52 protein-coding genes (2 of these 52 running past the window's edge) are annotated in these 57671 nt (G+C 68.1%); 22 read left to right on the top strand and 30 right to left on the bottom strand.

All coding sequences use genetic code 11. The features are described 5' to 3' along the window. A protein-coding gene (locus N4R40_RS03500) for a MarR family winged helix-turn-helix transcriptional regulator (RefSeq protein WP_261605975.1) crosses the window boundary here: on the bottom strand, window positions 1–359 show its 5' portion. It extends 97 nt beyond the left edge of the window; the window shows 359 of its 456 coding nt (coding positions 1–359); its start codon is at window positions 357–359; the stop codon falls past the left edge of the window. Window positions 360–446: 87 nt separating this feature from the next. On the opposite strand from N4R40_RS03500, the gene idi reads away from it, so the two are divergent. The 7 genes from idi to N4R40_RS03465 are packed head-to-tail and all read left to right on the top strand — an operon-like array spanning window position 447 to window position 5942. After that, the gene (gene idi / locus N4R40_RS03495) at window positions 447–995 is read left to right on the top strand and encodes an isopentenyl-diphosphate Delta-isomerase (protein WP_261605974.1); all 549 of its coding nucleotides are present in this window, start codon (window positions 447–449) and stop codon (window positions 993–995) included. Continuing rightward, window positions 992–2053 (top strand): polyprenyl synthetase family protein, encoded by a 1062-nt coding sequence (locus tag N4R40_RS03490; protein ID WP_261605973.1) that lies wholly within the window; start codon window positions 992–994, stop codon window positions 2051–2053. The genes idi and N4R40_RS03490 overlap by 4 nt, the downstream gene beginning before the upstream one ends. Then, entirely contained in the window at window positions 2050–2910 is an 861-nt protein-coding gene (locus N4R40_RS03485; RefSeq protein ID WP_261605972.1) for a phytoene/squalene synthase family protein, read from the top strand. The genes N4R40_RS03490 and N4R40_RS03485 overlap by 4 nt, the downstream gene beginning before the upstream one ends. Further along, window positions 2907–4439, top strand: coding sequence for a phytoene desaturase family protein (crtI, locus tag N4R40_RS03480; RefSeq protein WP_261605971.1), 1533 nt, complete (start codon window positions 2907–2909; stop codon window positions 4437–4439). Before N4R40_RS03485 ends, crtI begins: the two co-directional genes overlap by 4 nt. Further along, window positions 4439–4768 carry a lycopene cyclase domain-containing protein gene (locus N4R40_RS03475; RefSeq protein WP_261605970.1) on the top strand — a complete coding sequence of 110 codons (330 nt, stop codon included), beginning with the start codon at window positions 4439–4441 and terminating at the stop codon, window positions 4766–4768. The genes crtI and N4R40_RS03475 overlap by 1 nt, the downstream gene beginning before the upstream one ends. Beyond that, window positions 4765–5070 (top strand): lycopene cyclase domain-containing protein, encoded by a 306-nt coding sequence (locus N4R40_RS03470; RefSeq protein ID WP_261605969.1) that lies wholly within the window; start codon window positions 4765–4767, stop codon window positions 5068–5070. Before N4R40_RS03475 ends, N4R40_RS03470 begins: the two co-directional genes overlap by 4 nt. Then, window positions 5067–5942, top strand: coding sequence for a prenyltransferase (locus N4R40_RS03465; protein ID WP_261605968.1), 876 nt, complete (start codon window positions 5067–5069; stop codon window positions 5940–5942). The genes N4R40_RS03470 and N4R40_RS03465 overlap by 4 nt, the downstream gene beginning before the upstream one ends. A gap of 27 nt (window positions 5943–5969) precedes the next feature. On the opposite strand, the gene N4R40_RS03460 is transcribed toward N4R40_RS03465, so the two are convergent. Both N4R40_RS03460 and N4R40_RS03455 read right to left on the bottom strand, forming a co-directional pair. Next, window positions 5970–8867: a UPF0182 family membrane protein gene (locus tag N4R40_RS03460; protein WP_261605967.1), complete on the bottom strand. Its 2898-nt coding sequence runs from the start codon at window positions 8865–8867 to the stop codon at window positions 5970–5972. Between the two features lie 37 nt (window positions 8868–8904). Next, on the bottom strand, window positions 8905–10023 hold the full coding sequence (locus N4R40_RS03455) for a YlbL family protein (protein WP_261605966.1): 1119 nt from the start codon (window positions 10021–10023) through the stop codon (window positions 8905–8907). A gap of 136 nt (window positions 10024–10159) precedes the next feature. On the opposite strand from N4R40_RS03455, the gene N4R40_RS03450 reads away from it, so the two are divergent. After that, window positions 10160–11569 (top strand): zinc-dependent metalloprotease, encoded by a 1410-nt coding sequence (locus N4R40_RS03450; protein ID WP_261605965.1) that lies wholly within the window; start codon window positions 10160–10162, stop codon window positions 11567–11569. 752 nt (window positions 11570–12321) lie between these two features. On the opposite strand, the gene N4R40_RS03445 is transcribed toward N4R40_RS03450, so the two are convergent. Both N4R40_RS03445 and nudC read right to left on the bottom strand, forming a co-directional pair. Beyond that, the gene (locus tag N4R40_RS03445) at window positions 12322–14058 is read right to left on the bottom strand and encodes an ATP-dependent helicase (RefSeq protein ID WP_261605964.1); all 1737 of its coding nucleotides are present in this window, start codon (window positions 14056–14058) and stop codon (window positions 12322–12324) included. Further along, window positions 14055–14975 carry an NAD(+) diphosphatase gene (nudC, locus tag N4R40_RS03440; protein ID WP_261605963.1) on the bottom strand — a complete coding sequence of 307 codons (921 nt, stop codon included), beginning with the start codon at window positions 14973–14975 and terminating at the stop codon, window positions 14055–14057. Before nudC ends, N4R40_RS03445 begins: the two co-directional genes overlap by 4 nt. 82 nt (window positions 14976–15057) lie before the next feature. On the opposite strand from nudC, the gene N4R40_RS03435 reads away from it, so the two are divergent. Further along, on the top strand, window positions 15058–16296 hold the full coding sequence (locus N4R40_RS03435) for a phosphotransferase (protein ID WP_261605962.1): 1239 nt from the start codon (window positions 15058–15060) through the stop codon (window positions 16294–16296). 14 nt (window positions 16297–16310) lie between these two features. On the opposite strand, the gene N4R40_RS03430 is transcribed toward N4R40_RS03435, so the two are convergent. Together N4R40_RS03430 and N4R40_RS03425 are read right to left on the bottom strand one after the other, a co-directional pair. Next, entirely contained in the window at window positions 16311–19622 is a 3312-nt protein-coding gene (locus tag N4R40_RS03430) for a UvrD-helicase domain-containing protein (RefSeq protein ID WP_261605961.1), read from the bottom strand. Continuing rightward, window positions 19619–22711, bottom strand: a complete 3093-nt coding sequence (locus tag N4R40_RS03425) for an ATP-dependent helicase (protein ID WP_261605960.1) — start codon at window positions 22709–22711, stop codon at window positions 19619–19621. Before N4R40_RS03425 ends, N4R40_RS03430 begins: the two co-directional genes overlap by 4 nt. A gap of 167 nt (window positions 22712–22878) precedes the next feature. On the opposite strand from N4R40_RS03425, the gene N4R40_RS03420 reads away from it, so the two are divergent. Together N4R40_RS03420 and N4R40_RS03415 are read left to right on the top strand one after the other, a co-directional pair. Further along, on the top strand, window positions 22879–23103 hold the full coding sequence (locus tag N4R40_RS03420) for a DUF3107 domain-containing protein (protein WP_261605959.1): 225 nt from the start codon (window positions 22879–22881) through the stop codon (window positions 23101–23103). A gap of 11 nt (window positions 23104–23114) precedes the next feature. Beyond that, on the top strand, window positions 23115–23405 hold the full coding sequence (locus N4R40_RS03415) for a hypothetical protein (protein WP_261605958.1): 291 nt from the start codon (window positions 23115–23117) through the stop codon (window positions 23403–23405). Here the strand turns inward: N4R40_RS03415 and N4R40_RS03410 are convergent, their stop codons facing one another. Beyond that, the gene (locus N4R40_RS03410; RefSeq protein WP_261605957.1) at window positions 23406–24122 is read right to left on the bottom strand and encodes a ferritin-like domain-containing protein; all 717 of its coding nucleotides are present in this window, start codon (window positions 24120–24122) and stop codon (window positions 23406–23408) included. It lies immediately after the preceding gene. A 164-nt stretch (window positions 24123–24286) separates the two neighbouring features. On the opposite strand from N4R40_RS03410, the gene N4R40_RS03405 reads away from it, so the two are divergent. Together N4R40_RS03405 and N4R40_RS03400 are read left to right on the top strand one after the other, a co-directional pair. Then, window positions 24287–25792, top strand: a complete 1506-nt coding sequence (locus N4R40_RS03405) for a DEAD/DEAH box helicase (RefSeq protein ID WP_261605956.1) — start codon at window positions 24287–24289, stop codon at window positions 25790–25792. Window positions 25793–25902: 110 nt separating this feature from the next. Continuing rightward, the gene (locus tag N4R40_RS03400) at window positions 25903–26319 is read left to right on the top strand and encodes an SHOCT domain-containing protein (protein ID WP_261605955.1); all 417 of its coding nucleotides are present in this window, start codon (window positions 25903–25905) and stop codon (window positions 26317–26319) included. 34 nt (window positions 26320–26353) lie between these two features. Here N4R40_RS03400 and N4R40_RS03395 read toward each other — a convergent pair whose 3' ends face one another. Continuing rightward, a complete protein-coding gene (locus N4R40_RS03395; protein WP_261605954.1) occupies window positions 26354–27232 on the bottom strand; it encodes a PHP domain-containing protein in 879 nt (292 codons plus the stop codon). 68 nt (window positions 27233–27300) lie between these two features. On the opposite strand from N4R40_RS03395, the gene N4R40_RS03390 reads away from it, so the two are divergent. Together N4R40_RS03390 and N4R40_RS03385 are read left to right on the top strand one after the other, a co-directional pair. Then, window positions 27301–28314: an endonuclease/exonuclease/phosphatase family protein gene (locus tag N4R40_RS03390; RefSeq protein ID WP_261605953.1), complete on the top strand. Its 1014-nt coding sequence runs from the start codon at window positions 27301–27303 to the stop codon at window positions 28312–28314. Window positions 28315–28349: 35 nt separating this feature from the next. Further along, the gene (locus N4R40_RS03385) at window positions 28350–29768 is read left to right on the top strand and encodes an aminopeptidase P family protein (RefSeq protein WP_261605952.1); all 1419 of its coding nucleotides are present in this window, start codon (window positions 28350–28352) and stop codon (window positions 29766–29768) included. Window positions 29769–29781: 13 nt separating this feature from the next. Here N4R40_RS03385 and N4R40_RS03380 read toward each other — a convergent pair whose 3' ends face one another. Continuing rightward, window positions 29782–30438 (bottom strand): alpha/beta hydrolase family protein, encoded by a 657-nt coding sequence (locus N4R40_RS03380; RefSeq protein ID WP_261605951.1) that lies wholly within the window; start codon window positions 30436–30438, stop codon window positions 29782–29784. Continuing rightward, window positions 30438–31160, bottom strand: coding sequence for a general stress protein (locus tag N4R40_RS03375; protein WP_261605950.1), 723 nt, complete (start codon window positions 31158–31160; stop codon window positions 30438–30440). The genes N4R40_RS03380 and N4R40_RS03375 overlap by 1 nt, the downstream gene beginning before the upstream one ends. A 74-nt stretch (window positions 31161–31234) precedes the next feature. Between N4R40_RS03375 and N4R40_RS03370 the strand changes: the two genes are divergently transcribed. The 3 genes from N4R40_RS03370 to N4R40_RS03360 are packed head-to-tail and all read left to right on the top strand — an operon-like array spanning window position 31235 to window position 34172. Continuing rightward, on the top strand, window positions 31235–32506 hold the full coding sequence (locus N4R40_RS03370) for a magnesium transporter MgtE N-terminal domain-containing protein (protein ID WP_261605949.1): 1272 nt from the start codon (window positions 31235–31237) through the stop codon (window positions 32504–32506). After that, window positions 32506–33039 carry a DUF1003 domain-containing protein gene (locus N4R40_RS03365; RefSeq protein WP_261606213.1) on the top strand — a complete coding sequence of 178 codons (534 nt, stop codon included), beginning with the start codon at window positions 32506–32508 and terminating at the stop codon, window positions 33037–33039. The genes N4R40_RS03370 and N4R40_RS03365 overlap by 1 nt, the downstream gene beginning before the upstream one ends. After that, a complete protein-coding gene (locus tag N4R40_RS03360; RefSeq protein ID WP_261605948.1) occupies window positions 33036–34172 on the top strand; it encodes an Mrp/NBP35 family ATP-binding protein in 1137 nt (378 codons plus the stop codon). Before N4R40_RS03365 ends, N4R40_RS03360 begins: the two co-directional genes overlap by 4 nt. Before the next feature lie 9 nt (window positions 34173–34181). Here N4R40_RS03360 and N4R40_RS03355 read toward each other — a convergent pair whose 3' ends face one another. Beyond that, entirely contained in the window at window positions 34182–34559 is a 378-nt protein-coding gene (locus tag N4R40_RS03355; RefSeq protein WP_261605947.1) for a twin-arginine translocase TatA/TatE family subunit, read from the bottom strand. A 70-nt stretch (window positions 34560–34629) separates the two neighbouring features. On the opposite strand from N4R40_RS03355, the gene N4R40_RS03350 reads away from it, so the two are divergent. Continuing rightward, window positions 34630–35265: an O-methyltransferase gene (locus N4R40_RS03350; RefSeq protein WP_261605946.1), complete on the top strand. Its 636-nt coding sequence runs from the start codon at window positions 34630–34632 to the stop codon at window positions 35263–35265. 86 nt (window positions 35266–35351) lie between these two features. Here N4R40_RS03350 and N4R40_RS03345 read toward each other — a convergent pair whose 3' ends face one another. The 3 genes from N4R40_RS03345 to dapE form a co-directional block, all read right to left on the bottom strand. After that, on the bottom strand, window positions 35352–35525 hold the full coding sequence (locus N4R40_RS03345) for a DUF3117 domain-containing protein (RefSeq protein ID WP_261605945.1): 174 nt from the start codon (window positions 35523–35525) through the stop codon (window positions 35352–35354). Window positions 35526–35616: 91 nt separating this feature from the next. Beyond that, entirely contained in the window at window positions 35617–36822 is a 1206-nt protein-coding gene (locus N4R40_RS03340; protein ID WP_261605944.1) for a hypothetical protein, read from the bottom strand. Further along, window positions 36819–37892, bottom strand: coding sequence for a succinyl-diaminopimelate desuccinylase (dapE, locus tag N4R40_RS03335; protein WP_261605943.1), 1074 nt, complete (start codon window positions 37890–37892; stop codon window positions 36819–36821). The genes N4R40_RS03340 and dapE overlap by 4 nt, the downstream gene beginning before the upstream one ends. A gap of 43 nt (window positions 37893–37935) precedes the next feature. On the opposite strand from dapE, the gene dapD reads away from it, so the two are divergent. Beyond that, window positions 37936–38880 carry a 2,3,4,5-tetrahydropyridine-2,6-dicarboxylate N-succinyltransferase gene (gene dapD, locus N4R40_RS03330; protein ID WP_261605942.1) on the top strand — a complete coding sequence of 315 codons (945 nt, stop codon included), beginning with the start codon at window positions 37936–37938 and terminating at the stop codon, window positions 38878–38880. A 53-nt stretch (window positions 38881–38933) separates the two neighbouring features. Further along, the gene (gene ppk2, locus N4R40_RS03325) at window positions 38934–39725 is read left to right on the top strand and encodes a polyphosphate kinase 2 (RefSeq protein WP_261606212.1); all 792 of its coding nucleotides are present in this window, start codon (window positions 38934–38936) and stop codon (window positions 39723–39725) included. A gap of 69 nt (window positions 39726–39794) precedes the next feature. Here the strand turns inward: ppk2 and N4R40_RS03320 are convergent, their stop codons facing one another. From N4R40_RS03320 to N4R40_RS03300, 5 genes are all read right to left on the bottom strand, one after another. After that, entirely contained in the window at window positions 39795–40907 is a 1113-nt protein-coding gene (locus tag N4R40_RS03320; RefSeq protein WP_261605941.1) for a hypothetical protein, read from the bottom strand. Between the two features lie 191 nt (window positions 40908–41098). Next, on the bottom strand, window positions 41099–42370 hold the full coding sequence (locus N4R40_RS03315; RefSeq protein ID WP_407665831.1) for a citrate synthase: 1272 nt from the start codon (window positions 42368–42370) through the stop codon (window positions 41099–41101). Window positions 42371–42492: 122 nt separating this feature from the next. Beyond that, window positions 42493–43599 (bottom strand): succinyldiaminopimelate transaminase, encoded by a 1107-nt coding sequence (gene dapC / locus N4R40_RS03310; RefSeq protein WP_261605939.1) that lies wholly within the window; start codon window positions 43597–43599, stop codon window positions 42493–42495. After that, a complete protein-coding gene (fdxA, locus tag N4R40_RS03305; protein ID WP_261605938.1) occupies window positions 43599–43919 on the bottom strand; it encodes a ferredoxin in 321 nt (106 codons plus the stop codon). The genes dapC and fdxA overlap by 1 nt, the downstream gene beginning before the upstream one ends. A 10-nt stretch (window positions 43920–43929) precedes the next feature. Next, window positions 43930–44358 (bottom strand): DUF6113 family protein, encoded by a 429-nt coding sequence (locus N4R40_RS03300; protein WP_261605937.1) that lies wholly within the window; start codon window positions 44356–44358, stop codon window positions 43930–43932. Between the two features lie 108 nt (window positions 44359–44466). On the opposite strand from N4R40_RS03300, the gene N4R40_RS03295 reads away from it, so the two are divergent. Continuing rightward, a complete protein-coding gene (locus tag N4R40_RS03295; RefSeq protein WP_261605936.1) occupies window positions 44467–44811 on the top strand; it encodes a DUF2200 domain-containing protein in 345 nt (114 codons plus the stop codon). A gap of 6 nt (window positions 44812–44817) precedes the next feature. Here N4R40_RS03295 and typA read toward each other — a convergent pair whose 3' ends face one another. The 10 genes from typA to N4R40_RS03245 all read right to left on the bottom strand — a co-directional run. Further along, complete coding sequence (typA, locus tag N4R40_RS03290) at window positions 44818–46731, bottom strand: translational GTPase TypA (protein ID WP_261605935.1); 1914 nt, start codon at window positions 46729–46731, stop codon at window positions 44818–44820. Window positions 46732–46905: 174 nt separating this feature from the next. Further along, complete coding sequence (locus tag N4R40_RS03285; RefSeq protein WP_261605934.1) at window positions 46906–48585, bottom strand: ABC transporter family substrate-binding protein; 1680 nt, start codon at window positions 48583–48585, stop codon at window positions 46906–46908. Between the two features lie 65 nt (window positions 48586–48650). Next, window positions 48651–50777 carry an ABC transporter ATP-binding protein gene (locus N4R40_RS03280; protein ID WP_261605933.1) on the bottom strand — a complete coding sequence of 709 codons (2127 nt, stop codon included), beginning with the start codon at window positions 50775–50777 and terminating at the stop codon, window positions 48651–48653. Continuing rightward, the gene (locus N4R40_RS03275; RefSeq protein ID WP_261605932.1) at window positions 50770–51696 is read right to left on the bottom strand and encodes an ABC transporter permease; all 927 of its coding nucleotides are present in this window, start codon (window positions 51694–51696) and stop codon (window positions 50770–50772) included. The genes N4R40_RS03280 and N4R40_RS03275 overlap by 8 nt, the downstream gene beginning before the upstream one ends. A gap of 1 nt (window position 51697) precedes the next feature. Further along, window positions 51698–52681 (bottom strand): ABC transporter permease, encoded by a 984-nt coding sequence (locus N4R40_RS03270; RefSeq protein WP_261605931.1) that lies wholly within the window; start codon window positions 52679–52681, stop codon window positions 51698–51700. Between the two features lie 239 nt (window positions 52682–52920). Further along, window positions 52921–53496: a PH domain-containing protein gene (locus N4R40_RS03265; RefSeq protein ID WP_261605930.1), complete on the bottom strand. Its 576-nt coding sequence runs from the start codon at window positions 53494–53496 to the stop codon at window positions 52921–52923. 4 nt (window positions 53497–53500) lie between these two features. Beyond that, entirely contained in the window at window positions 53501–55174 is a 1674-nt protein-coding gene (locus N4R40_RS03260) for a dipeptide ABC transporter ATP-binding protein (protein WP_261606211.1), read from the bottom strand. 5 nt (window positions 55175–55179) lie between these two features. Continuing rightward, window positions 55180–56136, bottom strand: coding sequence for an ABC transporter permease (locus tag N4R40_RS03255; RefSeq protein WP_261605929.1), 957 nt, complete (start codon window positions 56134–56136; stop codon window positions 55180–55182). Further along, the gene (locus N4R40_RS03250; RefSeq protein WP_261605928.1) at window positions 56126–57055 is read right to left on the bottom strand and encodes an ABC transporter permease; all 930 of its coding nucleotides are present in this window, start codon (window positions 57053–57055) and stop codon (window positions 56126–56128) included. Before N4R40_RS03250 ends, N4R40_RS03255 begins: the two co-directional genes overlap by 11 nt. Before the next feature lie 159 nt (window positions 57056–57214). After that, window positions 57215–57671, bottom strand: the 3' portion of a protein-coding gene (locus N4R40_RS03245; RefSeq protein ID WP_261605927.1) for a peptide ABC transporter substrate-binding protein. It continues 1163 nt past the right edge of the window; the window shows 457 of its 1620 coding nt (coding positions 1164–1620); the start codon falls outside the window, past its right edge; its stop codon occupies window positions 57215–57217.

The raw sequence follows: 57671 nt of genomic DNA, 5'->3' as shown, positions 1-57671 counted from the left end.
CCGAGCCTCTCACCGAAGTGTCGATAGAAGTCCGCCCGCGCGACGTCGGTGACCACGACGATGCGGGCACGCCGGTCAATCGGATGTGGGCGGCGCTCCACATAACCGCTGTCAGTCAGACGATCCAGGAGTTTCGTCGTCGACGCCGTCGAGATCGCCAGGTGGCGGGCGATGTCCTGGGGCTGGACGTCCTGGCCCGAACGCTCGCGCATGATCAGCATCCGGAGCGCTGCGACATCACTGGCGTTCATGTCCATGTCACCGCGCAAGCCGCCGTGCATCTGGTCCATCGCATCGCTGAAGACCTGTACCGCCTCTAGAGTACGGAGCACGAGGCGTTCACGCTCGTCATCGGGCATCCATCGCTTTTGCATCGTTGGACACCCCCTCATCCATTCTGTAGCATTCCAGATATCGCTAGATAAACTAGCGAAAAAGGAGAAAAGATGACAGACCTGGATGTGGTCGTTCTACTCGACGAGGACGGAAACGAGATCGGGACCGCTCCGAAGTCCAGCGTCCACGGCAGCGACACCGCCCTCCACCTCGCATTCTCCTGCCACGTCCTCAACGACCGAGGAGAAGTGCTCGTCACGCGCCGCGCCCTGTCGAAGAAGACCTGGCCAGGGGTCTGGACGAACTCGTTCTGCGGCCACCCGCGACCCGCCGAACCCGTCGCGAGCGCGGTTCATCGCCACGCCGGTCATGAATTGGGGCTTTCCGTTCGCGGTCTCGAGCTCGCCCTCCCACTCTTCCGTTACCGTGCCGTCGACGCCGACGGCACGGTAGAGAACGAACTCTGCCCGGTCTACGTCGCCTATGCCGACGGCGAGCTCGAGCCGAACCGGGCGGAGGTCATGGACTCCCGCTGGGTAGACCCGGCCGAGCTCGCGGCCGCGCTGACCGCGACGCCGTGGGCGTTCAGCCCGTGGCTCGTCCTGCAGGCCCAGCAGCTGCACCTCTTCGATGCTCCACGATTGCGCCGAGCATCATGATCACGCTCCCCCCGGACAGCGCCGCCCGCGTCGACGCCGCCATCGAACGGAGCCTGACACGCCTCAGCGCCCGCGGTGCGCGCTATTCACGATCGCTCGAGGATCTCGTCCATGCGACGACCCTCGCTGCGGACGGAGGGAAACGGTTTCGCCCCGCCCTCGTCGTCGCGTCTTTTCGCGCGTTCGGAGGAAACGCCGACGACGTGCCCGCCATCTGGGATGTCGCCGCGGCGTTCGAGCTGTTGCACACTGCCTTCGTCGTGCATGACGACGTCATCGACCGCGATGTCGAGCGTCGAGGAGTGCCCAACGTGTCGGGGAGCTTCCGTCAGCGCGGCGAGGATGCTGGAGCGGCGCCGGACAACGCGGTCCTCCTGGGAAGCGCGGCAGGTGTGCTCGCGGGCGACCTGTTGCTCTTCGAGACCGTCAGACTCATCGCGTCCGCGCCGCTGAGTGCAGCGCAACGAGACGGACTGCTCGGCCTCGTCGACGATGCCGTCCTGCGGTCGGCCGGCGGCGAACTGCGTGACGTGGAACACGCCATCCTCCCCCGCATTCCGGATGCCGACGAACTCCTCTCCACCGCGTACGAGAAGACCGCGGTGTACTCCTTCGAGGCCCCCATCGCCGCCGGCGCTCTCCTGGCGGGTGCATCGCCCGCTCAACGCGCGCAGGTGAGCGATGCGGCGGGCCGGCTCGGCCTCGCATTCCAGCTGGTCGATGATCTGATCGGCACGTTCGGCTCACCCGCACAGGCGGGTCGTGCCGCCGGAGCGGACCTGCGCGAATCGAAGCGGACCACGCTGATCGCCCTCGCCCAGCGCTCTCCCGACTGGGCCCGGGTCAGTGTCGCCCTTGATCTGGCGCCCACGGGTCCCATCGCGATCCGACGCGCCCAGAAAGTGCTCACCGCGAGCGGTGCCCGCGGAGCCCTCGTCGATCTGATCGCCTCGATGATCGAACAAGCGCGCGTCGTCGCCGCCGACCCCCTGTTGCCGACTGCCGCCGTGGAACTGCTCGCCGGCATCGCCGACCGCATCGAGAAACGGATGCCGTGACCACCTCACTCACGACCTACAACAGTGCGGCCCGCGAAGCCGCCGCCACCGTCATCGGCGAGTATTCGACGTCCTTCGGGCTCGCGGCTCGACTGCTCGGAGCGCGCCCGCGGCCCCATATCCGCACCGTGTACGCGCTGGTCAGGATCGCGGATGAGATCGTCGACGGCGCAGCGGCCGAGGCGGGCCTCGATCCCGCAACGGTCCGCCGCGTCCTCGACGAGCTCGAGGCGGAGACTCTGATCGCCCTCAGCCGAGGATTCAGCACGAATGTCGTCGTCCATGCCTTCGCCCTCACCGCACGCGAGTGCGGCATCGGCGCCGACCTCATCCGCCCGTTCTTCGCCTCCATGCGAACCGATCTCGACGTCTCGACACACGACCCGGCGTCGCACGACGCGTACGTGTACGGGTCTGCCGAGGTGGTCGGGCTCATGTGTCTGCAGGTGTTCCTGAATGCCGGGGCTCCGCACCCCGTCACCCCGGATGCCGCCCTGGTCACCGGCGCCCGGCGACTCGGCGCCGCGTTCCAGGACATCAATTTCCTCCGCGACCGCGCGGTCGACGCGGATGTCCTGGGCCGCGACTACCTCGGCATGGACGGACGCGCCGTCACCCGCGAAGACGTTCTGGACCGGATCGATGCCGACCTCGCCGCGGCGGCCGCCGTCATCGACGACCTCCCGGCGGATTGTCGGCGCGCCGTCAGCACGGCGCATGACCTGTTCGCCGAGCTCGCGCAGCGTTTGCGCCATGCCGAGGACCCGGACGTGCGGGTGCGGGTGCCCGGTTTCAAAAAAGCGGCGATCGCCGCGCGTGCTGCGGTCTCCGGCGGACCGAGAAAGACCAGCGAATGAACGTCATCATCATCGGCGGCGGAATCGCCGGCTTGGCCACGGCAGCCCTCCTCGCTCACGAGGGGCAGAACGTGACGCTCGTCGAAGGACGTGCGGAGCTCGGTGGGCGGGCGGGGTCCTGGGAGCAGGACGGATTCCGCTTCGACACCGGCCCGAGTTGGTATCTCATGCCCGAGGTGTTCGAGCGGTTCTTCGAGCTGCTCGGCACGACGGCGGCCGCCGAACTCGACCTCGCACCGCTGACACCGGCGTACCGGGTGTATGCCGAACCGACCGGTGATGGTCCGGGCGAACGCGTCGACGTCGTCAGCGGACGCGCCTCGGTGCGGGCCTTGTTCGAGCAGCGCGAACCCGGCTCGGGCGACCGCCTCGAGGCGTATCTCGATTCGGCGGGCGAGGCGTATGACCTCGCCGTCTCACGCTTCCTCTACGACTCCTACGCCACGACGGCGGGCCTGCGTGATCGCGAGGTGCTGCGCCGACTCCCCCAGCTCGCGCCGTTGCTGACCACATCGCTGTCGCGGCACATCGAACGGCGGTTCTCCGATCCGCTCCTGCAGCAGATTCTCGGATACCCGGCGGTGTTCCTCGGCGGCTCACCGTATGGCGTGCCGAGCCTGTACCACCTGATGAGCCATCTCGATCTGAGCCAGGGGGTGCTCTACCCCGCGGGCGGGTTGATCGAAGTCATCCACGCGATCGAGCGCCTCGCGCGTGCCGCCGGCGTGACCATCCGCACCGGCGTGCCCGCCCGGCGCATCACCACCGTCGGGCGCCGGGCCACGGGCGTCGAGCTCGAATCCGGCGAGACCATCGATGCCGACCTGGTCGTCTCGACCGCTGACCTCCACCACACCGAGACCGCGCTACTCCCCCCGGACCTCCAGACGTACCCGCAACGCTGGTGGGATAAGCGCACACCCAGCCCGGGGGCGCTCCTCGTCCTGCTCGGTGTCGACGGCGAGCTGCCGGAACTGGCCCACCACACGCTCCTGTTCACGCGCGAGTGGTCGGAGGGGTTCGATGCGATCTTCGGCGATGATCCCCGCATCCCGGACCCGGCATCGCTCTACGTCTGCACGCCCAGCGTGACCGACCCGACGGTCGCTCCGGCGGGATCCTCGAACGTGTTCATGCTCGTTCCGATCCCCGCGGACCCGACGATCGGTCGTGGCGGCGTCGATGGCGACGGCGACCCGCGCGTGGAGGAAGCCGCCGATCGGGCGATCGCTCAGCTCGCGCAGTGGGCCGGCATCCCGGATCTCGCCGCGCGCATCCGCGTGCGTCGCACGATCGCCCCCGGCGACTTCGCGCACGACCTGCACGCGTGGCGCGGCAACTCACTGGGCCTCGCCCACACGCTCGGACAGAGCGCGATGTTCCGCCCCAAGAACGCCTCTCGCCGCGTCGCCGGCCTGTACTACGCGGGCGCCTCGGCTCTCCCCGGAATCGGGCTGCCGATGTGCCTCATCTCGGCAGAACTGGCCGTGGAGCGCATCCACCGCGACGCACCGGCGTCCGTCCGCTGATGCCGGGCCTCTACCTGATCGCGATTCTCCTGTCGGCGGCGGGGGTTGCCGCGCTCGATGCCCGATTCCGGCTCGCCTTCTGGCACCGGCCCGGCCGCGCGGCGCTGGCCGTCCTCGCCGGTACCGCTCTGCTGCTCGCCTGGGACATCGCCGGCATCGCGGCAGGCGTTTTCGTCAAGGGCGACAGTCCACTCCTGCTCGGCATCGACCTTGCGCCGCACTTGCCACTGGAGGAACCCTTCTTCCTCGCGTTCCTGTGTCAGCTCGCGCTGACCGTCTGGGCCGCCGCCGAACGACGCGGCACACGGCGACGGGAAAGGATGCCGTGACCTACGCGCTGCTGATCATCCCGTTCGCGATCGTGACGCTCATCGTGACGCTCGCCACGGTACGTCGGCCTGCCTTCGGCAGACGCATGGGCTCCTCCGCGATCGCCGCCCTCGTCCTCGTCGTGCTCACGGCCGTCTTCGACAACATCATGATCGCCGTGGGCCTGTTCACCTACCCGCCCGAGCATCTCTCCGGCATCCGCATCGGCCTCGCCCCACTCGAGGACTTCTCGTACCCCGTGTGCGCGGCGTTCTTCGTTCCTGCGGTCTTCGTCCTCTCCTCACGCGGGCGTCGCGCATGAGCGGCCGCGGCGTGCTCGGCCACCTCATCGTCTCCTCCCGCCCGGTGAGCTGGATCAACACGGCCTACCCGTTCGCGGCGGCCTATCTGCTTTCCACGCGCGAGATCGATATCACGTTGATCGTCGGCACGCTGTTCTTCCTGATCCCCTACAACCTCGCCATGTACGGCATCAACGATGTGTTCGACTACGAGTCGGACCTCCGCAACCCCCGAAAAGGCGGCGTTCAAGGCGCCGTGCTCGACCGCAGTCTGCACGGCGTGACACTCTGGGCTGCGGGGCTGTCGTGTCTTCCGTTCGTCCTCTACCTCATCGCGGTAGGCAGCCCGCTGTCCTGGGTCGTGCTAGTCACGAGCCTCTTCTTCGTCGTGTTCTACAGCGCACCGCCCCTGCGCCTGAAGGAGCGGCCCTTCGCCGACTCGGGGACCAGCAGCATCCACTTCTTCTCGCCCGCCGTCTACGGATTGGTCCTGGGGGGCGCGGACGCCGATCTCTCGCTTGTTCTCGTGATCGTCGCATTCGCTCTCTGGGGCATCGCCTCGCACGCATTCGGCGCGGTGCAAGACGTCGTCGCCGATCGGGAGGCGGGCATCGCCTCGATCGCGACGGCCCGCGGTGCCCGATGGACCGTACGGTTCGCGCTCGTCTGCTACGCCGCCGCGGGACTCACGATGCTGGGCGTCGCTTGGCCGGGGCCCCTTGCGGCCGTCGTCGTGGTCCCCTACCTCGCGGCGGTCTGGCCCTACCGCAACCTCGACGACGCCGAGGCCGAGCGCGCGACCGTGGGATGGCGCCGCTTCCTCTGGATCAACCAACTGTCCGGCTTCATCGTGACGCTGTTGCTGATCTGGTGGTGGCTGCTCACCGGTTGAGCTGCCACCACCAGATTCAGCGAACGCTCACTCGCCGGAGAGCGAGAGCAGCTGGGTGACGGCCGCCGTCAAGCGGGCGTCGGCCTCGGCGAACGCGGTGAGGTCGCCGGCCTTCAACGCCGTGTCGCGGTCGAGCATCGCCTGCTGCGCGTCGGCCAGAGCTGCCTGGAAGGCGATGTCGGTACCGCCGGTGCTCCCGCCGGTTTCCTCCCCCGGGTCGCCGGACTCGGTCGGCTCGGGCGCCGGTGTGGCGTCGCCGTCACCGGCGTTCGCCCCGGAGTCGCCGCCGAACAGCGTGTCGAGCGCGCCCTGCAGGGTGTCTTCGAAAGCGACCTCGTTACCGAACGCGACGAGCACCTTCTGAAGCGTCGGCAGCTTCGTCGAGCCCGACGACTGCACGAACACCGGTTGGACGTAGAGCAGACCGCCACCGACCGGCAGAGTCAGCAGGTTGCCGTTGAGGACGTCAGATTGCCCCTGCTTCAAGATGTTGATGAACGCGGACACGCTCGGATCGGCATCGAACGTATTCTGCACCTGACCGGGACCGGGCACGGGCGTCTCGGCATTGATCTCGAGCATCCGGAGCTTGCCGTAGCTGTCGCTCCGGGTGCCATCGGCGGCGCCGGCGTCCGAATCGACCGACAGGTAGCCCATGAGCACGTTGCGGGTGTCCTCGCCACCGGGGATGAAGGTCGTGAACATCGAGTATGTCGGCGACTCTTGGCCGGGCATCTGCATCGTCAGGTAGTACGGCGGCTGCAGGACCTCGACGTCGGAGACCGGATCATTCGGGGTCTTCCAGGCGTTGTCGCGTGCGTAGAACGACGCGGCGTCATCGACGTGGTAGGTGCCGAGCATCGCGCGCTGCACCTTGAACAGGTCCGTCGGGTAGCGCACGTGGCTCATCAGGTCGCCGCTCATCTCGGTGATCGGCTTGAGCGTCGACGGGTAGACCTTCTGCCACGCCTCCAGGAGCGGGTCGGTCTCATCCCACGCATACAGCGTGACCGATCCGTCGTACGCGTCGACGGTGGCCTTGACCGAGTTGCGAATGTAGTTGACGTCGTCGAGGGCGACGCGGGGGGCGGTGTTCGTCGTGTCACTGATCGCGTCACGCAAGCTCACGATCGACGAGTACGGGTAGTCCGCGCTCAGCGTGTAGCCGTCGACGATCCAGACGATCCGCCCGTCCACGACCGACGGATACGGGTCGTTGTCGAGCTCGAGATACGGAGCGGCTTTTTGGACGCGCGTGATGGGGTCACGGTCGTAGAGGATCTGCGAGTCGTCGTTGATGCCGTCCGAGAACAGGATGTCGGTCGCCTGGAACTTCAGCGAATAGATCAACCGGTTGAAGATGCTGCCGACCAGCGGACCACCATCGCCCGTGAACGTGGTCTTCGTCTGCGCCGCTCCGTCTTCACCGCGCGGATAGTCGAGCTCGATGTTCTCCGAGCCTTCCGGAGCGCCGACGATCGAGTACAGCGGCGAGGTCTCGCCGAAGTAGACGCGCGGCTCGTAGTCCTCGCTGTCCGTGAGTTCACCCGTCGCCGGGATGCCGCGCTCGACGAACACGGGGTTGCCATCGGCGGTGCGCTCGTTGCCCTTGGCCGCGACCATGCCGTAACCGTGCGTGTAGACGAGGGTCGTGTTGTACCAGGAAGCCGCGTTTCCCAGCTGCTCGAGGTTGAGCTCGCGCACCGAGACGACGGTGTCCTGGGACTCGCCGTTGATCTGATAGCGGTCGACATCCAGCGGATCGGTGAACTGGTAGTACGAGCGATACTGCTCGAGCTGCCGAACCGTGGGCGAAATGATCGCCGGGTCCATGATGCGGATGGATGCGGTGGTATCGGCGTCCTCACGCAACTGACCGGGTTCCGCATCGGTCACGGCCTGGAAGTCGCTCTTCTCCAGTCCATCGATGCCGTACGCCTTCTGCGTCGCGTCGATGTTGCGCTGGTAGAACTCGCTCTCCAGGGTCTCCTGGTTCGGACGCACCTGGATGTTGGAGAGAACCCAGGGGTAGGCGATGCCGACGACGAGGGATGAGACGATCAGCAGGCCGGTACCGATGAGCGGAAAGCGCCAGCGGCCGATGACGGCGGTGACGAAGAACAGCACGGCCACGAGGATCGCCGCGACGGCGAGGATCGTGAGCCCGGGGATGATCGCGTTGACGTCGACGTACGTCGCACCCGTGATGCGCTCGCTCTGCGTCGTCAGCGTCTTGAACCGGTCGAGCCACAGGCTCGCCGCCTGGACCAGCAGGTAGATACCTGCGATGATCGCCAGCTGGATGCGGGCGGGCTTGGAGATGCGCAGTTCGCCCTGGCCGACCCGGATCGAGCCGTAGAGGTAGGTCACGAGGACCGTGACGACCAGGCAGACGAGGATCACCGCCGACAAGAACCCCAGCAGCGAGGTGAAGAACGGCAGCGAGAACAGGTAGAACCCGGTGTCCAACTGGAACTGCGGGTCGAGGTCGCCCGAGTCGACCCGGTTCATCCACAGCCACACCGTCTCCCACTGGGCAGACGCCGCGAAGCCGGCGAAGAAGCCGAAGAAGATCGGAATGCCCCACATGGCGAGGCGGCGGAGCGGCTCCACGACCTCTTGGTAGTGATCGAGTTGCGAGCTCAGACGGGCGTAGACGGGGCGCAGGCGGTAGCCGAGCTGGATGGCCAGGAACACCGGCCCCGCCATCGCGACGAAGCCCACGAGGAACATCACGATCCGCGCTGTCCACTGCGTCCACAGGACGCTTTCGAACCCGAGCTGGTCGAACCACAGCCAATCGGCGTACAGGCTGGCGAAAATGAAGAACCCCACGACGATCACGGCAATCACGGCAAGCGTGATTCCGATCGCACGTCGGAAGGGACTGGGCGTGGCCTGTGTCGGCGCTGAGGTCGTGGTCACTCTTCTATCCTAAGCGGGCCTTCTGCGACCGGACGCGCTACTGGCAGGTCGACAGGTCGGCGAGGTCGTCGCCCTCGCGGATCGCGGTGAGGACCGCGAGCGAATCATCCAAGGTCGCCACGGAGAACACCTGCAGGCCCGGCGGAATGTGACCGACGACCTCGCCGCAATTCGTCTCCGGCGTCAAAAAGTAGTCGGCTCCGGCATCGACCGCACCGTACATCTTCTGACGAACGCCGCCGATCGCGCCGATCGTGCCCGCGGCGTCGATCGTTCCCGTGCCGGCGATGTCCTGGCCGCCGTTGAGCTCCCCCGGGGTGAGTGTGTCGATGATCCCCAGGGCGAACATCTGACCGGCGCTGGGTCCACCGACGTTGTCGAGCTGGATTGTCACGTCGATCGGGAAGTCGTAATCGTGCATCGTCGAGATGCCCACGAGCCACACGGTCTCACCGTCGACGGACGATTGCGTCGGCGTCACGGTCTTCGTCAGCGTCCGACCGTCGCGTTCGATCGTGAGGTCGACCGGTGCGCCGTCGCCGTCGTTGATGACTTTTCGCAGCTCCTCGGTCTCGGTGACCTGCGTACCGTTCGCGGCGCGGATGATGTCGTCGGGCTGGAGGATCCCCTGCGCGGCGGAGTCCTCGGTGAGCGAGTACACGCGCACCATCGCGTTCACGTCGTAGCCGAGTTCGGTCAATGCGGCGGCGGTCGCTTCCTTCTGCGAGTCGACCATCATCACCGCGCTCTCCTCGTTGCGCTCGTCCGTGCTCTGCCCCTCGGGGAAGACATCGTCGAGAGGGATAACAGCGCGCGAGGAGTCGAACCATGCCGAGGCGAGTTCGAACCACGACGGCGTGCGGTCGCGATTGCCGACGACCTGGACCGTCAGCAGGTCCAGTGAACCGGCGGTCTCGAACGTCTCGGCCCCCTCGATGCTGATCAACGGGACCTCGTCACCGCTGTTGCTGGTGACGGTTCCGAGAGTGTTGAAGACGGGGCCGGGTTGCTGGATGACGAACGAGCTCGGCAGAAAGGTCAGCGCGAGCAACGCGAACAGAGCGATCGTGAGCGCCCAGATACCGGCAACGGTCGCCCGGGGAAGCTGCCGCCGCGGGGCGGGAACGATCGTCGTGTTCTCGTCGAACAGTGCCACGGAGGAGCCTTCCTGGCCGGTCGTTCGCGACCGGCGTACACGGGAGATCCTCTACCGGGCCCGATCCGGGCCGGGGCGAGAGGACGTGCGACTAGCGTAGAGCGCGACGAGTTCTGCCCGCTGAAAGGCGCCTGATATGGCTGATGACAATCTCGACCGCCCCGACGACCGGTCCCCCGAGGACCAGTTCGCGGAGATGCTCCGCAACATCCTCGGCGGGGGCGCCGAAGGGCTCGATCCGAGCCGCCTGGAGGCGCTGTCCGGGCTCGGGGTGGATCCCGCGATGCTGCAACAGATGATGCAGCAGATGCAGGCGGCGTTCACGGCCGGCGGGGACGGCATCGACTGGTCCGCCGCGAAGACGAGCGCGCTGCACCTCGCCAACAAGGACGGACTCAGCATCACCGCCGGGAACCGTCAGGAGTTCGACCAGGCGTTCAGCCTCGCGACCCTGTGGTTGAGCGAAGCCACCACGATCTCGGACCTGCCGCACCCACCTCGGGCCATCACCCGCGGTCAGTGGGTCGAGGCCACCCTGCCGGTGTGGCAGGAGCTGGCCGAGCCGGTCGCGGATTCGATCGCCGGCGCGCTGACCGCCGCGATCGACGAGCAGACCCCGGAAGAGATGAAGGGCATGATCGCCGGAGCGGGGCAGTTCATGCGCCGAATCGGCGGCTCGCTGTTCGCCGCCCAGCTGGGTGCGGTCATCGGCCGCCTATCGCTCGAGGTCGTCTCCGGCGGTGACGTGGGCATCCCGATCCTGCCGGACGGTGAGGCCGTGATCGTGCCGCAGAACTTCGCCGACTTCGGTCGGGACCTGGAGGTGGACGGCGATCAGCTGGCGCTGTACCTCGCGACGCGCGAGCTCGCCCACGCCCGTCTCTTCCGCCACGCTCGCTGGTTGCGCCTGCACGTGATCTCGCAAGTGACCGAGTTCGCTCGGGGCATCCATGTCGACACGAGCGCGCTCGAAGACCTCGCGTCGCGGTTCGATCCCTCCTCGCCCGACGAGCTCCGCACGGCGCTCGAGTCCGGAGCTCTCCTGCCGCAGCGCACGGCGGAGCAGGATGCCGCCCTCAGCCGCCTCGAGAACCTGCTCGCCACGATCGAAGGCTGGGTCGACGTCGTCACCGCCGATGCGACCGCACGGCTGCCCGAAGCGGCGAAGATCGCCGAGGCCGTGCGCCGCCGCCGCGCCGTCGGCGGCCCCGCCGAACAAGCCATGGGGTCGCTCGTCGGACTCGAACTGCGTCCTCGGCGCCTCCGCGAGGCCGCCGCGATGTGGCGTGCCGTCGGTGATGCGGTCGGTACCGCCGACCGCGACAGCCTGTGGGACTATCCCGATCTCATGCCGGAGGCCGCCGACATCGACGACCCGGCGGCGCTCGTCGCACGTCTGCAGGCACGGGCGCGCGGAGAACAGCCCGAACGCGATGCGTTCGACGATGCCCTTGATGCACTGCTGAACGGGGCCGATCGCGCCGAGGGGCCCGACTCCGCCGATACGGGCGACTCGGACACTCCGGAGGACCCGCGCCCGGTCTGACACGTGCTGCTGTGGAGAGCTGAAGCGTCGGCCGCAGCATCCGCGGCACAATCGGCACATGCTCCGACTGGCACCCTCGCACGCACCACTCTGGCGCACGCCGTCGAGCCTGCAGTTGGGGTCCGAGCCGGGTATTCGTGTCGACGATGTCACCCCGTGGCAGGAGAGTCTGCTGTCGGCGCTGCACGACGGCATCCCCGATGCGATGATCTTGCCGCTGGCGAGGGTCGCGGGTGCGCCGGCCGACGCCGCTGCGGCGTTCGTGGCGAGGATCTCACCCGCGCTCACGGTGGGCACGCCGCCGCGGCCGCGGGTGTGCGTCGAACTGCCGGCCGACATCGACATCGGTGACGCCGATGCGCTCGCCGACGCTCTCGAGGTCGGCGGGGTGGAGGTCGTGGCGACCACCCGATGGGCACAGGCTCATCCCGATCCGACTGTGCCCGTGATCGTCGTCGCCCATCGCCTGGTCGAACCGCGCCGTGCCGCCACACTGATGGCGCGGGACGTGCCGCATCTCCCGCTCGAGCTCGCCGGCGACCGTGTGACGGTCGGTCCCTTCGTCATCCCCGGCGTCACGGCGTGTCTGGCCTGCACACACGCTCATCGGCGCGACGCCGATCCGAGCTGGCCACTGCTGGCGGCGCAGATGCTCGCGCGCGGCGCGATGCGCACCGACCGCGCGCTGCTCTGGGAAGCCGGCATCCTCGCCGGACGTCTGGTGACCGGAGCGAGCCCTCACGCGGCGTCGGTCAGCGTCCGCTCCGCGGACGTCCGCCGGAGCTGGCACGGCCACCGGCCGCACGCAGAGTGCTGGTGCCGATCTCCTGAAGGAATCGCGACATCTGGCGAGGTCGCGACCCGCTCGCCTGCGACCACGACAGCGACAGCGTTCGACCGGCCCGCGTGATTCCGACGTACGCGAGGCGGCGCTCTTCGTCGACCTGTTCGAACGTGGTCGCGTACGAAATCGGCAAAAGGCCTTCGCTCATCCCGACAAGGTGCACGTGCTCCCACTCGAGCCCCTTGGCGGCGTGCAGCGTCGCCAAGGTGACGGTCCGCAGCGTGGGTTCGTGCTGGCTCTTCGCGCGGGCGAGCAGTTCATCCGTGAAGGCGCGCAGCGAGGTCCCGGCCGGCGCCTCCTCGGCGAGCCGGAGGACGGCAGCTCGCGCCTCCCAGGCATCCCGAAGCGCCCCGCCGGCCGGCGGAGGATCATCGGTGAGGCCGAGGGAACGCAGGACATCGCGGACGGCGGCGACGAAGGTCGTCTCCAGCGGAGCGACCGATGCCCCCCGCAGGGCCATGACCGCCTGGCGGACTTCGGGGAGGTCGAAGAACCGCTTGCCGCCGAGAACCGAGGCAGGAATCCCGCGTGCGGCCAACGCGGCCAGCAACGGCGCCGACTGCGCGTTGGCGCGGTAGAGCACGGCGATGTCGTGGGCATCCGTCCCCGCACTCATCTGCGCCGCGATCGCGGCCGCCACCCCGTCCGCCTCTGCCGTGTCGTCCGGGAAGGCCGTCACGGTGGGCTCCGCACCCGACCTGGGCGGCGCGTCCGGACGGACCGCGGCCGACAGCACGAGCGCGCCGGGGCGACCCCGCATGAGCTCGTTCGCGACGGCGAGGACGGCGGCATCGGATCGATAGTTGCGCTCGAGGCGCACGATCTGCGCATCGCCGTACCGGTCGCCGAATTCGAGGAGGAACCGAGGATCTGCCCCCGCGAAGGAATAGATCGTCTGACTCGCGTCGCCGACGACGCAGAAGTCCTGGCGATCACCCAGCCACAGGTCCAGCAACCGCGCCTGTACCGGCGACACGTCCTGGTACTCATCGACCGTCAGATGCCGGTACTGCTCGTGGATGGCGGCGGCGACTCGAGGCTCGGCTTCGACCATCCCCGCGCACGCGAGCAGTACGTCCTCGAAGTCGAGCTGTCGCCGTTCGTCCTTGACCTTCTCGTAAGCGCGCTGCAGATCGGCGAGCGCCTGCACGTCGACCCCGGGGAGCCCGGTCGGATGCTCAGCGGCGTCGCGATCGATCGAGATCATCCGGACTTTCCGGGCCTCGATGCGCCCGGCCACGTCGCGGAGCGTCGGCGCGTCGAGCCGTAGACCCAGGCCGTCGGCTGCCTGACCGAGGACGCGCACCTTGTTGTCGATGATCAACGGGGCCACGTCGCCCGCCAACTGTGGCCAGAAGAAGTTCAGCTGGGCAAGAGCGGTCGCGTGGAACGTGCGGGCGGCGACCCCCTCCACCCCGAGCGCGCGGAGGCGACCGCGCATCTCACCGGCGGCCTTGGTCGTGAAGGTGACGGCCATGACACGGCCCGGGGAATATGCCCCGGTGTCGACGCCGTGCGCGATGCGATGAGTGATGACCCGGGTCTTCCCGGTACCGGCGCCCGCGAGCACGCACACCGGACCGCGGAGCAGCGACGCTGCTTCGCGCTGCCGGTCGTCGAGACCTTCCAGCGCGCGATCGTTCACTCCGGATGCTCCACCCAGTCGAGGATGAGCCGACGGGCGATGGATGCCGTCCCAGGCAACGCGAAGTCGGCCTCTCCCGCCAGAGCCGCCGTGAGCTCGGCACGCGAGAACCATCGGACGTCGACGATCTCCTCCCCGTCGGGTCGTGCGGCGGCGTCATCGAGGGCGGCGGCGTGGAACCCCAGCATGAGTGAGCGCGGATAGGGCCACGCTTGCGACCCCCGGTAGCGGATGTCCCGGGCGATGACGCCGGCCTCTTCGTGCACCTCGCGGACGATCGTCGCCTCGGCGGATTCTCCCGCTTCCACGAATCCCGCGAACGTCGAATAGACGTTGCGGTCCTTCCACATCGCGTTCTTCCCGAGGAGCAGGCGGGAGCCGTCGGCCGAGGCGACCGCGACGATGACGGCCGGGTCGGTGCGCGGGAAGTGGTCGCGCCCGCAGTCGGGACAGCTCCGCGACCAGCCCGCCGTGCGGACGATCGTGCGCCCCCCGCACGCGGGACAGAACGGCGCGTCGAGCAACCAGCGGCCGAGCGCGACGGCTTCCACCAACAGGCCCGATTCGACCGGTGAAAGCTCACCGCCGACGGCTCGCAGACTCCCCCAGTCCTCCGCATCAACGGGACGTTCGGTTGCGGCTGCGACGGCGGCCACGAGTCGCGCGGAGCCATCCTCGTCGCGACCCAAGAACGCCCACTGCGCCCCCTCCGAGATCGCCGACGGAGGAACCAGCAACAGTGCCGGCGCGCCCCGGCCGGGCTGGAGCGGGGCCTGGTCGCCCTGTAACGCGACGACTCGCGTCGTGGGATCGGCCCGCAACGCCTCGAGGAGGCCCTCGCGCGTGCGTTCGTCGGCTGCCCGATCGATCGTGGCGCGGGCCAAAGCCGGAAGTCCGAGGTCGTTCAGGGGTGTCATCGCGAACCTCTCTCACCAGGCACGGTGCGAATGCCGGGCGTGGCACGGATACTTCACGCCGCCGCGCACCTACCCTGGGGTCATGGCACGCTCACCCCTCACTCTAGCCGCGTCGGTGACCTCCGCTCTGCCCCGCGCGACCGTGGTCGGCGTCGGTCCGCTGACCGAGGGCACGACCGGTCGCTACGACAGCGCGATCGCGACCCTCGACGACGGACGACGCGTCGTCGTGCGTGTCCCCACCGACCGAGACGCCGACGTCGCCCTGCGCGCCGAGGCCCACGCGCTGAAGGCCCTCACGGCCGGCGTGCGCGGCGTGCTCCCCTTCGGCGCCCCCGACGTGCTCGGCGAAACCGCTGTCGACGGCGTGCACGCCGTCGTCCAGACCCTCCTCCCCGGCTACCGCGTCGATGCGATGCACGTGCCGGCCGGAGACGGTGTTGCAACGGCGCTTGCGGCCGCCATCGCACGGGTCCATGACCTGCCCGTGACGGTCATCCGCGATGCGGGGCTTCCCGTTCAGACCTCCGCGCAGGTGCGCGACGACGCCGAGCGACTGCTCGATCGAGCCGAAGCGACCGGTCACCTCCCGTTCGGACTGCTCCGCCGCTGGAGCACGGCGCTCGGATCCGAGCCGCTGTGGCGATTCGAGACGACCGTGACCCTCGGCGGGGTGGACCCGGCATCCTTCGTCCTGGAAGACGACGAGGACGGCGCACCGCACGTCACGGGCCTGCTCTCCTGGGGCGGTCTGAGTGTCGGCGACCCCGCCGTGGATCTGCGGTGGACATCGTCTGCCCCCGACGCTCGCGAGGACGTCGTCGACACGTACACCCGCCTGTCGCACCGCGCACCCGATGGTCTGCTCGTGGCGCGCGCCCGCTTGCACGCCGAGCTGGAGTTCGCGAAGTGGCTCGTCCACGGACACTCTGCCGGCGCCGAGTCGGTCGTCGCCGACGCCGTCGCTCTGCTGACGGCGCTCGAGGACAGCGTTCGGGATGAGCCGCCGCTCGCTCACGAGACCGTGTCAGTGGATGATGCGATCGCGGTCCTCGGTCGCGTCCCCGCGACAACGGGCGACCTCGGACATATCTCCATGGAGACCGACGCCTTCGACGCGGAGTCCCTCGCATCCTTCAGTCCGGAAGAGCTGGATGCCGCCGGCATCCCCACGGCTCCGATCGAGATGTCCGATTGGGCTCCGCTGCGCGGCGATACCGGCGAGGCCGCGGCTGCTCGCGATGACAGCGACGACGGCACAGACGACGATCCCGATGCCGCAGCGCGCAATGCACTGCGCCGATGGACCGACACCGCCTGAGACTCGGCGCGGATTCAGTCGCGGACGATGACGTCGTCCGCGACGTAGTAGAGGACGACGTCGATCTGCGCGAGTGGCACTCCGCTGCGCTCGTGGTACGCGCGGCGGTACAGCCTCAATTGCAGGAGGCGGTCCTCACGCTCACGTGCCGTTCGCGGGGGACGCCCGGTCTTCCAATCGACGATCTCGATCCGCTCTCCACGCCGGTAGACGGCATCGAGCTTGCAGATCGCGATGTGCGGGCGCCCGTCGTCGAGCAGATCGTCGAGGGCGACATCGATCTCCACCTCGACCTCGATCGGAGCAAGCGTCGCCCACTCGGACGCGAGGAAGCGCGCCTTGAGCTCATCGAGCGCGCCCGCGTCGGCATCCGGACCGCCGATCTGGTCTTCGTCGAGCTCCCAGAGCGCGTCGTCGACCGACGGTCCCGACCCGGTCAACCCGGAGCGCTCCTCGACCCACGCGTGGAACAGCGTGCCGAGCCGTGTCTGACGATACGGGCGCTCGGGGAGCGGGCGGGCGATCGCCTGCACGGTGCCCGCATAGTCACTGACGAAGTCTTTGTACCGCGAGGCGGGTACCCGCACCGGGGCGACGGCCCGAACCCCGGCAGCACGCTCGGCACGTTCGGCGAGCAGCAGCGTGAGATCTCGGGATGCCGTCGCCGGCGGACCCTCCGCCGCCGCGCGCACCCGGTCTGCGGCGGCCGTCACCGCCTCACGGCGTGCGCCGAGCGGATCGATCGGCCAGGACAGCAATCGGCTCTGGTCCAGATAGGGGTCCTCGCCCGGTTCGGGAACGTCGAGCGGCAGCGCGAGGGCATCGGTGATCTCCGCGAGAAACGGACTGGGACCGCGGGGTGTCTTCGTTCCCGCCCACGCCGAACCGGTCAGCAGCAGATGGTCACGCGCCCTGGTGACCGCGACATAGGCGAGCCGGCGCTCTTCGTCGAGCTGTCGGTCCTTGAGCGCCAACGCGAAGTCCGCCAGCGCGGTTCGCAGATCCTGTTGTGTGGGGGCTTCGTCTTCCTCCCAGGCGAGGCGCGGCAACCACGCCCGATCGCCGCGGAACGGATATGGCAGCACGCCGAAACGAAGCCACCCGAGCCCTTCCCGGGGTTTGGCCGGCAGTTCGTCTTCCACGAAGCGCACGACCGCGACAGCATCCCATTCCAGTCCCTTCGAACCGTGGATCGTGAGGAGCTGCACGACATCGTCTTCGGGTGGTTCGGTACGCGGAGCGAACTCATCGACGCGCTCGGCGCGGTCGAGCCAGGCCAGCAACGCGGGTAGTGAACCGCTCTCGTCCGCTGCCAGGAAGCCGTGCAGCTCGTCGACGAACGCGCGCAGCTGGTCGCCGGCGACGCGGGCGGGGCCACGCGCATCATTGGCAGCCAGCTCGATGTCCAGCCGCAGTTCGACCTCGATCAGACGCACGAGGTCCGGCACGGGGATGCCGGCCGCCCGCCGGAGCCCCGCGAAGACAGCTGCCGCTTCGCGCAGTCGCGTGCGGGCGGCGGGTGTGAAGTCGGTGAGCCAGCCATGATCATCGTCCTGCCGACCGAGGAAGTCGACGGCGTCGACAAGCGACGCACTGTCTTCGCCGGCGCTCCGCAGGCGCGCGAGGACATCGGCGTCCAAGGCGTGCAGTGTCGCGTCACTGCGCCCGATGCGCCGCGCGAGCGCGGCCAATGCGCGAAGGTCGGGGAGACCGATGCCCCACCGCGGACCGCTCAGCAACCGGATCAGGGCCGACCCCGCGCGCGGGTCGCTGATGACGCGGAGCGCCGCGACGACATCGACGACTTCGGGCGTGGAGAGGAGTCCGCCGAGGCCCAGGATGCGGTGCGGGATGCCGCGTCGCCCGAGAGCGTCCGCGAAACGGACCATGTGCTTCTTGGCGCGGAAGAGAATGGCGCCGGTCGTCGCGGCGCCCGTCGCGGCTCGGCCGGCGCGGACATCCGCGAACCACGCAGCCACGCGGTCGGCTTCGGCGTCGACGTCCCCCTCGAACGCGGCCGTGACGTGTCCGGCGGGAGCGGCCGGGCGTGGCCGAAGTGCGTCGACGCGCACGGGCGTGCGCATCGCGAGAGGGGCCAGGACCGCGTTGGCCGCGTCCAGCACGCGTTCGCTGTTGCGCCAACTCGTCACCAATGAGTAGTTCTCTGCGGCGCCGGACGAGGAGAACGCCCCCGCGAATCCACCGAGGTTGCCGGCACTCGCGCCCCGCCAGCCGTAGATCGACTGGTGGGGATCGCCGACGGCCATGACGGCGGAATCGGCGAACAGCGCAGCGAGCAGGTCGCTCTGCACGACCGACGTGTCCTGATACTCGTCGAGCAGCACGACGCGATATCGCTCACGGACCTCGGCGGCCACGGCGGGGTGCGCGCGCACGATCTGCAGCGCACCGGCGACCTGATCGGAGAAATCGATGACACCCCGTCGGCGCTTCTGCGCGTCGTACTCGCGTGCCAGGGAGGTCAGCACCTCCAGCCCGCCGACGGCGACGAGCGCTTTCTCGACGTCGGCATACACCGTCGTCCCCTTGCGCGTGGATGGTCGCTCACGGACCTGTGCCAGGCGTGCCGGCAACGCCGCGATCTCGTCGAGATCGGCGAGATTGTCGACCCCGTCGCGCGCGATCCGCAAGGCCGCATCGATGATCGTGGACGGCCGGTATGTGATCGTCTCGAGCCGCGGATCATCGGCGGCATGGACGACGCTGCGCATGAGCAACCAGGCGGCGGACTCACTGAGGATGACGGACTCCGCGTCACGACCGATGCGCACGGCGTTCTCCCGCACGAGCTGATCGGCGAAGCTGTTGTAGGTCGCGACGGTCGGGCGGTGCAGCAGCGCGTCCGCGTCGGCCGGCTGCGGGGTGCTCCCCTCCGCGAGCGCATCGAGGGCGGCGCGGCGCGCGGCGTCGGCCGTGGCACCGGTCATCTCGCGCTCGATACGCGCGAACATGTCGAGTCGCCCGTCGCGATAGCGCTGCTCGATGACGGGCAACAGTCCGCGCTGTTCGAACTCGGCGAGCCGGTTCAGGCGGCGTTGGATGCGTTCGGCCAACTCACCCGCGGCTTTACGGGTGAACGTGAGCCCGAGAACCTCGTCGCGCCGCACGTGACCGTTCGCGACGAGCCAGACCACGCGGCCCGACATGGTCTCGGTCTTTCCGCTGCCGGCCCCCGCGACGACGAGGGCGGGCCTGAGCGGTGCGGCGATGACCGCGGATTGCTCGGCGGTCGGCGGGAATTGCCCCAGGGCGGCCGCGATCGCCTCGGGTGAGATCGGCGGCGCTGATGTCTGCGACGTGGTCATGAACTACTCACCGGCCCGATCGTGTGGATGCGGCAGAGCCCATGAGTGTGGTCGTCCCGGCAATGCGCTTCGTACGGAGCAAGGAACTCGCGCCCACCCATGATCCGCACGGCGTCGCCGATGCGATCGACGAACGCGCTGCGGCGGTCATCGTCGAACGGCTCCTGCAGAGGCGTCGAGTACGGTCCGTTCCGGTTGGCCCTCAACACCAGGAGCTTCGCCCCGCCGGACGGGTGACCGGCTGCCGCGGGGATCGCTCCGTTCTCGAACGCGAGTTGATACGCACTCAGCTGCGGATTGTCGACGGCCGCTGTCGCACTCGTCGATTGTGTGCGCCCGGTTTTCAAATCGACGATGACGACCGTGCCTTCCGCCGTCAGTTCGACACGGTCGATCGTCCCGCTCACGACCGACGGCAGAGCGGCGCCGGCGACCGGCACCTCCAGCTCGAACCGGGGCTCGGCTCCCAGGAGGCTCGTCCCGGCGGCCTGCGCGTCGCGGAGGTAGCGGCTCAGGCGGGCCACCAGATCACGTGCGCGGGTGCGTTCGGCGCGCTCGATCCACACCGCCTCGAACTCGAGCTCCGACCACCGACTCTCGACCGTGCGCCAGAGGTCCGCCTCGTCGGCGCCCTCGGCGTGTTCGAGCGCGGCATGGATCAGCGTGCCCAGGCCCGCTCCGACGCTGCCGGCATCGCCGCCGAGGTCGCCGATGACCCAGTTGAGCTGGCACACGTCGATCGCCTCGAGTTTCGACGGCGACACCCGCGCCTGCTCGAGGGACAGGTCGATCAGCGGCCCGCGCGCGGTCGGCGGCGCAATGCCGTACCACTGCTGCGGATCGGCCCCGGCCACACCCGCCTCGGCGAGGAGCGCCAGTTGACCCGCGGCGTCGGCGCGCGTGGCCGCTGTCGTGCGCGGATCGGTCAACGCGCGGCGATACTGGGCGACCAGCCCGCGCAACGACAGTGGATGCTCCGCACTCCGCGGCGCGGCCTCAGCCGGCGGAAGGAACTCGAACAGCACGCTCGGCCCCGTGTCGTCATCATCGACCGCCGTGACGATCAGGCGCGACTGCGCCCGCGAGACGGCACGCACGAACAGCCGCAACTCGTCATGGAGCACACCGCGACGGAGGTCGAGCGCATCGACGGGTTGGTCCTCGCCGGCCGTCGCGAGACGCCACGTCTCCAGCAGGCCACCGCGCGGGCGGAGGTTCGGCCAGACGCCGTCCTGCACCCCGGCGATCACGACCGTGTCGAACTCGCCACCGAGGGCACCGGCAGGGGTCAGAACCGATACGACCCCGCCGGGGGTCGGCGCGCTGAGGCGATCCTCCGCGACGTCGGACTGCAGGATGCCGCGCACGAACGCGATCGGCGCGGTTCCGTCCTCGCGCTCCCCGTGTCGTTTGGCTGCGTGGAAGAGCGCGACGACGGCATCGAGGTCGCGCCCGGCTTGATCTGCCAACGGTCCGTGGCCGGCCGCCGCGTCTCGCCACGACCTTTCACGTCCCGAGCGCTCCCACGTCGTCCACAGCAGTTCGTGGGCCGTCGCTCCGTCGGCGATCTGTTCGCGCAGGAGCGCGACGGTCTCGGCGATGCGGGCGGCGCGTCGCCCCTCCCGCGTATCCAGCAACTCGAATTCGAGGGGATGCCGGAGCCCGGACGCCAGCAAGTCGCGCGCCGAGCGAACCGGGGATCCGGTCTCCGCATCGTGCTGCCGGAGCGCATCGTGCCGCAGCGCCATGCGCAGCCGCCGCACCTCGATACCGTCCAATCCGCCGTGGCGGAGTACCTCGGTGGGTTCGTCGCCGTGCCACTCATCCCGCGCCGCGAGCTCGATCAGCAGGAGCAGCTCCCGCACGGCGCGCATGTCACCGAGGGTGCGTCCTTGCCCGCTGGCGGCTGTCGGCACATCCCGCGCCGACAGTTCTGCTTCCAGCGTGACCACCTGACGACTGTCGTGTGCGATGACGGCGCAGTGTTCCCACGGGACCCCGTCGTGGACATGGCGTTCTCGGAGCAGCCGTGCGATCGTGTCGAGTTCCTCCCCCGATGAGCGCAGGGCGAATGCGCGGATCGACCCGCCCGGATCTCCCGGGTCCGGCGCGCGGCGGTGCGCGATGACGCCGACCGCCCCGATGCGGCTCGTGACCTGTGCGGCGAGATCGCGCAGCGCCGGCGTCCCCCGATGCGGCGCGCCGAGAACATGCAGCGGGAGGCCGCGCGCCAGCCGGGCGAAGTTCTGCGGCGTGGCGCCGCGGAACGATCCAGAGCCTACGTCCGGGTCACCGAAGGCGAGCACCGCGATACCGCGGGCGCGACAGGCTTCCAGCAGTTCGATTCCGCCCAGCGTGAGTTCCTGCGCGTCGTCGACGATCAGTGCCCGCAACGTCGTCAGCGCGCCGGGTGCCGCAGGCGCCGGCATCCGGGCCAGCCCGACACCTTCACGCACGAGGCCCGCGGCGTCGCGGTGGGCGCCGCGCATATCGGCGCGCACGGCGTGGTACTCGGCAGCGAAGGTCGCCAACGATGCCCAGATGCCCCGGTCCTGGCGCGCGGCGAGCTCAGCGAGGTCCGCCGGCTCGATTCCGAGCGTCGTGCACTCCGCCAGAAACGCGCGCACCTCCGTGCGGAACCCGCGCGTACCGCGAATGTCGGGGGTGAGCCACGCGGGCCAGCGCGGGATGTTGCCCGCCGCCTCGTCTTCCGCATCGCCGTCGAGAAGGTCCTGGACGATGCGATCCTCGTCGGGACCGGTCAAAAGCTGCGGAGGTTCGAGCCCTGCTCCCACGGCGTGTCCGCGCACGAGTTGATATGCGAACGCGGCGACCGATCGCGCCAACGGCCCCGGCGTGGCGACCCGCACACGCAGGGCAAGACGATCACGGAGCGCCGTCGCCGCCTGGCGTGTGGGCGTGAGCACGAGGATCTCGTCGGGTCGCACACCGAGCGCCATCATCGCCGCGACACGTTCGATGATCGTCGTCGTCTTGCCGCTTCCCGGCGCGCCCACCACGACGCCGGATGCCGTCACGTCGAGGTCGATGACCGCCTGTTGCGCGGGATCAAGCGGCAACGAAGTCATGGTTCCACGCTATCCGGCGCCGCCGACACCGATGCTCGGCGGCGCGTTCGCCGTCAGCGTGCAGACCACGCCCGCCGGGCGGCCGATGGCCGCTGGGCGTGTCGTAGAGTCGAGATACGCCCGCTCCTGCGGGCCCTCGAACCGGCAATTAAGGACGTGGCACCACCGTGGAGATCCGCATCGGCATTGCGAACACCGCTCGCGAGCTCAGTTTCGAGTCGGCAGAATCGGCTGACTCCGTCAAGAAGTCCGTGACGGCAGCGATCGAGGGTGGCACCGCCGCCGTCAGCTTCACCGACGTCAAGGGGAACTCCTACATCGTGCCGACGGCCGGGATCGCGTTCATCGAGGTCGGGACCGAAGAGTCCCGCCGCGTGGGCTTCGTCCTCTGAGGGCGGCCGCCATGGAGATCCTGCTGGGCTTCATCTTCGGAGCCACGATCGGCGGTGTCCTGCACTTCCTGCAGCCCGGACGAGACGCGCGCGGCACCGCGCTGTCGCCGATCGTCGGCGCCAGCGTCGGCGGGTTCACATGGCTCGCGCTCACGTGGGCGGGCATCGGCGCCGACAACCCCTGGATCTGGGTGCTGTCGATCGTCGTCCCCGGGATCGTGGTGCCGATCATGCTGGTCCTTCTCACCCGGTCCCGTGCCCAGCACGATGCCCAGGAGCGTCTCCGGTTGAAAATCGCCTGATCAGGCGTCAAGACCAATCGCGGACATGCGCCGCGAATGCGCCGCGAGGAGATCCGTGAAGACGGGTTCGACCTTCTTCTCCTCCGCGGCGTCGAGAGTCTGAGGTCCGAGCGCTCCGCGCGCGATCAACAGCGTGTCGCCGACCAGGCGTCGACCCCACAGCGCCAGCAGTGATTTCCATTCCGCATCCGATGCGATCGCATCCGCGATGATCTGCGTGAGCGCCTGACGATCGTCGTCGGCGCGCAGGATCTCCGCCGCCCGCTCCCCCGTCGCGCCGTAGCTTGCCGCGAGCGCGAGGTAGAAGTCGTCCAGCATGCCTGCGGTGATGTGGACGGTGAGCATCGTCTCGAGTGGGCGCGCACCGTGGGTCTCCCGGCGGAACGCGTCCAACGGCTCCCGAAACGGGAGCATGATCTCCAGCGGATCGTCGTGCCGGTCACGGATGAGCTTCACGAGGCCGCGGTGTTTGATGAGCGCGGCACCCGCCGCAAGCGACAGTGATTCCTTGTGGGAGAGCTCCGGTGTCGGCGCGATCAGCTGGCTCAGCGTCTCGAAATACCCCAACTGCAGGTACGCCGCCTGACCCAGGAAGGTGTCGATATCGGGTGCGAGTTCCTCGAAATCCACACGGCTGACGTCGCCGAAGTCGCCGCGCGAACGCAGCTTCAGCGTTCGCGCGGCCGCGCGATCGCGCTGCCAGGGCCAGGTCACCACGAGGACAGCATAAACGCCACTGCGCTCCATACGCGGGCCCGTCCGGTGCGCTCAGGTAGGCTGAGGCCGTCCCGGCGATGGATCGGGGCCACCGCGCCTGTGGCTGAGTGAAGGGCGTGGGTATCTTCACCGGCGGCTTCTCACCGCCAGACAGGCATGACAATATGACGACTTTCGCCGAACTCGGCGTCGACCAGGACATCGTCGACGCACTCGCGGCAAAGGGCATCGTGGACGCGTTCCCGATCCAGGAGCAGACGATTCCGCTCGGCCTCCCCGGCCAGGACATCATCGGCCAGGCCAAGACCGGAACCGGCAAGACCTTCGGCTTCGGCATCCCCGTCGTTCAGCGCCTCGGTCTCACCCCCGAGCCGGGCGTCAAGGCGCTCATCGTCGTGCCGACCCGCGAGCTGTGCGTGCAGGTGTACGAAGACATCGACATGCTGACGCAGAACCGCGCGACCAGCGTCGTCGCGATCTACGGCGGCAAGGCGTACGAGGGCCAGATCGAACAGCTCAAGGCCGGCGCGCAGATCGTCGTCGGCACGCCCGGTCGACTGATCGACCTCAACAACCAGCGCCTCCTCGACCTGTCGAACGCGACCGAGGTCGTCCTGGACGAAGCCGACAAGATGCTCGACCTCGGATTCCTCTCCGACATCGAGAAGATCTTCCAGAAGGTCGCACAGGTGCGCCACACGCAGCTGTTCTCCGCGACGATGCCCGGGCCGATCGTCGCCCTCGCCCGCCGTTTCATGACCAACCCCATCCACATGCGGGCGAACGATCCCGACGAGGGCCTCACGCAGGCCAACATCCGTCACCTTGTCTACCGCGCGCACTCGCTCGACAAGGATGAGGTCATCGCCCGCATCCTGCAGTCCGAGGGCCGCGGCAAGGCCGTCATCTTCACGCGCACCAAGCGCGCCGCCCAGAAGCTCGTCGATGAGCTCAGCGACCGCGGGTTCAACGCGGGCGCCGTCCACGGCGACATGAGCCAGGAAAGCCGCGAACGCTCGATGGCCGCGTTCAAAGCCGGCAAGAAGGACGTCCTCATCGCGACCGACGTCGCCGCGCGCGGCATCGACGTGAACGATGTGACCCACGTGATCAACCACACGATCCCCGAAGACGAGAAGACGTATCTTCACCGCGTCGGCCGCACCGGCCGCGCCGGCAACACCGGCATCGCGGTGACATTCGTCGATTGGGACGACCTGCACAAGTGGGCGCTCATCAACCGCGCGCTCGATTTCGGTCAGCCTGAGCCCATCGAGACGTACTCCTCGAGCCCGCACCTTTACACGGACCTCGACATCCCCGCCGGCACGAAGGGTCGCATCGCGACGGCCCCGAAGACCGCCACCGTCCGCACGCAGCGCCCGGCACACGCCGCCGACGTCGCCGCCGAGGGCTCCGAAGCGGGCACCACGCGTCGCCGCCGTCGCCGCGGCGCGCAGGAGCCGGTCGGCACGAGCTTCGCCGAACCGTCGGATGCCGCGTCTTCGTCCGCCGAGGCGAACACCACAGCCGAACGCAGTGCGGATGGCGCAGGCACGCACGACGGCGCCGGCAAAGAACACCACGACGGCAAGCCGGCTCCCGCACGTCGCCGGCGTCGCCGCCGCGGTGGGTCCGGTGGAGCCGGAGCTCCCGTCACCGCCGGTTGACGACGCGAACTGCCCGACGCCAATGTCATCTGTCCTCGAGGCCCCTGACGCCCGCAGTACAGTGAGCATCGACGGCAGGTGATGCCGATCAACTTTCTCGAAGGGCAATCATGCGGTTCATCGACGCGGCTGTGGAATACCAAGGCTTCTGGGGCTCCTTCGGAGATCTCATCTGGTGGTTCCTGTGGGCATTCATCTTCGTTTCGTACCTGTTCGCGCTGTTCGCCATCATCGGCGACATCTTCCGTGACACGAAGCTCGGCGGTGGCTGGAAGGCCGTCTGGATCTTCTTCCTGATCTTCTTCCCGATCGTCACGGCGCTCGTCTACCTCATCGCCCGCGGTCGCGGCATGAGCGAGCGTCAGGTCGCGGCGGCTTCGCACTACAAGTCGGCTCAGGACGACTACATCCGTCAGGTCGCGGGCACCAGCCCGACCGACCAGATCGCTCAGGCGAAGGGTCTGCTCGACTCCGGAGCGATCAGCCAGGCAGAGTTCGACGCGCTGAAGGCCAAGGCCCTGGCCTGAGTTCTCTCGCGCGCAGCGCCCTCGCCCGTCCCGTTCAGGGATGGACGGGGGCGCTTCCCGTTGCCCGGGCGATGATGCGGGCGACCATGTCGTCGGACGTGGTGTTCTCCCCCGGCACGTTGGGCTTTCCGCGGCCGTGGTAGTCGCTGGACCCGGTGGCGATGAGGTCGCGTTCAGACACGAGCCGGCGCAGGCGCGACAGCGCAGGCTCGTCATTCTCCCGATGGCCGAGCTCGAAGCCCGCAAGCCCGGCCGCCAGCATCGCGTCGGTGAGCGCTGCCGGCAGCAGGCCCGCACGACCGGCCGGGTGCGCGATGATCGGCACTCCCCCGGCGCCCACGATCGCCGCCACCGCCGTCACGGGGTCCGGCGCATACAACGACACGTAGTAGTCACTGGCGGGATGAAGGATGCCGGCGAACGCCTCGCCGCGATCGCGCACGTGCCCCCTCGCGACGAGCGCATCGGCAAGGTGTGGGCGTCCGACCGTGGCACCCTCGGCGGTCTGGGCGAGGATATCGTCCCACGTCACGTCGTAGTCACGACCGATCCGGTCGGCCATCGTGCGGGCGCGGGTCAGCCGAGCGGTGCGGATGCGATCGGTGAGGGCACGAAGGCCCGGATCGTCCGGGTCGAAAAGGTAGCCCAGCACGTGGACGCTCCGCCACTCGTGACGCGCGGAGAGCTCCATCCCCGGAATCAACGTCATTCCGAGCGAGCCGGCCGCCTCCGCTGCTTCGGCCCATCCCGACGTCGTGTCATGGTCGGTCAGGGCGACGGTGCGCAGGCCCTCCCGATGCGCGGCCGCCATCACCTCGGCGGGCGGCTCTGTGCCGTCGGAGTGATCGGAATGAAGGTGCAGATCGCTCGGGCCGGCGAACGCCCGTGCGCCGCGATCCCGTTCATCCACCATGATCCGAGCGTACCGGCGGACGACCGGCATCCGCCCTTCTCTCAGCCTGCTGACATAGAGTCGCCGACGTGCTTCGCCTGCTGGGACTCCTGATCACCGTGCTCACGGCCATCGCCGTCGCGATCCTCACCTGGCCGCAGTTCTTCCGCCTGGAGCGCACGTTCCCGATCGCTCAGATCGTGTCGCTGCGAGCGGTCACGGTCGTCCTCCTCGCTGTGCTCGGCATGCTTTTTCTGTTGCTGTGTCTTGCCCGGCCTCTCCGCGCATTCGCGGGGACGATGGCCGCGATCGCGTTCGTCGGCGCCGTCGCCGGCGGCGGCATTCTGATCGCGCGTGGTGTGGGGTCGGGCGGCCTCCCCGAAACCACGGAGGCCAGCGTCCGCGTCATGACCTGGAACACGGCCGGTGGCGCCGCGGATGCCGAGACGATCGCGCGCACCGCCGTCGCGATGCAGGCCGACATCGTGTCGCTGCCCGAGACCACGGAAGACGTGGGCATCGCCGTCGCCGTGGCGATGCGAGACCTCGGCGCACCGATGTGGGTGCACAACGAGAACTACGAGGGGTGGGATGCCAACTGGACGAGCGTGCTGATCTCGCCCGATCTCGGCGACTACGCCGTTGTCGAATCGACGGTCGACGGCACCACGAACACGTCCGAGGTTCCGAGCGTGGTCGCGATGCCCGTCGACGGGAACGGACCCATCGTCGTCGCCGTCCACGCCGTCGCACCGCGCCAGGCGTACATGGCCGACTGGCGAAGCGATCTGCAGTGGCTCGCGGATCAGTGCGCGACCGACAGCGTGATCATGGCGGGCGATTTCAACGCGACACTCGACCACATGGCGAACCTCGGCGTCGGCGGCGCTGATCTCGGGCGGTGCCACGACGGCGCGGCCGCGACGGGCACAGGTGGTGTCGGCACCTGGACGACCAGCGTCCCGTCGCTGCTCGGGACCCCGATCGATCACGTCCTGTCCACGTCGGGCTGGGTGGCGACAGGTTCGGTCGTGCTCACTTCGCTCGATGACAGCGGCAGCGACCACCGTCCGCTCGTCGTGCAGCTCGAACCCGCCGCATAGCGACACGATTGTCGCGACCTGCGAGACTGGATTCCATGAGCACGAGCGAGAGCGACACGATCGCCGAGACCAGCACCGAGACACCGCCCGCCGAGAACACGAACCGGAAGCAGCCCTTCCCGCAGGGCTTCCTGGACACGATCTCCACCGGATGGGCCGAGCGCCCCGAGCAGTCTCCGCCCCCACGCGCGCAGGCCGCGTTCACGGCGGCACGTCGCGCGGCGGTGTCGGCCGCGTTCCCCGGTGAGCGTCTGGTCTTTCCAGCCGGATCGCTCAAGCAACGTTCCAACGACACCGACTATCCGTTCCGCGCGCACTCCGCGTTCGCGCACCTCACGGGATGGGCGAGCGACAGCCTGCCGGACTCCGTCCTCGTATTCGAGCCGACGGCATCCGGTCACGACGTGACGCTGCACCTGCGTGATCGCGCCGATCGCACCACGACCGAGTTCTACGCCGACGCCACCGTGGGCGAATTCTGGATCGGACCGCGGCCTGCTCTCGGTGATGTCGCAAGCGACCTGGGCATCACGACCGCGCACCTGGATGGTTTCGCCGCCGCCGATGGTGACCGCGTCGGCGATGAGGACGAGGAGCTCGCGCGATTCGTCTCGGAGTTGCGTCTCGTCAAAGACGCCTACGAGATCGAGCAGATGCGGCTGGCGGTCGAGGTCACCGCGCGAGGCTTCGACGACATCGTCGCTGACCTCCCCCGCATCATCGCCACGCCGCGCGGCGAGCGGGCGGTCGAGGGTGTCTTCCACCACCGTGCCCGCACCGAGGGCAACGGCGAAGGCTACGACACGATCGCCGCATCCGGCCCGCACGCGTGCTATCTGCACTGGACGCGCAATGACGGCGCCGTCGTGCCGGGAGATCTGATCCTGGTGGATGCCGGTGTCGAGGTCGACAGCCTCTACACCGCCGACATCACCCGCACTCTCCCGGTCTCGGGCACGTTCACCGAGGTGCAGCGGAAGATCTACGAGGCGGTGCGGGAAGCAGCGGACGCGGCATTCGCCGCGGCCGTCCCCGGCGTGAAGTTCCGCACCGTGCACGAAGCCGCGATGCGGGTCATCGCCACGCGTGTCGCCGAGTGGGGCCTCCTCCCGGTGAGCGTCGATGAAGCCCTCGAGGCGGATCGCGGTGGCCAGCACCGGCGGTACATGGTGCACGGCACGTCGCATCACCTCGGGATCGACGTGCACGATTGCGCGCAAGCCCGCCGCGACATGTACTACGACGGCATCCTGGAGCCGGGAATGGTCTTCACGATCGAACCGGGTCTGTACTTCCAGATCGACGATCTCACGGTTCCCGAGGAGTATCGCGGTATCGGCGCGCGCATCGAGGACGACATCCTCATGACCGCCGACGGCCCCGAAAACCTGTCGGCCGGCATCCCGCGGACCGCCGACGAGGTCGAGGCCTGGATCGCGCGCCTCGCCCACTGAGCCTGCGCTGCCGCTACACGTGCGCGCGGAGCCACGGGACGAGGGAACCCGCGATCTCGGCGCCCACGGCCTCGGGCGCCCGGGCCGCGCCCTTCACCTCGAACGAGTGTCCCCCGCCGGGCGTCCAGAGCACGCCGGCATCCTGGCACGTCGCGACGGCAGCCTCGAATTGCGCGATCGGTTGGATGAACGGGTCGTTCGTGCCCTCGAGGAAGAGTTGCGGCGCGGAGATCCGCGGCAGATGCGCAGCGCGCGGCGCCTCAGGTTTGCCCGGCGCGTGGAGGGGGTACCCGAGGTAGATGAGACCCGCCGGCGCGATCACGCCTTCGGCGGCGGCCATCGAAGCCATCCGCCCGCCATACGACTTCCCGGCCGCGAATCGGGGCACGCCGGGCACGCGGGTCTCGAGGTCCGTCATGACCGCCGCCCAGGTCGCCACGGCGTGCGCCGCAGGCCCCGGCATCCGCCGCCCCGCTTCCCGATAGGGGAACATGAAGCGCAGCACGGCGACCCCCTCGGCGGCCAAAGCCTCGGCGACACCCTGAAGGAACGGATGGTCCATCCCGGCCCCGGCTCCGTGCGCGAGGGCGAGCGCCGTCCACGGGTCCGCCGGCGCGTCCAGCACGATCGAGACGTCGACCGTGCCCGTTGGCAGGGCGACGCCGATCATCAGCGGCGTTGCTCCCCCGCGGCCTCCGGCGGCTGAGGCGCCGGATCGACCCGCTCGCCGTATTGCGGCGGCGGCAGCGGATCGACGCGTTCCGGGACAACCGGTTCGGGAGCGGGATCGACCCGCTCTGGCGGAGGCTCCGCGGCCGGATCGACGCGCTCGCCATACTGCGGCGGGCTCAGCGGGCGGGCACGCTCCCCGTATTCTGGCTGCTCGGATGCCGGCGGCACCGCCGGAGCCGGAAGTCCGGGCGCCGGCTGCGGTCCTCCGCGACCGATCGTCTCCCGCGCGCGCTGGATCGACCGGGGAAGCACCGTCACTTCGTACTGGTCGGCGATCACCTGGGTGATCGACGTGTAATCGCGGCGGCGGCGCACGAGCGTGTACGTGATGATGCTCAGGAGCATGCCGACGGCAATGCCGACGAGCATGACACCGATGAACAGTTGGATGGCCGCATTCGGTGTGCCGAGCACGAAGATCGCGGAGAACAGCAAGCCGAGCAGGATGCCGTTGATCGCGCCGGAACGGGCGGCAGCCGCATAGCCCAGCCTGCCCGTCACGCTCTCGACCGAGCGAAGGCCACGACCGACGATCGCGATATCTTTCGCGGGGATGTCGGCCGCGATCAGTTGCGACACGATCTTCTGTGCGCCCTGGTACGTCGCGTGCTCCGCGATCTTCTCGCCGTGCTCCTGTGGGGTGCCGCCGATCATGCTCATCCATCCATCTTGTCACGCAAGACCGACGCCGAACCGGCCGGGCCACGGGACCCCGCGCGCACTACGCTGGAGACGTGAGTACGCAGAGGGTTTTCGTGGCACGCCTGACCGGCTGCACCGTTTTCGACCCCGCGGGCGACCGGCTCGGCAAGGTCCGGGATGTCGTCGTCATCTACCGCAAAGACGATCCGCCGCGGGTCGTGGGGCTCGTCGTCGAGATCCCCGGGCGCCGCAACGTCTTCCTTTCGATCGGTCGGGTCACCTCGATCGCGACGGGCCAGGTCATCACGACGGGCTTGATCAACGTGCGCCGCTTCCAGCCGCGCGGTGGCGAGGTGCGTGTCATGGCAGAGCTCCTCGGCCGCAAGGTCTACTTCCGCGACGGTTCCGGCCACGCCGTCATCGAGGACGTCGCGATCGAGCGCAGTCGACTCGGTGAGTGGGATGTCGGCCAGCTGTTCCTCCGCAAGCCCAAGACGAGCGCGACTCCGTTCGCGAAGGGGCCGACGACGTTTGCTGCCTGGTCGGACGTGCGTGAGGAGCAGTCCCCCGGTCAGGCGCAGTCGGCCGAACAACTCGTGGCCACCTACTCCGAACTCAAGCCCGCCGACCTCGCCAACACGCTGCTCGATCTGCCCGACGAGCGGCTCCTCGAGGTGGCTGAAGAGCTTTCCGACGGGCGGCTCGCCGATGCGCTCGAGGAAATGCCGGAGGACGATCAGGTCCACATCCTCGAGGCGCTGGGCGATGAGCGCGCCGCCGACATCCTGGACCAGATGGAGCCCGACGACGCGGCCGACGTCCTCGCACAGCTCTCGGAGGACCAGCGCGAGGAACTGCTCGAACTGATGGAGCCCGAAGAGGCCGAAGACGTCCGAGCGCTCCTGCAGTACAGCCCCGACACGGCCGGTGGGCTTATGACCAGCGAGCCGATCGTGCTGTCCGCCGATGCGACCGTGGCGGAAGCTCTGGCCCTCATCCGTCGACACGAACTGCACCCGGCGCTGGCCGCGGCGGTCTTCGTCACGCTCCCGCCGTACGAGACCCCGACCGGGCGGTTGCTCGGCACCGTCCACTTCCAGCGGATGCTGCGCTATCCCCCACACGAGCGCCTGGGCGCGATCATCGATGACACGGTCGACGCCGTGGCGGCGACGGCCTCCGCCGCGGAAGTCGCGCGGATGCTGGCCAGCTACAACCTCGTCTCGCTGCCCGTCATCGATCAGGCCCACCGCCTCGTCGGCGCCGTGAGCGTCGACGACGTGCTCGATTACCTGCTGCCAGAGGACTGGCGCTCGCACGACGGCGATGAGACCGACGCGCAACCGGCGGGGGCGCAGCGATGATGGCGCGCGCGTCGAAGGTCACGCTCGAAGACCCGCGCGGCCGGTCCGGTGTCCTCGCGCGCGCGCCCCGCACGCCGCAGCCGTCGCGCGACCGGTTCGGCCGGTTCACCGAGTGGATTGCCCGCGCGATGGGCACGCCCACTTTCCTGCTCATCCTGTCGCTGTTCTGCGTCGCGTGGATCACCTGGAACACGATGGCCCCGGACTCCGTCCGCTTCGACGACGCCGCCCTCGGGTTCACGGCGCTGACGCTCATGCTGTCGCTTCAAGCGTCGTACGCCGCCCCCCTCATCCTTCTCGCCCAGAACCGCCAGGATGACCGCGACCGCGTGCAGATCGAGCAGGACCGTCAGCGTGCCGAGCGCAACCTCGCCGACACGGAATACCTGGCGCGGGAAGTCGTGGCGTTGCGCATGGCCCTGACCGACATGACCGAGCAAGTCATGACGCGGGACGTGCTCCGTCAAGAACTGCGCGCGCTCCTCGAGCAGTTGGACGAACGCGAGCCGCGCGAGGATCCCGGCGCCTCATGACCCTCACCGACGCCGTGCGCGGCGCGGTCGGCGCCGTCACCGATCCCGAACTGCGGCGGCCGCTCGCCGAACTCGACATGATCCGCACGGTCGAGGTCGCGGGCACCACGGCGCACGTCGAGGTGGCGCTGACGATCGTCGGGTGTCCGGCGGCCGACCGCATCGCCCGCGATGTGCGGGATGCTGCATCCGCCGTCGACGGCATCAGCGAGGTCGCGCTGACGATCGGGGTGATGACGTCCGCAGAGCGGGCCGCGCTGACCGAGCGGCTCCGCGGCGGGCGTGGGCGCGAGATGCCGTTCGGCCCGGACTCGCTCACGCGCGTGATCGCCGTCACGAGCGGCAAGGGCGGTGTCGGCAAGTCGACCGTCACGGCCAATCTCGCCGTCGCCCTGGCCGCCCGTGGCCTCGCGGTCGGCCTGATCGACGCCGACGTCCATGGGTTCTCGATCCCGGCTCTCCTGGGCCTGATCGACCCCGACGGCTTACCGCCACAGCCGACGCGGATCGATGACCTCATGCTCCCGCCCGTGGCCCACGGGGTGAAGACCATCTCGATCGGGATGTTCCTGCCGAGGGATCAGGCCGCATCCGCCGTCGCGTGGCGCGGACCGATGCTGCACCGCACCGTTCAGCAGTTCCTCACGGACGTCTTCTTCGGCGACCTCGACATCCTCCTGATCGACATGCCGCCCGGCACGGGTGACGTCGCGATCTCGGTCGGCCAACTCCTTCCGCACGCCGACGTCCTCGTGGTCACGACGCCGCAGGCCGCCGCCGCCGACATCGCGGTCCGCAGCGGCCTGGTCGCCCGGCAGACAGGTCAGCGCGTCATCGGCGTCATCGAGAACATGGCGGCGCTCGCCCTCCCCGACGGCAGCACGCTCGATCTCTTCGGGTCGGGCGGCGGACAGGCCGTCGCTGCGGCGTTGTCGACGGGGGATGCCGAGGTCGCGCTCCTCGGTTCGATCCCGCTGAGCGTCGCCCTCCGCTCCGGAGGCGACACGGGTGCGCCGGTCGTCGTGAGCGCGCCGGACGACCCCGCAGCACGGGCGATCAGTGCGGTGGCGGACCACCTTGCGCGCGCCTCCCGCGGCCTTGCGGGCCGCGCGCTCCCCGTCACGCCCACCTGACCCGGTAGGTCAGGTGGCTTCGGAGTCGAAGGGCACCGGGAGGGTGCGATCCATCGCCGTCACCGGCATCGAGGGCGAGGTCGAGGCGATCGCCGCGCCGGCCGCAGCGGCCTGCACAGTCGGGACGGGTGCGTCATCCAGGAGGGCGTCGCGGATGATGCGGCGAGGATCGTACTGGCGCGGATCGAGCTTGCGCCACTCGATGTCGTCGAAGTCTTCGCCCATCTCCTCTTTCACGCGGGTTTTGGCTCCCCCGAGCCATTCGCGTGCCCGCACCGTGAACTGCCCCAGGGCCTCGGCGTATTTGGGCAGGCGTTCGGGGCCGACAAGGAGCACCGCGACGATCGCGATGAGCAGGAGCTTGTCCCCGTCGATCCCGAAGAACATGGCTCCAGGTTACCCGTGCGCCTGACGCTCCGATCACGCCCCGCCCCGTACGCTGGCAGTGGAGGGCAACATGGCCGAGTACGACGCGATCCGCAGGTTCGTCGATGAAGTGACGACCGAGCCCGAGTCGATCGCTCGTGCGCGCGCGCACGCGGTCGAGCTCGGTGCCGACCCGATCAGCGCGCCGATCGGCGCGCAGATCGCCGTGCTGGCCGCCACCACGGCGGCCCTCAACATCGTCGAGATCGGCACTGGCGGTGGTGTCTCCGGTTTGTGGCTTCTCCATGGCTCCCCTCGCGCAACGCTCACGACGATCGACAAAGAGCCCGAGCACCTCGCCGCCGCCCGGGTGGCATTCGCCGACGCGAAGATCCCGCCGGCGCGTGCACGGTTCATCACGGGACGCGCGGCCGATGTCCTCCCCCGGATGAACGAGGCGTCGTACGACATCGTCCTGGTCGACGCGGATGCCGAGGGCGTCATCGAGTATGTCGAACACGGCCTGCGGCTCGTCCGGGCCGGCGGCACCGTCCTGGTCCCCCGGGTTCTCGCGGGTGGCGCGGTCGCCGATCCCGTCCGCCGTGATGCCCTCACGAACTCCTATCGCTCGCTCATCCAGGAGACGCAGTCATCCCCCGCCGTCCTCGGCGCCCTGTCGATCGTCGGCGAAGGCCTGCTGCAGTTGACCACAACCGACCGGCGCTGACGCGCGCCGCCGGTTCCCCGCCTTCATCTGAAGCGGGAACGACGAACGGCCGGTCCACCAGGACCGGCCGTTTCGGCGATGTGGGGTCAGGCTGCGCCGACGACCCCAGCAAGAACGCCGTGGAGTTCTTTGGCCTCGTCGTCGTTGACCGACACGACCAGGCGTCCGCCGCCTTCTAGTGGGACGCGCACGATGATGAGGCGTCCCTCCTTCACGGCCTCCATCGGTCCGTCTCCGGTGCGCGGCTTCATGGCTGCCATTGCGGGCTCCCTTTCGTCAGAGTACTACTCTGCAAGTTTACCCGGTTCTCACGACTCCCGACGCTCACGGGACCGCTCCCGCCCCGGAACGTCAGGGGATCTGGGTATAGGTGTTGCCGAGAGCGAGCATCTGATAGATCCACCACGCCTGCGCCACCAGGCCGAGGAGCAGCATGCTCACCCGCCACACGGTCGACTTCGGGAGCGCGACAGCCCCGGAGAGCGGCGCGAGAGGCATGAGCAAACGGAAGATGCTGGACTGGGGAAAGAACACCGCCAGCAGGTAGATCAGGTAGCTCGCCGACCAGAGACGCACTTCGGGTCCGAGCCGGCGGACATGCCGCGAGAAGAGCAACACCGCCGCCGCCGCGACAACGGCCACGAACAGGGCGACGTAGCCCAGGGCTTCCGGCAGCCCCCACAGGCGGAACCAGATCGCGGCGGCGTGGATGAACCCGGAGAAGGGCACGAATCCGCTCTCGCGGTCTCCCGTCCAGCTCTGACGCCAGGAGAGCTCGGTGTCCATGTACGCGGACGGATCACCGGTGACGATCCCTGCGATCAGCTGCCACGAGAACCCGACCGCCGTCGCCAGCAGGCCGAGCGCGACGATGTGGACGATTTCACGCGTCGGGAGGGGATCGATGCGCCGTCGCCACCACCGGTAGATCCCGTAGAGCCCCAGGAGAAGCGCGAACGCCAGAATGCCGGGGCGGGTGTACCCCATCACCGGGATCAGCGCGTACAGCCAGACGAAGCGCCGACGCACGAGCGCCCACAGCGCCAGGAACAGGAGGGTCAGAAAGAGCGTCTCGGCGTATCCCATCTGAAAGAGCGCACCCAACGGGCCCGCAGTGAACAGCACCACGGCCCAGAGCGCCGAGGTGTCGTCGATCCGCTCGCGCAGCAGATGGAACAGGACGAGGCACGACACGTATCCCGCGATCAACGCCAGCAGTACCGCCGCGAGCGGGTACGAGCCGCCGAGCACAACGCTCAGCGCCCGCGTCAGCACCGGGTACACCGGCATGAACGCCCACGTGTTCTGCGTGACGTTGCCCGCATCGTCGAGGGGAAGTGTGCTCGGGTAACCCGTTGTGCCGACGAGCCAGTACCACTGCGAGTCCCATCCCATCGAAAGGGAGCCCAGCGTCGCGTCGGCGCCGAAGCGCGAATCCGGGCCCGACAGCGCTGCGGCGACCAGGAAGAACCCGGTCGTGATCAGACGCGCGATGACGTACACGATCGCCACGCGCAACGCGACCGGCGGCAGGGCGCGCGATGCGCGAGACGTCACGTGCTGAGCCACGCGCGCAGGCCGCGCTCGACGTCCTCGATCTGCGCCACGGGAACGCGCTCCTCGTCGTGATGCGCCAGGTGCGGGTCCCCGGGACCGTAGTTCACCGCGGGGACACCCATCGCCGAGAACCGCGCGACATCGGTCCACCCGTACTTCGGTCGCGGTTCGGCGCCGACCGCGGCGACGAACTCCTGCGCGAGGGGCGCGTCGAGCCCCGGACGAGCGCCGGCGGCGCGATCGACGAACTCGACGTCAAAGCCCGCGAAGACATCGCGGACATGATCGGACGCCTGCTCCACGGTGAGGCTGGGGGCGAACCGGTAGTTGACCTCGACCTCGCACAAGTCGGGGATGACGTTGCCGGCGATCCCCCCGGTGATGCGGACGGCGTTCAACCCCTCGCGATAGACGAGTCCGTCGACATCGATCTCCCGCGCCCGATACTCCGCGAGTCGGGCCAGGATCGGCGCGGCTGTGTGAATCGCGTTCTCACCGATCCACGAGCGCGCGCTGTGCGAGCGGACGCCGTGCGTGCGCACGATGGCGCGGAGGTTGCCGTTGCAGCCACCTTCGACCTGTCCCCCCGACGGCTCGCCCAAGATCGCGAAATCACCGGCGAACAGGTCAGGGCGCGTCGCGGCGAGCCGCGTGAGACCGTTGAGGTCAGCATCCACTTCTTCGTGGTCATACCACATCCAGGTGATGTCGACGCGAGGGTCGACGAGTTCGGCTGCCAGTTTCAGCTGCACGGCGACGCCGGCCTTCATATCGACCGTGCCGCGGCCCCAGATGTAAGCCTCCCCGTCGATGACGGCGTCCCGCGTCGGAACGTTCGCGTTGATCGGAACCGTGTCGATGTGCCCCGCGATGACGACACGCTGGGCGCGGCCGAGCTGGGTGCGCGCGACGATCGTGTCGCCATCGCGGTAGACCTCGAGGTGGTCGAGCGCGGTCATCGCGTCGAAGATCAGGTCGGCGAGCACCTTCTCGTCACCCGAAACGCTCGGGATGTCGCAGATCGTGCGGGTCAGGTCGACGGAAGAAGAGGTCAGATCCAGCGCAGGCATGGGCCCGAGTCTATCGAGCCGCCTCGCCCGCTAGCCTGGTGGGGTGACTGAACAGCGATGGGTGTGGGGCGCGGGACTGGCGACGATTTCGCAGGACGGCACCGTGTTGGATACGTGGTTCCCGGAGCCGGCCCTCGGCCGCTCCCCCGAGGATGTCGACACGGCGCAGCTCGATGCGCTCGTCGATGACGACGAGCGTCGCGCGGTGCGCACCGAGGTCGTCATCGTCGACATCGATCTGGATGCCGCCCCCACCAGCACGAGCGATGCCTACCTGCGGCTGCACGCGCTGTCGCACCTGCTCGTCGCCCCGAACGAGCTGAATCTCACCGGGATCTTCGCGCATCTGCCGAACGTCGCGTGGACCAACGCCGGACCCGTCCACCCGGATGATCTCCGCCACTTGCGCGGCTCCCTGCTGCGCGCCGGCATCCAGGTGCAGGGCCTGGACAAGTTCCCCCGACTGACCGATTACGTCACACCTGTCGGCGTCCGGATCGCGGATGCATCGCGCGTGCGCTTGGGCGCCCACCTCGCTCCCGGCACGACCGTCATGCACGAAGGCTTCGTCAACTTCAACGCCGGTACGGTCGGCGCTTCGATGGTCGAGGGACGGATCTCGCAGGGTGTCGTCGTCGGTGACGGCAGCGACATCGGCGGCGGCGCGTCGATCATGGGCACCCTGTCCGGCGGTGGCGCGCACCGCGTCTCAATCGGCTCGCGCACCTTGCTCGGCGCGAACGCGGGTATCGGCATCTCGCTCGGCGATGACTGTGTCGTCGAGGCGGGCCTGTACGTCACGGCCGGCTCGAAGATCTCCCTCGCGTCGGAGCCGCCGCTCCACGACGGCACGCACCCCGTGGTCAAGGGCGTGCAGCTGTCCGGGCAGAACGGCATCCTGTTCCGCCGCAATTCACTGACCGGCGCGATCGAGGCGGTCCGGCGCGCGGGCGTCGGAGTGACACTGAACGAAGCCCTGCACGCCTGATCACCGGGCGCGCGTGCGCACGACACGGCTAGGCTCTGCCCATGACCACGCGCATGCCGAAGAAGCTGTACGAGCGGGAGATCAAAGCGCTTCAGGCGCAGTTGGTCGATATGCAGGCGTGGGTGCAGGCGACCGGTGCGCGTGTCGTGATCATTTTCGAGGGACGTGACGCCGCGGGCAAGGGCTCGACGATCAGCCGCGTTTCGCAATACCTCAACTCCCGCGTCACGCGCATCGTCGCGCTGCCGACCCCAACCGAGCGCGAGAAGACCGAGTGGTACTTCCAGCGCTACATCGCGCACCTGCCCGCGGCCGGCGAGATCGTGCTGATGGACCGCTCCTGGTACAACCGGGCCGGAGTCGAGCATGTCATGGGCTATTGCACGAACGCGCAGTATCACCGCTTCCTGCACCAGGCCCCGATTTTCGAGCGGATGCTGGTCGAAGAGGGCATCATCCTGCTGAAGTACTGGTTCAGTGTTTCGGACGTCGAACAGGAGCAGCGATTCCGCTCGCGCAACGACGACCCGATGCGCCGGTGGAAGCTCTCCCCCACCGATGTCCTGTCGATCACGAAGTGGGAAGATTACTCCCGCGCGAAGGACACGATGTTCGTGCACACCGACATCCCCGAAGCGCGCTGGCACGAGGTCGACAACGAAGACAAGCGGCGCGGCCGGATCAACATGATCCACCATCTGCTCTCCCAGGTGCCGTACGAGCTGGTCGAGCGGGAGCCGATCGATATCCCCCCGCGCCCGCCCTCCGGTGGGTACGAGCGTCCGCCGCGCGAGGCGCAGAACTACGTGCCCGACTACGCCGCAAAGCTCAGAGCCGCCGAGTAGGCCGGCGCACGACACTCACCCGCGTGCACCGGATTCGGATGGATGCCGTGGATTCGGATGGCGAAGGCGTCACGCATCCGAATCTGGTGACAATCCCCGAATCCGTGGCGCCCCGCGATGCCAGGGGCCGACCGGGTCCTCGGCCGTCCACACGACGGGCGGCCCGGCACCCGGACGCACGAGCCCACTGAGCCAGTAGGTCTCGTCGGGCGCCCACCCGCCGATGACCGAGGAATACTCGTCGTCGACGACGATCTCTCGGGTTGCGGCCGTCAGGTAGGCCCACGCGGTGAGGTGGACCGCATCCCACTCGCCCGCCACGCGCCCCCAGTCCGGCAAGAGCCACCTGCCCGCCCGTCCGGTCGTCCGATACCAATCATGGCGGCGACTCGCGGTGACTTCCAGGGGATACCGGCGGCAGAGCTCCGCCCAGTCGCGCTCGGAGCGGATCTCGTAGGTGCGACCCCCTCCGGCGACGGGAATCGCCACGGCACGCGTCCACCCGAAGCCGTCTTCGACGTAGGGGATGCCGGTGGGCACACCGTCCGGCCGCTCCCCCGTCGTGTGCGGCGCACCCCTCGGGTGCGACCACCAGTGGCCGCTGACGTTCGCCGCCGGGTCGGTCGGCCGCTCCCGCGCCGCCTGTTCCTCCTCGGCGCGGGTCGAGTCGCTCCACCGCGCCGCGGCATCCACCGGGAGTGCGAACGGCGAGAGGTCTCCGGCGGAGTCGAACTCCACGGCCCACTGTCTCTCGGTCCGGTCGCGCGTCCACCACTCGGCCGCGGGATGGGAGGTCACCTGCGCCGCGATCGCGGTGAGCGCGGCGCAGACGTCGGGATCGGCGGCCACGAGGTCGGCGCCGTCGGGCGACTGCCAGTACCGCGCGAAGTCGACCGAGCGTCGCAGCGCTTCGTCGATGACGGGCGCGGTCAGCTCGACGGGCGGAAGCGAGCGGATGAGCGCGGCGAGGTCGCCGGTGGATGCCGTTGTGTCCATCGGACCGCGGGATTCGAACGTGCCGCCGTCGTCGGTCCACCCGAAGCGCACGATCGACGCCCCGGCGGCGACATCCGCGTTGTACTCCAGCTCGAACAGCGCGTGCCGCGCGCGCTCGTCGACCTCTCGCGCCAGCTCGAGACAGATCCTGCGTCCGCGGGGCCCTGCCAGGAGGTCATCACTCATTCCGCGATCCTGCCATGAAACGAGGGACCGTCCGCCGTCCCCGGATGTGGATCGAGGGACCGGAATCGGACGGAGTGAACAGATTCGGATGCGGGAGCGCTCCCGCATCCGAATCTGATGACATTGTCCTAATCTGCGCGGAGCACGCACAGATCGCGGGCGCGGAGTCCGCGCGCCGGAGCGCCCGCGCCTCAGCTCGCGCCGGGGTAGTCCCGGGCGCCGGAGCCGACGTACAGCTGCTGGGGGCGACCGATCTTCGTCTGCGGATCGTTCTGCATCTCGGTCCAGTGCGCGAGCCAGCCCGGCAGACGGCCGATCGCGAACAGCGGCGTGAACATGCGCGTCGGGAAACCCATCGCCTTGTAGATCACGCCCGTGTAGAAATCGACGTTCGGGTACAGGCGACGCTCGCGGAAGTAGTCGTCGTTGAGCGCGATCTCCTCGAGCTCTTTCGCGAGATCGAGCAGCGGGTCGTGCACACCGAGTTCGGTGAGGACCTCGTCGGCGGACTCCTTGACGAGCTTCGCACGCGGATCGTAGTTCTTGTAGACGCGGTGCCCGAAGCCCATGAGCTTCACGCCGTCTTCCTTGTTCTTTACACGTTCGACGAAGCGCTCGACGCTCTCACCCGAATCGCGGATGCGCGCCAGCATGTCGAGCACGGCCTCGTTCGCGCCGCCGTGCAACGGGCCGTACAGCGCGTTGATGCCCGCCGAGATCGAGGAGAACTGATTCGCCCCGGTCGATCCGACGAGACGCACGGTCGACGTCGACGCGTTCTGCTCGTGGTCTTCGTGCAGGATCAGCAACCGCTCGAGGGCACGCGACGTGACGGGGTTGACCTGGTAGACCTCGGCGAGGTTGCCGAAGTTGAGCTTCAGGAAGTTGTCGACGAAGCTGAGCGTGTTGTCGGGATACAGGAACGCCTGGCCGATGCTCTTCTTGTGCGCGTAGGCCGCGATCACGGGAAGCTTGGCCAGCAAGCGGATCGTGTTGAGCTCGACGTGCTCGGGGTTGTTCGGATCTGACTGGCCCTCGTAGTACGTCGACAGCGCAGCCGTCGCCGCGGATAGCACCGACATGGGGTGCGCCGTGTGCGGCAGCGAGGAGAAGAACCGCTTCAGGTCTTCGTGCAGCAGCGTGTGGTGCCGGATCTTGTCGTCCCAGTCGCCGAGCTGGTCGGCGGTGGGGAGGTTCCCGTACAGCAGCAACCACGCGACCTCGAGATACGTGCTGCCCTGGGCGAGCTGCTCGATCGGGTACCCGCGGTATCGGAGGATTCCCTCATCGCCGTCGATGTAGGTGATCGCCGATTTGGTCGCCGCCGTGTTGACGAAGCCGTAATCCAGACTCGTGTGACCGGTCTGCTTCGTGAACGTCGAGAAGTCGACGCTCGGGACCCCTTCGGAACCTGCCAGAATCGGCAGCTGGGCGGTCCTGTCACCGACTGTGACAGTGGCCATCTGGGGGTTTCCCGTATCGGTCACGAAGCCTCCTTGCGTTCTCTGGGGGTCTTTACAGCCTAGCGGCCACTCGGGCCTACTCCGATCCGCCCCAAAGGATGCCGGATGTGAGAGGAGGATCCCTACGAATCCGCGAGCCGTCGTGCCGCTTCGGCGATGCGCTCGTCGGTCGCCGTCAGCGAGAACCGCACGTGCTGCGGGAAGTGCGAGCCGTAGAAGTGTCCGGGACCCGCGAGGATGCCGCGCTCCGCGAGCCGCCCCATGCTGACCCAGGCATCCTCGCCCTCCGTCGCCCAGAGATACAGGCCGCCCTCGGAGTGGTCGATGCGGAATCCTGCGTTCTCGAGCGCCGGGCGAAGCGCCTCGCGGCGGGCGCGGTACAGCTCTCTCTGCGTCTGGACGTGCGCGTCGTCCCCGAGCGCGGCGGTCATCGCGGCCTGCACGGGCCCCGGCAGCATGAGACCGAGGTGCTTGCGGGCCGTCAGCAGTCGGGCGATCAGGGTGCCGTCACCCGCGACGAACGCGGCACGATAGCCGGCGAGATTGGACTGCTTGCTCAGCGAGTACACGGAGAGGAGCCCCGAACGGTCGCCGTCCGTGACCCGCGGGTCCAGGATGCTGGGCACCCGCGCGGATGCCCACTCCCCCTCCCAGCCCAGCTCGGCGTAGCACTCGTCCGAGGCGATCACGGCTCCGAGCTCGCGCGCACGCGCCACGGCGGCGCGGTAGTCGTCGACTCCGAGGACGCGGCCATCCGGATTACCCGGCGAATTCAGCCAGACGAGCTTCGTACCCTCGGGCCAGGACGCGGGATCGTCCGTCGCGACCGGGGTCGCACCGACGAGCTTCGCGCCGACCGCGTAGGTCGGATACGCCGCGCGCGGGTGCACGACGATATCGCCCACCGTGATGTCCAGGAGCAGGGGCAGAAGTGCCACGAGTTCTTTGGATCCCACCGTGGGGAGCACGTCGTCGACCGAGAGGCCGTCGATGCCACGCCGCCGGGCATACCAGGCGACGATCGCTTCCCGGAGGGCGGGCGTCCCCACGGTCTGCGGGTACGCGTGCGCATCAGTGGCCGTCGTGATCGCCGCGACCACGACCGCCGGCGTGGGGTCGACGGGGGACCCGATCGACAGATCGACGAGACCGTCCGGGTGCGAGCGAGCCGTGTGCGCGTAGGGGGCGACGGCATCCCACGGATAGTCGTCGAGGTCGCGGACGGCCATCAGTGCGACTGCGGAGGGAGTGCGGAGATGACGGGGTGATCCTTTGCGATCACGCCGACCTTCGCCGCGCCGCCGGGCGATCCGATGTCTTCGAAGAACTCGACGTTCGCGGTGTAGTAGTCCTGCCACTCGCTCGGGAGGTCATCTTCGTAGTAGATCGCCTCGACCGGACAGACCGGTTCGCACGCGCCACAGTCGACACATTCATCGGGGTGGATGTAGAGGGAGCGCTCGCCCTCGTAGATGCAGTCGACGGGGCACTCGTCGATGCAAGCTCGGTCTTTCACATCCACACACGGAAGCGCGATCACATACGTCACGCCTTCCAGTCTAGTTCGTGGGTGACCCGTCCCCGGGCGTGACCGTCATGTCCGCGTCATCTGCGACGGTCCGAATCGGCACCGATGGCCAGGCGATCACGATCGCCGCGATGATCGGCACGGCAAGCGTCCAGATGATCCCCGTCGACAAAGCGCCGTCCTCCGGAGCCGGCACGACGACCGAGCCGCCGGGACCTCGTCCCGAGAACACGAGGGTCGAGAGCATCGCGCCCATCGCTGTCGCGAGTGTGGCCCATCGGTCGGCCGTCAGTAGACGGACGGCTGCGAGGAGCGCGCCGACGCCGACGACGGCGACCACCAGCCCGAGCGGGAACCACCCCCACGATGCCGCCTGGCCGATCGTGCCGGCGATGCCGTAGACCACGCCGATCACAAGGGCGATCGCCCACGTCCCGAAGCGTGCCCAAGAAAACTCCACGCCTAAAGTCTAGGCGCCCGGCCCGCGCCCCACCCTGCTGTGTGTGCGACGGGGCATCCGCGGTGAGACGGCGTGCAAGGCATTCCGTCAACGATTACCCTGGCACGCATGAGCAGGATCTTCGGAATGAGTGTCGCCTCGGTCTACGTCCACTACGTCGCCAAGGCGGAGCGCAAAGGCCACACGAAGGCCGAGGTCGACGAAGTCACGCAGTGGCTGACGGGGTACTCCCCGACCGAACTCGACGCGCATCTCGCTCAGGGCACGACGTTCGAGGACTTCTTCGCCGCGGCGACCCTCAACCCGAATGCGTCGCTGATCACCGGGGTGATCTGCGGCATCCGCGTTCACGAGGTCGAAGACCCGCTCATGCAGAAGATCCGCTACCTCGACCTGTTGGTCGACGAGGTCGCCCGTGGCAAGGCGATGACGAAGATCCTCCGCGCGCCCTGACGCAGGTCAGGCGCCGGCATCCTGGCGCTTCAGACGCGATGCGGCACGGCCACGCTCGGTCGCGTCCAGGTTCACCTTGCGGATGCGGACGACCTCGGGGGTCACCTCGACACACTCGTCGTCGCGGGCGAACTCGAGGCTCTCCTCGAGGGTCAGCAGGCGCGGAGGGGTCATCGATTCGAAGGTGTCGGAGCTCGCCGCACGCATGTTGGTGAGCTTCTTCTCCTTCGTGATGTTGACGTCCATGTCGTCGGCGCGCGAGTTCTCGCCGATGACCATGCCCTCGTAGACCTCCTGCGTGGGCTGCACGAAGAACGACATGCGCTCCTGCAGCGCGATCATCGCGAACGGGGTGACGACACCCATGCGGTCAGCGACGATCGAGCCGTTCTGACGCGTGGTGATCTGACCGGCCCAGGGCTCGTAGCCGTGCGAGATCGCGTTCGCGATACCGGTACCGCGAGTCGTCGTGAGGAACTCGCTCCGGAAACCGATGAGACCGCGCGAGGGGACGATGAACTCCATGCGCACCCAGCCGGTGCCGTGGTTGGTCATGTTCTCCATGCGGCCCTTGCGGTTCGCCAGGAGCTGCGTGATCGCGCCGAGGTGCTCTTCGGGGGTGTCGATCGTCAGGTGTTCGAACGGCTCGTACGTCTTACCGTCGACCTTCTTCGTGACCACCTGGGGCTTACCCACCGTGAGCTCGAAACCTTCGCGACGCATGTTCTCGACGAGGATGGCGAGGGCCAGCTCACCACGGCCCTGGACTTCCCACGCATCCGGACGTCCGATGTCGACGACCTTGAGCGAGACGTTGCCGATGAGCTCCTTGTCGAGACGGTCCTTGACCATGCGCGCGGTGAGCTTGTGCCCCTTGACCTTGCCCATCAGCGGCGACGTGTTTGTGCCGATCGTCATCGAGATGGCGGGGTCGTCGACCGTGATCGCCGGCAGCGGGCGGACGTCCTCGGGGTCGGCGATCGTCTCACCGATCGTGATGTTCTCGAAGCCTGCGATGGCGACGATGTCGCCGGGGCCCGCCGATTCGGCGGGGTAGCGGTCGAGCGCGCGAGTCTTCAGGAGCTCCGTGATACGCGCGTTGCTGGTTGTGCCGTCGGCGCGAACCCAGGCGACGGTCTGGCCCTTCTTCAGGGTGCCGTTGAAGACGCGCAGAAGCGCAAGGCGGCCGAGGAACGGGCTCGAGTCGAGGTTCGTGACCCACGCCTGCAACGGCGCCTCGTCGTCGTACGCGGGAGCGGGAACGTGCTTGAGGATCGCGTCGAACAGCGGCTCGAGGTCGTCGTTGTCGGGCAGCGAGCCATCCTCGGGGCGGTTGGCCGAGGCGGCACCGGCGCGGCCGGACGCATAGACGACGGGCACGTCGAGCAGTGCGTCGACGTCGAGATCGGGCACATCGTCGACGAGGTCGGAGGCCAGGCCCAACAGCAGGTCGTGCGCTTCTTCCTCGACCTCCGCGATGCGGGCGTCGGGGCGGTCTGTCTTGTTGACCAGCAGGATGACGGGGAGCTTCGACTCGAGCGCCTTGCGCAGGACGAAGCGGGTCTGAGGCAACGGGCCTTCCGAGGCATCGACGAGCAACACCACACCGTCGACCATCGACAGACCGCGCTCGACCTCGCCACCGAAGTCGGCGTGGCCCGGAGTGTCGATCACGTTGATCGTGATCTCTTTGCCGTCGGCGTGCTTGCCTTTGTAGGTGATCGCCGTGTTCTTGGCGAGGATCGTGATGCCCTTTTCACGCTCGAGGTCGTTGGAGTCCATCGCACGCTCTTCCATGTGCTCGTGCGAGCCGAAAGAGCCGGTCTGGCGGAGCATCGCGTCGACGAGCGTGGTCTTGCCGTGGTCGACGTGCGCGACGATTGCGACGTTGCGGAGGTCCGAACGGAGGGCGTGCGCCATGGAAGTGTCCTTGCCGAGTGGGGAGAGAAAGTCGATCGCTGTCCACGGAAAACGCGAGACATGCGCACTTCAGCGTACCGCAGGCTTCCCTGAGGGTCGCCCGGATGCCTGGACGCACGCGCACGGGGCGGACTCCCGAAGGAGCCCGCCCCGCACTCTTGCGTGATCACTCGATCAGCTGGTGGCCCAACCGACCGTCGTCCAGTCGATCGTCTCGAACTGGGTAGCACCCCAGTTGACGAGACCGTCCTTGACCGCGTACACGTTCGGCAGCGGCGCGAGCGGGAACATCGGAACGTATTCCCAGATCACGTCGTTGATCTCCTTGGCGATCTCGACGCGCGCGTCCGGGTCGAGCTCCGCGTTGACCTGGTCGTACAGGTCACCGAGGCGGTCGTCGGTCGTGCCGGTGAAGTTCGACTCGGAGTCGAGCGGGTAGTACAGCGCCTCGGACGAGGAGATCGGGAACGGCGTACCGACCCACGAGAACGACACCATCTCGAAGTTGCCCGGGATGACGTAGTCACTGAAGTACTGCTGCGCGGGCACGGTCTCCAGCTCCACCGGAATACCGAACTCACCGAGGTCGGCCTGAACCTGCTCGGAGCGCTGGATGTTCGTGGCCGTGTCGGCCGGAACCGTGATGCTGAGCTCGAGAGCCTCGCCATCCTTGGTCCACGACTCGCCGTCCTTCGTGTAGCCGGCTTCCTCGAGGAAGCTCGCGCCCGCCTCGGGGTCGTAGGGCAGCGCCTTGTCTTCGTAGCCGTTCTGACCCGGCATGAAGATGTAGTCACCCTGTGTGACGGGCGGGGCGCCGACGGGCGTGTTCGCCGATGCAGCGATGCCCTCGCGGTTGACGATCGATGCGACAGCCTTGCGGACGTTGACGTCGGCCAGCGGGCCTTCCTTGGCGTTCATCGTGACGTGCGTCCAGGTGAGACCACCCGAGGTCTGGACCTCGGCGTCGGAGCGGGTCTGCGCGGTCTGGTACAGGTCGGCGTTGGCCGAGATGTACAGCGCGTCGATCTCGCTGTTGGCGAAGGACGAACCCTGCTGGTCCTGGCTCACGGCCTTGAAGAGAACCGTCTCGAGCTTGGGCGTCTCGCCCCACCACGCGGGGTTGCGCTCGAGAGTGACGACCTGGCCGGTCACATCGATGTTCGAGATGCGGAACGGTCCCGACGAGGGAACAGCCGTCGCGCGATAGCCGTTGTTGTACGCCTCGGGGTCGCTGGAGATCGCCGCCGGCAGGACTGTGCTGAACAGTGACTGCCAGTCGGCGTAGACCTGCGAGAACGTAACGATGACGTCGAACTCGTCGGCACCCTGCTCGACAGAGGAAATGTCCTCATATCCGGCAGTAGAGGCGGCGGTGTAAGCCTCATTGGAGCCGTTCTGCGCGGCCCAGAAGGCCTGGTAGTCGGCGACCGTGATCGGCGTGCCGTCTTCCCACACGGCGTCGGGGTTCAGCCTGATCTCGACGACCTGGGGGTCGTCGCTGGTGACCTCGGCCGACGTGGCGTAATTCTCGTCAAGCACAGGTGTGCCGTCTTCAGCGATCTTGAACGGGCCGCCGATGGTCAACTCGGAGATGTCGACCGTGTCGGCCTCATTACCGTCGACCTCGTTGGTGTTGAACTGAACGGGCAGCGAGCTCACCGCAAGCGTGAGGGATCCGCCGTCTTCGACGCTCGCAGCGTCCGCGCGAACCCACGCCGTGGCGGGAAGCTCAGCGGCCTCGGTCGCCGAGCCGGTGGGGCTGGTCGTGTTGCCGGCTGCACAGCCTGTGACGATGAGCGCCGCAGCGCCGAGCATCGCCAGAGAGCCGAGCGCCTTAGCACTCCGATTTCTCATGTGATCGTTCCTCTCGATTTTTTCTGGGGGGCCCTTCGGCGCGTGGTGCCGCGCGCGGAGGGAGTTCAGGGGGTGGTTGCCGGTTCCTGCGCGACAGCGATGTCGACGAGCGCCGATTTGTCGACGTGATGACAGGCGACTCGCACCCCGCCGTGTCGCGCGAGGGTGGGATCGGTGTCACGACACTGCGCCTGACGCGGTTCGTCGAGCATCGCGTAGAGGGGGCAGCGCGTCCGGAACCGGCATCCCGTGATCTCTTGCGTCGGACTCGGCAGGTCGCCCTGCAGCAGGATTCGGGCGCGTCCGCGCTCGATACGCGGGTCCGGAATCGGAGCTGCTGAGATGAGCGCCTTGGTGTATGGATGCCGGGGGCTTCCGAACACCTCGGCGATCGGTCCCTGTTCGACGACGGCGCCGAGATACATCACGGCAACGTCGTCCGCCATCTGCCGGACGACCGCCAGGTCGTGCGCGACGAAGACATAGGACAACCCCAGCCGATCCTTGAGGTCTTCCAGCAGGTTGATGATGCCGGCCTGGATCGAGACGTCGAGCGCCGACAGCGGCTCATCGAGGACGATGACCGAGGGATCGGTGGCCAGTGCCCGGGCGATGCCGATGCGCTGGCGCTGTCCGCCGGAGAACTCGTGCGGATACCGGTCGGCCATCGCCGGGTCGAGGCCGACGAGGTCGAGAAGCTCCACGACGCGCTGATCGCGCGCCTGCTTCGACGCCCCCTGCACGAGGAGCGGCTCGCTGATGACCTCACCGATCGGGAGGCGCGGGTCGATCGCGCCCATCGGATCCTGAAACACGATCTGGACGTCCTTGCGCAAGCCGTGAAGGTCCTTGCGCGACAGCGTCGCGACGTCCTTGCCGTGGATCGTGATCCGCCCGTGCTGGGGCCTCGTCATCTCCATGATCTCGAGGATCGTGGTCGTCTTGCCGCAGCCGGACTCCCCCACGAGGCCCAGGGTGCGACCGGGTCGGAGCGAGAAACTGACCCCGTCGACCGCGCGGACCGTACCGATGCGACGCGGGAAGACTGCGCCCTTCATGAGCGGGAAGTGACGCTTGAGGTCTTCGACCACGATGACCGGAGCATCGTCGGTGTCGGCGATTTCGTCGGAGGGCAACGGCTCCGGCCGCGGGAACACGTCGCCACGATCGAGCTCACCACGCGCGATCTCGCCGGCACGGATGCAGGCCGCCAGGTGCGGCGGCTCGACACCCGGCTCGTACGCGACGAGGTCGGGCTCGATCGTGCGGCACTCGTCGATCGCGATCGGGCAACGCGGAGCGAACGGGCATCCGGTCGGAAGGCTGTTGAGGGACGGCGGGCGCCCTTCCAGCGGTACGAGTCGCTGACTACCCGCCGTCAGCATGTTCGGCACGGAACGCAACAGCCCGATCGAGTAGGGCATGTGCGCGTTGTGGAAGATCTGCTCGGTGCTGCCGATCTCGACGAGCTTTCCGGCATACATCACCCCGACGCGATCGGCGTGGCCCGCAACGACACCGAGATCGTGCGTGATGAGGACGACGGCGGCGCCGGTGATCTCCTTCGCACGCTCGAGCACCTCGAGGATCTGCGCTTGGATCGTCACGTCGAGTGCCGTTGTCGGCTCATCGGCGATGATCACCTTGGGATCGTTCGCGATCGCCATCGCGATCATGGCGCGCTGGCGCATTCCGCCGGAGTATTCGTGAGGGAACGCGCGGGCGCGACGCTCCGCATCGGGGATGCCGACGACCTTCAGCAGCTCGATCGCCCGGGCTTCGGCTGCCTGCGCCGAGAGCCGCGAGTCGTGGACGCGCAGCGCCTCACCGATCTGCTGGCCGACCGAGTACACCGGGGTGAGGGCCGACAGCGGGTCCTGGAACACCATCGCGAGCTCTTTGCCGCGCACGCGCGACAGCTGGGTGTCGTTCATCTCCAGGAGGGACCGGCCCTCGAACTCGATCGCCCCGGAGACCTGAGCCGTCGACGGCAGGAGGCCCATGATCGCGAGCGACGAGACCGATTTCCCCGATCCCGACTCGCCCACGATGCCGAGGAACTCCCCCGGGAAGATGTCGTACGAGATGCCACGGACGGCCTTGACCGGGTCCGCTCCGCGCTGCGGGAAGGTGACGCTCAGATCGCGCACCGACAGCAGCGGTGTTCCGGTACGGGAGACGAATTCAGCCACGGTTCACTCCGGACGTGGGATCGATGGCGTCGCGCAGCGCATCGCCGATGAGGCTGATCGCGAACAACAGGATGATGAGCACCATGGCGGGGAAGACGAACAGCCACGGCCGCGTGAGAGCAGCCGCCGTGCCGTCTGCCAGGAGCGTGCCGAGCGAGACGTCGGGCTTCTGGACGCCGAAGCCGAAATAACTCAGGGAGGTCTCCGCCATGATCGCCGAGACGACGCCGAGCGTCGCGTCGATGATCAGCAGCGAAGCGATGTTGGGGATGATGTGGCGGCGCAGGATCTGCCCCGTCGGCATGCCCATGTAGCGCGCCGCCCGGACGAAGTCGCGGTTGCGGAGCGATCGCGTTTGACTGCGGACGACCTGCGCCATGATCATCCAGCTGAAGATCGCGAGGAAGATCGTCAGCGCGACCCAGGACAGCCCTTTATAGATCGGGCTCAGCAGCACCAGGATGAAGAAGGAGGGGATGACGAGCAGCAGGTGCACGAACCACCCGATGGACTTGTCCACCCATCCGCCGAGGTACCCGGCCGTCGAACCGACGACGGCAGCGATGAGTGTCGCCGCAGGGCCGGCGATCAGGCCGATCACGAGTGACTTCTGCAGGCCGGACAGCGTCTGCGCGTAGAGGTCCTGACCGATGGCATTGGTGCCGAACCAGTGGATCATCGTGGGACCCATGTTCATGTTCAACGGATCGCGCTCGGTCGGCGACCACGCGTAGAGCGCCGGACCGATGAACGCCCACACGATGATGAAGATGATGACCGCGGCGCCGACCCAGAACCGCGGCATGCCCTTCAGACGCAGCCACACGAGGCGGTTGCGCGACATGGGGCGACGGGCGGGGCCGACGACGTTCGCGGGATCGAGCGAAGCCTCGACGGCCTCTTCCTGTGCGATGGTCATGTCAGCTCCTCACTCTCGGGTCGAGCGCGGAATAGAGGATCTCGGACAGCGTCGACGACAAGAGCACGAGGACGGCGATGTAGAGGGTCGAACCTGCCATGACGTTGATGTCGTTCTTGGTCACCGCCTCGAGCGTGAATTGCCCCATGCCGCGCCAACTGAAGACGATCTCGAGCATGGCCGAGCCCGCGATGAGCGTGCCGAAGCTGTAGGCGAAGAAGGTGGTCATCGGGATGAGCGCGATGCGCACGCCGTGACGCACCAGAGCCGTGTTGCGCGGAAGACCCTTCGAGCGGGCCGTCCGGATGTAGTCGGCACCCAGAACGTCGAGCATGACGCTGCGCTGATACCGCGAGTACGAGGCCGCACCGATCAGCGCGAGCGCGATCGTGGGCAGGAGGAGATGGACGGCGCGGTCGAGAGCGAGATCCCACCAGGACCCCGAGATACCCGCCGTGTATTCGCCGGTGAAGCGGATCACCTGCGACCCGATCAGGTTGTTGAACGCGGTCGCGGCGATCATGAGCAGCACGCCGATGACGAAGGTCGGCATCGCGAAGATGAGAAAAGAGGCGTACGTCACGATCTGATCGCTCGCGCGGTATTGCCGCACCGCGCCCCAGACACCGAGGATGACGCCCAGGATCGCGCCGATGATCGACCCGATCAGCAGCAGCCGCAAGCTGGCACCCGAACGCGAGACGATCTCAGCGGTGACCGACTGGCCGCCCACGGTCGTGCCGAGCGAGAACTGGGTGAACAGGCCCACGAGCCAGTCCCAGAGGCGCACGAGCACCGGAACATCGGGATTGACGCCCATCGCGTTGAGGGAGGCGTCAATCGACGACTGCGGCGGCCGCGGGTTCATGCCGTAGAAGCGCTCAGCCGGATCCAGGATCACGCTGGCGAGGATGTAGGCCATGCAGGTGGCGACCAGCGAGAGGATCGCGTAATTGATGAACCTGCGGACGATGTAGAAGGTCATCGGGTGGCACCCGGATCCCCGGGAGCGGCGGCTGTTGTCTGCACGGAGCTTCTTTCGTCCAGCAGTCGCCGCCTGGTGGGCAGCGACTCAGTGATTCGCCGGTTGTTGAACCCGGTGAATAGACCCTAACCCCGTGATCATCTCTGAACGTGAGCTGTAGGGAGTCTTTGCAGGACCGTAACATTTCGTGACGTGCAAGAGAAATGCATGAGATACAGCCTCTACAGGCGCCAGTTCGATCACGCAGGACCGCCCGTCATCACCACTGCGACAAGCGCCCACGCGACGATGACCGCGAGGGAGCCGAGCCCCCAGAGGTCCCACGAGCGGGTGGGTGTGCCACCGGGTACGCCGGAATCGACCGCCGCTTCCCACCGTCGCCGGATCGCCTCGACCTCGTGCAGGGCCGGGGGCTCCCGACGCCCGCCGTCCACCCGTGTGCGGCTGGGCCGGCCGGGCCGGCCCGCGACGGGACCGCCGAACGCCTTCAGCTCGCGTCCCTCGTCATAAACGAACACGACCTGGTACCGCAGGCGGACATCCCGCACCGCGCCCCACGGCAGCCGAGTGCGGCGGAGGAAGTTCTGCACCGTGACAGCACCGGCATCCGTCTCGATCACCGAGGCGTACATGAGCAGGTACACGAACCACACCGCGAGCAGGACCCAGGGCGCGAGGAGGAGCATCTCCCCCCATCCGGCGCGCACAACGGCATCCCCCAGGAGGAACAGCGCCACGACGCCCGAGACGATCATCGCGATCGTCCCGGATGGCGCGCGCAGGACATCCCGCTCGCGCGGGGCCTCGGAGCTCACCAGGTCAGTTCCCGCCCAGCGGGATCGAGGCACCCGGGATCGCGTCCAACAGACGCCGGGTGTACTCCTGGGTCGGACGGGCGAAGATCTCGTCCACGGTGCCCTGCTCGACGACGCGGCCTTTCTCCATGACACACACGAGGTCGGCGGCCACACGGACCACGGCCAGGTCGTGCGTGATGAAGAGGTACGTCAGCCCGAGCTCGGACTGGAGTTCGGCCAACAGTTCCAGGATCTGATCCTGCACGAGCACGTCGAGCGCCGAGACCGCTTCGTCGAGAATGACGATGTCGGGCTTGAGCGCCAACGCCCGCGCGATCGCCACGCGCTGTCGCTGTCCACCCGAGAGCTCGTTGGCGTATCTCGACGCCAGGGCCTGCGGCAGCGACACCTGGTCGAGGAGCTCGCGCACACGCGCACGGCGCGATGCAGTGTCTCCCACCTTGTGGATGCTGAGCGGCTCGGCGATCGTATTGCCGATATTGCGCATCGGGTCGAGTGATCCGTACGGGTCCTGGAACACCGGCTGCATGCGGCGACGGAGATCGAAGAGAGCGCGCTTGGACAGCCCCGACACGTCGTTGCCGTCGATCTCGATCGCGCCGGATGTCGGGGACTCGAGCGCGAGCACCATCTTGGCGACCGTCGATTTGCCCGATCCGGACTCACCGACGAGCGCGAGCGTCTTGCCGCGCGGGATATCGAAGGAGACGCTGTCGACGGCCCGGAACGGAGTACTCCGGAAACCGCCCTGACGGATCTGGTAGTCCTTCGTGAGGTCGCGCACGCGGAGCGTCGGCGGGATGCCGGCGACGTCCGCCGTCGTCTCGATACCGCGGTCTTCGGCTTTCGCCTGAATCCGCTGCGACGCGATCGACGGCGCCGCCGCGACGAGCCGCTGTGTGTACGGGTGGCGCGGGTTCTCGAGGATGAGGCGACTGGGGCCCGACTCGACGATCTCGCCGTCCTTCATCACGATGATGCGCTCCGCGCGCTCCGCCGCGAGTCCCAGGTCGTGCGTGATCAGCAGCACCGACGTGCCCTTCTCGCGCGTGAGCTTCGCCATGTGGTCGAGGATGACGCGCTGGACGGTGACGTCGAGCGCGGACGTCGGCTCGTCGGCGATCAGGAGCTTCGGGTCCGCCGCGAGGCCGATACCGATCAGGGCACGCTGACGCATGCCTCCGGAGAACTGATGCGGATACTGATGCATCCGCTTGTCGGCGTCGGCGAGGCCGGCCTGCTTCAGCACCTCGATCGCGCGCGCTTCGACCTCCCGCCTACCGGTCGCGATGCCGTTGGCGCGGACAGCTTCCTTGACCTGGAATCCGATCGACCAGACCGGATTGAGATTACTCATCGGGTCCTGCGGGACGTAGCCGATCTCGCGCCCGCGGACATCCTCCATCTGACGCCGGCTGTACTCGGTCAATTCCTCGCCGTCGAGCAGAATGCTGCCTTCGGTGACGTGGCCCGTGCCCGGGAGGAGGTTGACGACAGCGGATGCCGTCGTCGACTTGCCGGATCCGGACTCTCCCACGATGGCGATCGTCTCGCCGGGGAAGATGTCGAAGCTGACACCGTGCAGCACTTCGCGGGTGCCGGATTGCGAGTCGAACGCCACCCGCAGGTCGCGGACACTCAGCAGCGGTTCACGGGAGATCTCGCGGGGAGTCATGTCGCTCATCGGCGGGCCCTCGCTCTCGGGTCGAGGGCGTCGCGGACCAGCTCGCCCAGAAGGATGAATGCCAGCACCGTCACGGTCAAGATGAGCGACGGGTAGATGAGTGCCATCGGGGCGATGCGCAGCGACTGCTGGGCCTGGCTGATGTCATTGCCCCACGACATCGTGCCACTGCCGAGGCCGACACCGAGGAAGGACAGCGTCGCCTCCGCGACGATGGCAGCGGCGAGGCTGAGCGTGGTGATCACGAGCAGCGGCGCGATCGCATTCGGGATGACGTGGGTCACCATCGTGGTGAAGCGGGACTGGCCGAGTGCACGCGATGCCGTGATGAAGTCCGCCTGCCGTACGCGCAGCACCTCGGCGCGCACGACACGCGCGGTCGAGGCCCACGCGAATCCACCGATCGCGAATGCGAGCGTGAACTCATTGCGGTTGGTGGAGAAGACGCTCATCACGACGACCGCGGCGAGGATGTAGGGAATCGAGAAGAAGATGTCTCCGACACGCGACAGCAGCGAGTCGAGCCATCCGCCGTAGAAGCCCGCGAAGGCTCCCATGATCAGGCCGATGACCGTGCCGATCAGCGTCGCGAGGAGGCCCACGACGAGTGACGTGCGAGCGCCCCACACCATGCGCGCCCAGATGTCGCAGCCGAGGAACGTGAACCCGAGCGGGTGGCCCTCCATCGGACCGCCATTGCTGTTGGCAAGCAGACAGTTGTCGTTCGGGGGTGTCTGCGTGAACAGAGTCGGCCAGATCGCCATCAGGAGCACGATCGCCACGACCACGACGCTCCCCCAGAACGTGGGCCGGCGACGCAGGTCAGTCCACGCATCCGTCCAGAGGTTCGAAGGCTTCTCGTCGACGCGCACGGCATCGACGACCAGGGTCGCTTCCTTCACGGGGGCGACGAAGTGGTTTCGACCGGTGGGGTCGTTGACATCACTTGACATAGCGGATCCTCGGGTCGAGCAGGCCGTAGAGCAGGTCTACGAGCAGATTCACGATCACGTAGATGATGACGAAGACGGTCACGAACGAGACGACCGTGGGGCCTTCGTGCTTCTGGATGGCCTGGAAGAGAGTGTTACCGACACCCGGCACGTTGAAAATACCCTCGGTGACGGTCGCTCCCACCAGAAGCACACCGAAGTTGGTCGCCGAGTTGGTGATCACCGGGATGAGCGAGTTACGCAGCACGTGCGTGGGGATCACGCGACTGCGCGACATGCCCTTGCTGTAGGCCGTCCGCACCCAGTCCTGGTTCAGCGTGTCGATCACCGACGAGCGCATGAGGCGCATGCTGGTCGCGTAGAGGCTGAAGCCGAGGACGATCGCCGGCAACCACAGGTCGCCCCAGTCGTTCTGCGCGCCGACCGTGGGCTTGAACCAGCCCCACTGGATCGCCAGGAAGTACTGCGCCAGGAAGCTGAAGACGAAGATCGGCAGCGCGACGAAAAGGAGCGCGATCACGAGCATGGTGTTGTCGAAGAACTTGCCCTTGCGCAGCGCCGAGACGGTACCGATGATGATCGCGAGGGTGAACTCGATCGCGATGGCCATGATGGCCAGGCGCCCGGTGACCGGCAGGGTACGGGCGAGCACGTCGTTGACGGACTGACCCGAGAAGGTCACGCCCAGGTTCCCCTGGAAGATCCCGGTGATGTAGTAGAAGTACTGCACGAGGAAGGGCTCATCGAGGTGGTACTGCGCGCGGAGCGCTTCGACCACCGCAGGGTTCGGCGTCTTGTCGCCGAACAGCGCGAGGATCGGGTCTCCGGGCAGAGCGAAGACCATGAAATAGATGAGCAGTGTTGCCCCGAAGAACACGGGTATCACCTGCAACAGGCGTCTGAGGATGTAACCGAGCATCCCCTCTCCCTCCACGCATGGGGGTGCTGCGCGACGTGTCGTCGCGCAGATGTCACCCGCTAAAAGTATCGTCCCGCGTTATCGACGCGGGCGCGAGGTCTGGGCGGACAAACCGCGAGGCGGTGACGCATCGTCACCGCCTCGCGGTTTGCGATCGGATTACTTGGTGATCTGGTGGTACAGCGGCACCGAGTTCCAGCCGAACTCGACGTTCTCGACGCCCTCGGCGAAGCCGCCGGTCACGTTCGAGTACCAGAGCGGCAGAACCGGGAGGTCCGCGAGGAGGATCGACTGAGCCTCCTGGAAGTCGGCGTTCGCCGCTTCCGGGTCGGTCGCCGAGATACCCGAGGACAGCAGGTCGTCGAACTCAGGGTTCGAGTAGTCACCGTCGTTGGAGCCGGCGCCGGTGGCGTACAGCGGGCCCAGGAAGTTGTACAGACCCGGGTAGTCCGCCTGCCAGCCCGTGCGGAACGCGGTCTGGATCGTGCGACCCGTGACGTCGGTGCGGAGCGACGCGAAGTCGACGAACGGCGCGCCGGACGCGTCGATGCCGAGCGTGTTCTTGATCGAGTTGGCGACCGCGTCGACCCACGTCTGGTGTCCACCATCGGCGTTG

This window comes from Microbacterium memoriense, assembly GCF_025398275.1.
Lineage (GTDB): Bacteria > Actinomycetota > Actinomycetes > Actinomycetales > Microbacteriaceae > Microbacterium > Microbacterium memoriense.
This window is presented reverse-complemented; position numbering and strand designations above follow the sequence as displayed.

Excerpts from the sequence above, each read along its gene's own strand:
- N4R40_RS03365 (WP_261606213.1), top strand. The coding sequence starts at position 32,506 with ATGGCGCGCGCGTCGAAGGTCACGCTCGAAGACCCGCGCGGCCGGTCC.
- N4R40_RS03350 (WP_261605946.1), top strand. The coding sequence starts at position 34,630 with ATGGCCGAGTACGACGCGATCCGCAGGTTCGTCGATGAAGTGACGACC.
- nudC (WP_261605963.1), bottom strand. The coding sequence starts at position 14,975 with ATGACACCCCTGAACGACCTCGGACTTCCGGCTTTGGCCCGCGCCACG.
- N4R40_RS03490 (WP_261605973.1), top strand. The coding sequence starts at position 992 with ATGATCACGCTCCCCCCGGACAGCGCCGCCCGCGTCGACGCCGCCATC.
- N4R40_RS03465 (WP_261605968.1), top strand. The coding sequence starts at position 5,067 with ATGAGCGGCCGCGGCGTGCTCGGCCACCTCATCGTCTCCTCCCGCCCG.
- N4R40_RS03405 (WP_261605956.1), top strand. The coding sequence starts at position 24,287 with ATGACGACTTTCGCCGAACTCGGCGTCGACCAGGACATCGTCGACGCA.
- N4R40_RS03360 (WP_261605948.1), top strand. The coding sequence starts at position 33,036 with ATGACCCTCACCGACGCCGTGCGCGGCGCGGTCGGCGCCGTCACCGAT.
- N4R40_RS03475 (WP_261605970.1), top strand. The coding sequence starts at position 4,439 with ATGCCGGGCCTCTACCTGATCGCGATTCTCCTGTCGGCGGCGGGGGTT.
- N4R40_RS03400 (WP_261605955.1), top strand. The coding sequence starts at position 25,903 with ATGCGGTTCATCGACGCGGCTGTGGAATACCAAGGCTTCTGGGGCTCC.
- N4R40_RS03425 (WP_261605960.1), bottom strand. The coding sequence starts at position 22,711 with ATGACTTCGTTGCCGCTTGATCCCGCGCAACAGGCGGTCATCGACCTC.
- N4R40_RS03255 (WP_261605929.1), bottom strand. The coding sequence starts at position 56,136 with ATGTCAAGTGATGTCAACGACCCCACCGGTCGAAACCACTTCGTCGCC.
- N4R40_RS03260 (WP_261606211.1), bottom strand. The coding sequence starts at position 55,174 with ATGACTCCCCGCGAGATCTCCCGTGAACCGCTGCTGAGTGTCCGCGAC.
- N4R40_RS03345 (WP_261605945.1), bottom strand. The coding sequence starts at position 35,525 with ATGGCAGCCATGAAGCCGCGCACCGGAGACGGACCGATGGAGGCCGTG.
- N4R40_RS03395 (WP_261605954.1), bottom strand. The coding sequence starts at position 27,232 with ATGGTGGATGAACGGGATCGCGGCGCACGGGCGTTCGCCGGCCCGAGC.
- N4R40_RS03435 (WP_261605962.1), top strand. The coding sequence starts at position 15,058 with ATGGCACGCTCACCCCTCACTCTAGCCGCGTCGGTGACCTCCGCTCTG.
- crtI (WP_261605971.1), top strand. The coding sequence starts at position 2,907 with ATGAACGTCATCATCATCGGCGGCGGAATCGCCGGCTTGGCCACGGCA.
- N4R40_RS03285 (WP_261605934.1), bottom strand. The coding sequence starts at position 48,585 with ATGAGAAATCGGAGTGCTAAGGCGCTCGGCTCTCTGGCGATGCTCGGC.
- dapC (WP_261605939.1), bottom strand. The coding sequence starts at position 43,599 with ATGGCCGTCCGCGACCTCGACGACTATCCGTGGGATGCCGTCGCCCCC.
- N4R40_RS03380 (WP_261605951.1), bottom strand. The coding sequence starts at position 30,438 with ATGATCGGCGTCGCCCTGCCAACGGGCACGGTCGACGTCTCGATCGTG.
- dapE (WP_261605943.1), bottom strand. The coding sequence starts at position 37,892 with ATGCCTGCGCTGGATCTGACCTCTTCTTCCGTCGACCTGACCCGCACG.
- N4R40_RS03375 (WP_261605950.1), bottom strand. The coding sequence starts at position 31,160 with ATGAGCATGATCGGCGGCACCCCACAGGAGCACGGCGAGAAGATCGCG.
- idi (WP_261605974.1), top strand. The coding sequence starts at position 447 with ATGACAGACCTGGATGTGGTCGTTCTACTCGACGAGGACGGAAACGAG.
- N4R40_RS03250 (WP_261605928.1), bottom strand. The coding sequence starts at position 57,055 with ATGCTCGGTTACATCCTCAGACGCCTGTTGCAGGTGATACCCGTGTTC.
- typA (WP_261605935.1), bottom strand. The coding sequence starts at position 46,731 with ATGGCGCACGCCCTCCGTTCGGACCTCCGCAACGTCGCAATCGTCGCG.
- N4R40_RS03315 (WP_407665831.1), bottom strand. The coding sequence starts at position 42,370 with ATGGCCACTGTCACAGTCGGTGACAGGACCGCCCAGCTGCCGATTCTG.
- N4R40_RS03270 (WP_261605931.1), bottom strand. The coding sequence starts at position 52,681 with ATGACCTTCTACATCGTCCGCAGGTTCATCAATTACGCGATCCTCTCG.
- N4R40_RS03295 (WP_261605936.1), top strand. The coding sequence starts at position 44,467 with ATGAGCAGGATCTTCGGAATGAGTGTCGCCTCGGTCTACGTCCACTAC.
- N4R40_RS03320 (WP_261605941.1), bottom strand. The coding sequence starts at position 40,907 with ATGAGTGATGACCTCCTGGCAGGGCCCCGCGGACGCAGGATCTGTCTC.
- N4R40_RS03450 (WP_261605965.1), top strand. The coding sequence starts at position 10,160 with ATGGCTGATGACAATCTCGACCGCCCCGACGACCGGTCCCCCGAGGAC.
- N4R40_RS03385 (WP_261605952.1), top strand. The coding sequence starts at position 28,350 with ATGAGCACGAGCGAGAGCGACACGATCGCCGAGACCAGCACCGAGACA.
- ppk2 (WP_261606212.1), top strand. The coding sequence starts at position 38,934 with ATGCCGAAGAAGCTGTACGAGCGGGAGATCAAAGCGCTTCAGGCGCAG.
- N4R40_RS03275 (WP_261605932.1), bottom strand. The coding sequence starts at position 51,696 with ATGACCATCGCACAGGAAGAGGCCGTCGAGGCTTCGCTCGATCCCGCG.
- N4R40_RS03415 (WP_261605958.1), top strand. The coding sequence starts at position 23,115 with ATGGAGATCCTGCTGGGCTTCATCTTCGGAGCCACGATCGGCGGTGTC.
- N4R40_RS03430 (WP_261605961.1), bottom strand. The coding sequence starts at position 19,622 with ATGACCACGTCGCAGACATCAGCGCCGCCGATCTCACCCGAGGCGATC.
- N4R40_RS03355 (WP_261605947.1), bottom strand. The coding sequence starts at position 34,559 with ATGTTCTTCGGGATCGACGGGGACAAGCTCCTGCTCATCGCGATCGTC.